Source organism: Mycolicibacter longobardus, assembly GCF_002102265.1.
GTDB lineage: Bacteria > Actinomycetota > Actinomycetes > Mycobacteriales > Mycobacteriaceae > Mycobacterium > Mycobacterium longobardum.
Window position 1 is genome coordinate 113012 of sequence record NZ_LQPG01000026.1, and the last position, 46237, is coordinate 159248.

At 68.3% G+C, this 46237-nt stretch carries 51 protein-coding genes and 3 pseudogenes (1 of these 54 only partly in view); 29 read left to right on the forward strand and 25 right to left on the reverse strand.

Translation table 11 applies throughout. The features are described 5' to 3' along the window. The 7 genes and pseudogenes from modA to AWC16_RS14280 form a co-directional block, all read left to right on the forward strand. Positions 1-293, forward strand: the 3' portion of a protein-coding gene (modA, locus tag AWC16_RS14255) for a molybdate ABC transporter substrate-binding protein (RefSeq protein WP_085265395.1). The gene continues 463 nt to the left of window position 1, outside the view; the window shows 293 of its 756 coding nt (coding positions 464-756); the start codon falls outside the window, past its left edge; its stop codon occupies positions 291-293. A 9-nt stretch (positions 294-302) separates the two neighbouring features. Beyond that, positions 303-1091, forward strand: a complete 789-nt coding sequence (locus AWC16_RS14260; RefSeq protein ID WP_109561419.1) for an ABC transporter permease — start codon at positions 303-305, stop codon at positions 1089-1091. Between the two features lie 62 nt (positions 1092-1153). Beyond that, positions 1154-1588 (forward strand): annotated as a pseudogene (locus AWC16_RS25785) (ATP-binding cassette domain-containing protein); the annotation flags it as partial. A gap of 54 nt (positions 1589-1642) precedes the next feature. After that, positions 1643-2209, forward strand: a complete 567-nt coding sequence (locus AWC16_RS25790; RefSeq protein ID WP_409370677.1) for a TOBE domain-containing protein — start codon at positions 1643-1645, stop codon at positions 2207-2209. Between the two features lie 37 nt (positions 2210-2246). Then, positions 2247-3155, forward strand: coding sequence for an APA family fibronectin-binding glycoprotein (locus tag AWC16_RS14270; protein WP_085265396.1), 909 nt, complete (start codon positions 2247-2249; stop codon positions 3153-3155). A 42-nt stretch (positions 3156-3197) separates the two neighbouring features. Beyond that, entirely contained in the window at positions 3198-3491 is a 294-nt protein-coding gene (locus AWC16_RS14275; protein WP_234812273.1) for a GlsB/YeaQ/YmgE family stress response membrane protein, read from the forward strand. 33 nt (positions 3492-3524) lie between these two features. After that, a complete protein-coding gene (locus AWC16_RS14280; RefSeq protein WP_085265398.1) occupies positions 3525-4553 on the forward strand; it encodes a zinc-binding alcohol dehydrogenase family protein in 1029 nt (342 codons plus the stop codon). Positions 4554-4587: 34 nt separating this feature from the next. Here AWC16_RS14280 and AWC16_RS14285 read toward each other — a convergent pair whose 3' ends face one another. The 3 genes from AWC16_RS14285 to AWC16_RS14295 all read right to left on the reverse strand — a co-directional run bounded on the left by AWC16_RS14285 (position 4588) and on the right by AWC16_RS14295 (position 8241). Beyond that, a complete protein-coding gene (locus tag AWC16_RS14285) occupies positions 4588-5352 on the reverse strand; it encodes a CPBP family intramembrane glutamic endopeptidase (RefSeq protein WP_085265399.1) in 765 nt (254 codons plus the stop codon). Positions 5353-5431: 79 nt separating this feature from the next. After that, positions 5432-5830 carry an MmpS family transport accessory protein gene (locus tag AWC16_RS14290; protein WP_234812274.1) on the reverse strand — a complete coding sequence of 133 codons (399 nt, stop codon included), beginning with the start codon at positions 5828-5830 and terminating at the stop codon, positions 5432-5434. A 5-nt stretch (positions 5831-5835) separates the two neighbouring features. Next, positions 5836-8241: a phosphoketolase family protein gene (locus AWC16_RS14295; RefSeq protein WP_085265401.1), complete on the reverse strand. Its 2406-nt coding sequence runs from the start codon at positions 8239-8241 to the stop codon at positions 5836-5838. A gap of 58 nt (positions 8242-8299) precedes the next feature. On the opposite strand from AWC16_RS14295, the gene AWC16_RS14300 reads away from it, so the two are divergent. Further along, positions 8300-10663, forward strand: coding sequence for a CaiB/BaiF CoA-transferase family protein (locus AWC16_RS14300; RefSeq protein ID WP_085265402.1), 2364 nt, complete (start codon positions 8300-8302; stop codon positions 10661-10663). A 10-nt stretch (positions 10664-10673) separates the two neighbouring features. Then, the gene (locus tag AWC16_RS14305) at positions 10674-12152 is read left to right on the forward strand and encodes an acetyl-CoA acetyltransferase (protein WP_085265403.1); all 1479 of its coding nucleotides are present in this window, start codon (positions 10674-10676) and stop codon (positions 12150-12152) included. Positions 12153-12163: 11 nt separating this feature from the next. Here the strand turns inward: AWC16_RS14305 and AWC16_RS14310 are convergent. The 9 genes and pseudogenes from AWC16_RS14310 to AWC16_RS14345 form a co-directional block, all read right to left on the reverse strand. Further along, positions 12164-12737, reverse strand: a pseudogene (locus AWC16_RS14310) (isomerase). A 102-nt stretch (positions 12738-12839) separates the two neighbouring features. Next, positions 12840-13265: a hypothetical protein gene (locus AWC16_RS14315; RefSeq protein ID WP_085265404.1), complete on the reverse strand. Its 426-nt coding sequence runs from the start codon at positions 13263-13265 to the stop codon at positions 12840-12842. Positions 13266-13293: 28 nt separating this feature from the next. Continuing rightward, complete coding sequence (locus tag AWC16_RS14320) at positions 13294-14022, reverse strand: hypothetical protein (protein WP_409370668.1); 729 nt, start codon at positions 14020-14022, stop codon at positions 13294-13296. Further along, positions 14019-14150, reverse strand: coding sequence for a hypothetical protein (locus tag AWC16_RS25580; RefSeq protein WP_264017122.1), 132 nt, complete (start codon positions 14148-14150; stop codon positions 14019-14021). The genes AWC16_RS14320 and AWC16_RS25580 overlap by 4 nt, the downstream gene beginning before the upstream one ends. A 30-nt stretch (positions 14151-14180) precedes the next feature. After that, the gene (locus AWC16_RS14325; RefSeq protein ID WP_085265405.1) at positions 14181-14978 is read right to left on the reverse strand and encodes a CbbQ/NirQ/NorQ/GpvN family protein; all 798 of its coding nucleotides are present in this window, start codon (positions 14976-14978) and stop codon (positions 14181-14183) included. After that, positions 14975-16507, reverse strand: a complete 1533-nt coding sequence (locus tag AWC16_RS14330; protein WP_085265406.1) for a nitric oxide reductase activation protein NorD — start codon at positions 16505-16507, stop codon at positions 14975-14977. Before AWC16_RS14330 ends, AWC16_RS14325 begins: the two co-directional genes overlap by 4 nt. 143 nt (positions 16508-16650) lie before the next feature. Continuing rightward, the gene (locus AWC16_RS14335) at positions 16651-17253 is read right to left on the reverse strand and encodes a TetR/AcrR family transcriptional regulator (protein WP_085265407.1); all 603 of its coding nucleotides are present in this window, start codon (positions 17251-17253) and stop codon (positions 16651-16653) included. 52 nt (positions 17254-17305) lie between these two features. Beyond that, a complete protein-coding gene (locus AWC16_RS14340) occupies positions 17306-18049 on the reverse strand; it encodes a hypothetical protein (protein WP_085265408.1) in 744 nt (247 codons plus the stop codon). 32 nt (positions 18050-18081) lie between these two features. Beyond that, positions 18082-18687 carry a TetR/AcrR family transcriptional regulator gene (locus tag AWC16_RS14345; protein WP_085265409.1) on the reverse strand — a complete coding sequence of 202 codons (606 nt, stop codon included), beginning with the start codon at positions 18685-18687 and terminating at the stop codon, positions 18082-18084. 189 nt (positions 18688-18876) lie between these two features. Here AWC16_RS14345 and AWC16_RS23505 point away from each other — a divergent pair. Together AWC16_RS23505 and AWC16_RS14350 are read left to right on the forward strand one after the other, a co-directional pair. Continuing rightward, positions 18877-18981: pseudogene (locus tag AWC16_RS23505) on the forward strand (SDR family NAD(P)-dependent oxidoreductase); the annotation flags it as partial. An 18-nt stretch (positions 18982-18999) separates the two neighbouring features. After that, a complete protein-coding gene (locus AWC16_RS14350; protein ID WP_085265410.1) occupies positions 19000-20073 on the forward strand; it encodes an NAD(P)H-dependent amine dehydrogenase family protein in 1074 nt (357 codons plus the stop codon). Positions 20074-20090: 17 nt separating this feature from the next. On the opposite strand, the gene AWC16_RS14355 is transcribed toward AWC16_RS14350, so the two are convergent. Continuing rightward, the gene (locus AWC16_RS14355) at positions 20091-20726 is read right to left on the reverse strand and encodes an HhH-GDP family DNA glycosylase (protein ID WP_085265411.1); all 636 of its coding nucleotides are present in this window, start codon (positions 20724-20726) and stop codon (positions 20091-20093) included. Positions 20727-20773: 47 nt separating this feature from the next. Further along, on the reverse strand, positions 20774-22000 hold the full coding sequence (locus tag AWC16_RS14360) for an alpha-hydroxy acid oxidase (protein ID WP_085265412.1): 1227 nt from the start codon (positions 21998-22000) through the stop codon (positions 20774-20776). A 46-nt stretch (positions 22001-22046) separates the two neighbouring features. Here AWC16_RS14360 and AWC16_RS14365 point away from each other — a divergent pair, with 46 nt between their 5' ends. After that, on the forward strand, positions 22047-22517 hold the full coding sequence (locus AWC16_RS14365) for a DUF1810 domain-containing protein (RefSeq protein ID WP_085265413.1): 471 nt from the start codon (positions 22047-22049) through the stop codon (positions 22515-22517). A gap of 12 nt (positions 22518-22529) precedes the next feature. Here the strand turns inward: AWC16_RS14365 and AWC16_RS14370 are convergent, their stop codons facing one another. From AWC16_RS14370 to AWC16_RS14380, 3 genes are read right to left on the reverse strand one after another with little or no spacing between them, the layout of a single operon-like run. After that, positions 22530-23015, reverse strand: a complete 486-nt coding sequence (locus AWC16_RS14370) for a nucleoside deaminase (RefSeq protein ID WP_085265414.1) — start codon at positions 23013-23015, stop codon at positions 22530-22532. Positions 23016-23074: 59 nt separating this feature from the next. Then, positions 23075-23614 carry an alkylhydroperoxidase, AhpD family gene (ahpD, locus tag AWC16_RS14375; RefSeq protein WP_085265415.1) on the reverse strand — a complete coding sequence of 180 codons (540 nt, stop codon included), beginning with the start codon at positions 23612-23614 and terminating at the stop codon, positions 23075-23077. An 11-nt stretch (positions 23615-23625) separates the two neighbouring features. Beyond that, positions 23626-24213 (reverse strand): peroxiredoxin, encoded by a 588-nt coding sequence (locus AWC16_RS14380; RefSeq protein WP_085265416.1) that lies wholly within the window; start codon positions 24211-24213, stop codon positions 23626-23628. A gap of 114 nt (positions 24214-24327) precedes the next feature. Here AWC16_RS14380 and AWC16_RS14385 point away from each other — a divergent pair, with 114 nt between their 5' ends. Both AWC16_RS14385 and AWC16_RS14390 read left to right on the forward strand, forming a co-directional pair. Further along, positions 24328-25263 carry a hydrogen peroxide-inducible genes activator gene (locus tag AWC16_RS14385; RefSeq protein WP_085265417.1) on the forward strand — a complete coding sequence of 312 codons (936 nt, stop codon included), beginning with the start codon at positions 24328-24330 and terminating at the stop codon, positions 25261-25263. An 80-nt stretch (positions 25264-25343) separates the two neighbouring features. Beyond that, on the forward strand, positions 25344-26102 hold the full coding sequence (locus AWC16_RS14390) for an enoyl-CoA hydratase/isomerase family protein (protein ID WP_085265418.1): 759 nt from the start codon (positions 25344-25346) through the stop codon (positions 26100-26102). Here the strand turns inward: AWC16_RS14390 and AWC16_RS14395 are convergent, their stop codons facing one another. Then, on the reverse strand, positions 26103-26339 hold the full coding sequence (locus tag AWC16_RS14395; protein WP_085265419.1) for a (2Fe-2S)-binding protein: 237 nt from the start codon (positions 26337-26339) through the stop codon (positions 26103-26105). 10 nt (positions 26340-26349) lie between these two features. Beyond that, positions 26350-26997 carry a fatty-acid--CoA ligase gene (locus tag AWC16_RS14400; protein WP_085265420.1) on the reverse strand — a complete coding sequence of 216 codons (648 nt, stop codon included), beginning with the start codon at positions 26995-26997 and terminating at the stop codon, positions 26350-26352. Positions 26998-27282: 285 nt separating this feature from the next. Here AWC16_RS14400 and bfr point away from each other — a divergent pair, with 285 nt between their 5' ends. Together bfr and AWC16_RS14410 are read left to right on the forward strand one after the other, a co-directional pair. Then, the gene (bfr, locus tag AWC16_RS14405) at positions 27283-27762 is read left to right on the forward strand and encodes a bacterioferritin (RefSeq protein WP_085265421.1); all 480 of its coding nucleotides are present in this window, start codon (positions 27283-27285) and stop codon (positions 27760-27762) included. 35 nt (positions 27763-27797) lie between these two features. After that, a complete protein-coding gene (locus AWC16_RS14410) occupies positions 27798-28307 on the forward strand; it encodes a carboxymuconolactone decarboxylase family protein (RefSeq protein WP_085265422.1) in 510 nt (169 codons plus the stop codon). Here the strand turns inward: AWC16_RS14410 and AWC16_RS14415 are convergent. Next, positions 28300-28749: a nuclear transport factor 2 family protein gene (locus AWC16_RS14415; protein WP_085265423.1), complete on the reverse strand. Its 450-nt coding sequence runs from the start codon at positions 28747-28749 to the stop codon at positions 28300-28302. The genes AWC16_RS14410 and AWC16_RS14415 overlap by 8 nt on opposite strands. Positions 28750-29053: 304 nt before the next feature. On the opposite strand from AWC16_RS14415, the gene AWC16_RS14420 reads away from it, so the two are divergent. Further along, the gene (locus tag AWC16_RS14420; RefSeq protein WP_234812278.1) at positions 29054-30817 is read left to right on the forward strand and encodes a CocE/NonD family hydrolase; all 1764 of its coding nucleotides are present in this window, start codon (positions 29054-29056) and stop codon (positions 30815-30817) included. 21 nt (positions 30818-30838) lie between these two features. On the opposite strand, the gene AWC16_RS14425 is transcribed toward AWC16_RS14420, so the two are convergent. Both AWC16_RS14425 and AWC16_RS14430 read right to left on the reverse strand, forming a co-directional pair. After that, positions 30839-31300, reverse strand: coding sequence for an SRPBCC family protein (locus tag AWC16_RS14425; RefSeq protein WP_085265424.1), 462 nt, complete (start codon positions 31298-31300; stop codon positions 30839-30841). 105 nt (positions 31301-31405) lie between these two features. After that, positions 31406-32377 (reverse strand): esterase family protein, encoded by a 972-nt coding sequence (locus AWC16_RS14430; protein WP_085265425.1) that lies wholly within the window; start codon positions 32375-32377, stop codon positions 31406-31408. Between the two features lie 348 nt (positions 32378-32725). Between AWC16_RS14430 and AWC16_RS24375 the strand changes: the two genes are divergently transcribed. Then, entirely contained in the window at positions 32726-33844 is a 1119-nt protein-coding gene (locus AWC16_RS24375) for a DUF7159 family protein (RefSeq protein WP_085265426.1), read from the forward strand. Between the two features lies 1 nt (position 33845). Here AWC16_RS24375 and AWC16_RS14440 read toward each other — a convergent pair whose 3' ends face one another. After that, a complete protein-coding gene (locus AWC16_RS14440) occupies positions 33846-34418 on the reverse strand; it encodes a YceI family protein (RefSeq protein ID WP_409370667.1) in 573 nt (190 codons plus the stop codon). A 117-nt stretch (positions 34419-34535) separates the two neighbouring features. Here AWC16_RS14440 and AWC16_RS14445 point away from each other — a divergent pair, with 117 nt between their 5' ends. From AWC16_RS14445 to AWC16_RS14475, 7 genes are all read left to right on the forward strand, one after another. Then, entirely contained in the window at positions 34536-34958 is a 423-nt protein-coding gene (locus AWC16_RS14445; protein WP_085265427.1) for a hypothetical protein, read from the forward strand. After that, positions 34912-36000, forward strand: a complete 1089-nt coding sequence (gene gnd / locus AWC16_RS14450) for a phosphogluconate dehydrogenase (NAD(+)-dependent, decarboxylating) (protein WP_420094302.1) — start codon at positions 34912-34914, stop codon at positions 35998-36000. The genes AWC16_RS14445 and gnd overlap by 47 nt, the downstream gene beginning before the upstream one ends. Before the next feature lie 87 nt (positions 36001-36087). Further along, positions 36088-37035, forward strand: a complete 948-nt coding sequence (locus AWC16_RS14455; protein WP_308213330.1) for a DUF4129 domain-containing protein — start codon at positions 36088-36090, stop codon at positions 37033-37035. Continuing rightward, the gene (locus AWC16_RS14460) at positions 37032-37520 is read left to right on the forward strand and encodes a hypothetical protein (RefSeq protein ID WP_085265430.1); all 489 of its coding nucleotides are present in this window, start codon (positions 37032-37034) and stop codon (positions 37518-37520) included. The genes AWC16_RS14455 and AWC16_RS14460 overlap by 4 nt, the downstream gene beginning before the upstream one ends. Further along, entirely contained in the window at positions 37517-38497 is a 981-nt protein-coding gene (locus AWC16_RS14465) for an AAA family ATPase (protein ID WP_085265431.1), read from the forward strand. Before AWC16_RS14460 ends, AWC16_RS14465 begins: the two co-directional genes overlap by 4 nt. A gap of 53 nt (positions 38498-38550) precedes the next feature. Beyond that, on the forward strand, positions 38551-39753 hold the full coding sequence (locus tag AWC16_RS14470; protein WP_109561423.1) for a DUF58 domain-containing protein: 1203 nt from the start codon (positions 38551-38553) through the stop codon (positions 39751-39753). Next, positions 39753-40199 (forward strand): hypothetical protein, encoded by a 447-nt coding sequence (locus tag AWC16_RS14475; RefSeq protein WP_085265433.1) that lies wholly within the window; start codon positions 39753-39755, stop codon positions 40197-40199. The genes AWC16_RS14470 and AWC16_RS14475 overlap by 1 nt, the downstream gene beginning before the upstream one ends. 5 nt (positions 40200-40204) lie before the next feature. Here AWC16_RS14475 and AWC16_RS14480 read toward each other — a convergent pair whose 3' ends face one another. Both AWC16_RS14480 and AWC16_RS14485 read right to left on the reverse strand, forming a co-directional pair. Continuing rightward, the gene (locus AWC16_RS14480) at positions 40205-41335 is read right to left on the reverse strand and encodes a nitronate monooxygenase (RefSeq protein WP_085265434.1); all 1131 of its coding nucleotides are present in this window, start codon (positions 41333-41335) and stop codon (positions 40205-40207) included. A 158-nt stretch (positions 41336-41493) separates the two neighbouring features. Next, the gene (locus AWC16_RS14485) at positions 41494-42297 is read right to left on the reverse strand and encodes an HAD family hydrolase (protein WP_085265435.1); all 804 of its coding nucleotides are present in this window, start codon (positions 42295-42297) and stop codon (positions 41494-41496) included. Between the two features lie 114 nt (positions 42298-42411). On the opposite strand from AWC16_RS14485, the gene AWC16_RS14490 reads away from it, so the two are divergent. The 4 genes from AWC16_RS14490 to AWC16_RS14505 all read left to right on the forward strand — a co-directional run bounded on the left by AWC16_RS14490 (position 42412) and on the right by AWC16_RS14505 (position 46091). Next, entirely contained in the window at positions 42412-42648 is a 237-nt protein-coding gene (locus AWC16_RS14490; protein ID WP_085265436.1) for a hypothetical protein, read from the forward strand. Positions 42649-42779: 131 nt separating this feature from the next. Next, positions 42780-43277: a hypothetical protein gene (locus AWC16_RS14495; RefSeq protein ID WP_085265437.1), complete on the forward strand. Its 498-nt coding sequence runs from the start codon at positions 42780-42782 to the stop codon at positions 43275-43277. A 36-nt stretch (positions 43278-43313) separates the two neighbouring features. After that, a complete protein-coding gene (locus AWC16_RS14500) occupies positions 43314-44588 on the forward strand; it encodes a competence/damage-inducible protein A (protein ID WP_085265438.1) in 1275 nt (424 codons plus the stop codon). Between the two features lie 48 nt (positions 44589-44636). Then, on the forward strand, positions 44637-46091 hold the full coding sequence (locus tag AWC16_RS14505; RefSeq protein WP_085265439.1) for a lipase maturation factor family protein: 1455 nt from the start codon (positions 44637-44639) through the stop codon (positions 46089-46091). Positions 46092-46237: the final 146 nt, after the last annotated feature.

A 46237-nucleotide genomic window follows, 5' to 3' on the forward strand; every position in this document is an offset into this window, starting at 1 on the left:
GCACCGGGGTCTCGGTGAACCCGGTCAGCGAGGAACCCGACGTCACCGATGTCCTCAACAAGGTCACCACCGGTCAGGCCGATGCCGGTGTCGTCTACCGCACCGATGCGATCCACGCCGGGGACAAGGTGGCCACCGTCGAATTCCCCGAGGCCGCGGGGGCGGTCAACACCTATCCGATCGGCCTGCTCAAGGACGCGCCGCAGGCCGGGCCCGCGCGGGCGTTCGTCGACGTGGTCACCGGCGAGGCGGGGCAGAAGATTCTGCACGCGGCCGGCTTCGGCAAGCCCTGATCCGCGGTGGTGCGCCGGCCCAATGACCTGCCGGGCTGGGTCTATGTGCCCGCCGCGATCGGCGCGTCGTTCGTGCTCCTGCCGTTGGTGGGGATCGCGGTCAAAGTCGACTGGCCGCATTTCTGGTCGCTGATCAGCAGTCCGTCCGCCACCGCGGCGCTGGCGTTGAGCCTGCGGACCGCCACGGCCAGCACCGTGCTCTGTGTGCTGCTGGGGGTGCCGATGGCGCTGGTCCTGGCGCGCAGTCAAGCGCGGATCGTGCGGCTGCTGCGGCCCCTGGTACTGCTGCCGCTCGTGCTGCCGCCGGTGGTGGGCGGGATCGCGCTGCTGTACGCGTTCGGGCGCCTCGGGCTGCTGGGCCGCTACCTGGACGCCGCCGGAATCCACATCGCGTTCACCACCACGGCGGTGGTGCTGGCCCAGACTTTCGTGTCGCTGCCGTTTCTGGTGATCGCACTGGAAGGCGCAGCCCGCACCGCCGGCGCCGACTTCGAGATGGTGGCGGCCACCTTGGGCGCCCGGCCGAGCGCGGTGTGGTGGCGGGTGACACTGCCGCTGCTGACCCCCGGGCTGATCTCCGGTGCGGTGCTGGCGTTCGCCCGGTCGCTGGGCGAGTTCGGTGCGACGCTGACCTTCGCCGGGTCCCGCGAGGGCGTCACCCGGACGCTTCCGCTGGCCATCTATCTGCAGCGGGTCTCCGACGCCGACGCCGCAGCGGCGATGTCGCTGCTGTTGGTGGCCGTGGCCGCAGTGGTGGTGCTGGGGCTGGGTGTCCGGCGACTGGGCGGTGTCGGGTGACCGCCGTATCGGACGGGCTGACGCTGGAAGCCGTGGTGGCCGAGCGCGGCCTGGATGTGCGGTTGAGCATCGCGCCGGGTGAGGTCCTTGCTGTCCTGGGGCCCAACGGCGCCGGCAAATCGACCTTGCTGCACGTGATCGCGGGTCTGCTGCGGCCCGACCAAGGCCAGGTGCGGATCGGTGATCGGATACTGACCGACACCGGGGCCGGGGTATACGTGGCCACCTGTGACCGCCGGGTTGGACTGCTGCTGCAGGATCCGCTGCTGTTCCCGCACCTGAGTGTGGCGGCCAATGTGGCGTTCGGGTCGCCCCAACGTCGCCGCCGCCTCAGGGATCTGCGCAGGGCGTCCGCCCGGGCGGCCGCGGCGCCATGGCTGCGGGCGGTCGACGCCGAGGCGCTGGCCGAGCGCCGGCCACGCGGGCTCTCGGGCGGGCAGGCGCAGCGCGTCGCGATCGCCCGTGCGCTGGCCGCCGAACCCGAGGTGCTGCTGCTCGACGAGCCGTTGTCCGGGCTCGACGTCGGGGCGGCGGCCGGGGTGCGCACCGTGATGCGCGAGGTGCTGAGTGCGGCCGCCCGCACCACCGTGCTGGTCACCCACGATCTGCTCGACGTGTTCGCGTTGGCCGACCGGGTCCTGGTGCTCGAGTCGGGCCGTATCGCCGAGATCGGCCGCACCGCTGACGTATTGGCCGCGCCACGCAGTCGGTTCGGGGCGCGCATCGCGGGGTTCAATCTGGTGACCGGGGTCCTCGAAGGCGATGGCATCCTGCGCACCCGGTGGGGTGACCGGTGGTACGGAACCGCCGAGGAGGGGCTGGACGCCGGCCGGCCGGCGGTTGCGGTCAGCACGCCGCAGGCGGTTGCGCTGTATCGGGAGCCCCCGCGTTCGGGCAGCCCGCGCAACCTTGTCGAGGTGACGGTGGCCGAACTCGACGTACGCGGTCGCACGGTCCGAGTGCGCGGCGTCGATCAGCCGGACGGGGCGCCGGGACTGGCCGCCGACATCACCGCCGACGCCGCGGCAGAGCTGCGGTTGACGCCGGGGGAGAAGATCTGGTTCGGGGTCAAAGCACATGAAGTGACCCTGCGCGCGACACACCTCGGCACCGCGTAACTTGCGTACCGGTGGCAACACGGTAGGTTTTTCTGCCATGAAACAGGTGGACCTGACCTCAAAGGGCCTTCGGGCGATGGCCGCGACGACGTGGGCCGCCGCGATCGCCGGTGTGCTGACGTTCGCCGCGGTATCGCCGGCGTACGCGGACCCGGTTCCGCCGGCCCCCGCGCCGTCACCCACCGCGGACGCGCCGCCGGCTGCGCCGGTGCCGACCGACCCCAACGCCCAGGCCCCGGCCGCGGACCCGGCCGCCGAGCCGGCCGCGCCCGAGGCGGGCCGCGTCGACGATGCCGCCGGGGGATTCAGCTTCGTGCTGCCGGCCGGCTGGGTGCAGTCCGACACCACCCATCTCGAATACGGGTCCTCGCTGCTGAGCAAGAAGACCGGTGAGCCGATGCTGCCCGGGCAGCCGGCTCCGGTGGCCAACGACACCAGGATCGTGCTCGGCAAGCTGGACCAGCGGCTGTACGCCAGCGCCGAGACCGACAACGCCAAGGCCGCCACGCGCCTCGGCTCGGACATGGGCGAGTTCTTCATGCCCTATCCCGGAACCCGCGCCAACCAGGTGAACGCGCCCCTGACCGGCGGCGGCCTGACCGGCAGTGCGTCGTACTACGAGGTCAAGTTCACCGACCCGGCCAAGCCGGTCGGCCAGATCTGGAGCGGCGTGATCGGTGTACCGCCGGCCGGCGGCGGCACCGGACCGCAGACCGAGCGTTGGTTCGTGGTGTGGCTGGGGACCGCCAACAACCCGGTGGACACCGGCGCGGCCATCGCGCTGGCGGAGTCCATCCGGCCGCTGGCGGCGCCCCCCGCAGAATCGGCGCCCGCCCCCGCACCGGGCATTCCGGGTCTGCCTCCGGCACCGGCTCCCGCGCCCGCACCGGCGCCGGCTCCGGCTCAGCCTCCCGTGCCCGCTCCGGTGCCGGCACCGGCGGCGTAAAACACCGTCTGACCCGGGCACCGGCCCGTTAGGATCATGCCCATGGCCGGAAGCTATCTCGCTGCTGCACTGTCCACGCCGACCTCGGTCAGCTGGCTGGCGTATGTCCTGATCGGTGGTGTCGCCGGCTGGCTGGCGAACCGCGTCATGAAGCGCGGCGGCTCGGGCATCCTGCTCAACATCCTGATCGGGGTGATCGGCGGATTCATCGGCGGGATGCTGCTCACCTGGTTGGGCGTGGACGTCGAACACGGCCGCAAATGGTTCACCTTCTTCGTCTCGCTGGGCGGGGCCATCGTCCTGTTGTGGGTCGTCGGCCTGGCTCGCCGCAGGTAGCCGCCCACGCCGTCGAGCGCGCACCATAGGTCTATGGGGTCGCAGTTGGCGGGTGCGTCGATGTCGGCATGGCGGGTGCGCAGGCCCGGACCGATGAGCAGCAGACCACTCGAGCGGGTCACCGCCGCGCTGCCGCGACCACAACCGTCGGAACTGCTGCTGGCCGTGCACGCATGCGGGGTGTGCCGTACCGACCTGCACGTGGCCGAGGGTGACCTACCGGTACACCGTGCCGAGGTGATCCCCGGTCACGAGGTGGTCGGTGAGGTCGTCGAGGTGGGTGCCGACGCCGGTGACGAATTCGCGGTGGGAGACCGGGTCGGAATCGCCTGGCTGCGCCACACCTGCGGATCCTGCCGATACTGCCGCCGAGGCGACGAGAACCTGTGCCCGCAGTCGCTCTACACCGGCTGGGATGAAGACGGTGGCTACGCCGAATTCGCCACCGTCCCAGCGGCGTTCGCGCATCACCTGCCTGCCGGTTACAGCGACAGCGAGCTGGCGCCGTTGCTGTGCGCGGGCATCATCGGCTACCGCTCGCTGCAGCGCGCCGAACTGCCGCCGGGCGGCCGGCTCGGGATCTACGGTTTCGGAGGCAGCGCACACATCACCGCCCAGGTCGCGCTTGCCCGAGGCGCCGAGGTGCACGTGATGACGCGTGATCGGCAAGCCCGGGAGCTGGCCCGGGAGTTGGGCGCGGCCTCGGTCCAGGAGGCCGCGGACCCGCCGCCGGTGCCACTGGACGCGGCCATCCTGTTCGCGCCCGTAGGTGAGCTGGTGCTGCCCGCCTGCCAGGCCCTGGACGCGGGCGGCACCCTGGCGATCGCCGGGATCCACCTCAGCGACATCCCGCCACTGAACTATCAGCGCCACCTTTTCCGCGAACGCCAGATCCGGTCGGTGACGTCGAACACCCGCGAGGACGCCCGCGAATTCCTGCACTTCGCCGCAGCGCACCACATCGACGTGACCACACCGGAGTATTCGCTGGGCGACGCCGACCGGGCGCTGGGGGACCTGGCCGCGGGCCGGATCGCGGGCGCGGCGGTGCTGTTGGTCTGAGCCGCCGGTTCCATGCGGCGGTTCCCGCTTCGGGTCAGGCGGACAGGTGCCACACCATGGCGGCGGCCAGTGCCCCCACCCCGTTGAGCGACCAGTGCAGTGCGATCGGCGCGATCAGGCTGCCGCTGCGCCGGCGCAGCCAGCTGAACACGAAGCCGGCGGCTCCGGTCGCAAGCACCGCGAGCGTCACACCGGCCAGCATGCCGACGAACCCGCCGCCGAGTACCCGGGTGAACCCGACGTTGTTGCTGGTCAGTCCCAGCGATGTGGCGATGTGCCACAGCCCGAACAGCAGGGAGCCGGCCGCGGCCACCCCACGGAATCCCCAGGCCCGGTGCAGCGCACCGTGCAGCGCCCCGCGGAACGCCAACTCTTCGGGAATCACGGTCTGCAACGGGATGATGAGCATCGAGGCCACCAGCGCGCCCGACAGCGTGGCGTAGTGGTTGTTCAAGAACAGCGGTCGGGTCCAGGGCAGCAGCGCACCGATCGCGATCGCGGAGACCACCACCAGAACGGCGGCCGCGGCATAGCCGACGCCGGATTTCCAATGCGCACGGCCAAGCCCGAGTTCGGCCCAGCTCAGCCCGTTGCAGCGGACCAGGACCACCAGACCGACGGCGGTGGCCGGGACGGTGGCCACAGCCGCCCAGGGCGTGGTGAAGTGCGCGACCAGGTTGGCCAGCGCCAGCACCACCACCACGACGGCGACGTCGACGAAGGCGCGGAACTGGTTCAGCGCCGAGAGCTGCGACAACGGATGCCACCCCCCGGGCAGCGCGAACTCATGACCAGACATTGCCGCGGATTCTACCCGCGATGGCGTCCCGGCGGCTCCCCGTCGTTTTCGGTCGACCCGCGGCTGCGGACTTAGGTACCTAGGTCACGCACAGTACCCGCGCCGGATCCCCGGTCGCGGTGTTGTGGCTGACCACCTTGCCGTTGACGCTGACCGTGCAGGTCAGAGCGCCGGGGCCGGCGCTTTGAGCGCTGAGTGAATACGGGGCCGGCCGGGCCGCGTTCGCCATTCGACCGGTCAGCTGAATCGACCAGGGCAGCGGGACGTTGGTGGCGTGCGACTGGCCGTTCTGAGTCTGGTAGGTGACGTAACCGGCGACGCCGGTTCCGGTCAGGTCGTAGCGGACCGGAACTATGGTGTGGTCCGGTGTCGCACCTGCCGACGGGGCACCGGCGATGGTGGCCGACGCGACCAAGGTGCCGAGCAGCAGCGACGTTGCCTTGCGGCGCATCCGGACCGGTGACGGGTGAACAGTCATGGCCGTCACCTTATCTCGCCGTGGTTCCCGGTTGCGTCTGTTCGCCAGGTCCAGTCAGTGATGCGGGGATCGTCCTCGCCGTGCTCGCGGGTGTAGAGCCGGGCGGCCAGCCGGGCGTCGACCATCTGCTGGCGCAGCACCGCGCTGCGATCACCCAGCCCCGGTGTCCGGTCGATGACGTCCATCACCAGATGGAAACGATCCAGGTCGTTGAGCATCACCATGTCGAACGGCGTCGTGGTGGTGCCGCGCTCGCGGTAGCCGCGCACGTGCATCTGGTCGTGGTTCGCCCGACGATAGGTGAGCCGGTGGATCAGCCAGGGGTAGCCGTGATAGGCGAAGATCACCGGCTTGTTGCGGGTGAACAGGGCGTCGAATTCATTGTCCGGCAAGCCGTGTGGATGTTCGGTGGCCGGTTGCAGGCGCATGATGTCCACCACGTTGACCACTCGCACGGCGAGATCGGGCAGCTGGTGGCGCAGGATGTCGGCGGCGGCCAGTGTTTCCAGCGTCGGGATGTCGCCGGCGCAGGCCAGCACCACATCCGGTTCTCGAGCGGTGGTGCCGGCCCAGTCCCAGATGCCCAGACCACGGGTGCAGTGCGCCACCGCGTCGGTCATGTTCAGGTAGGCCAGCGCCGGCTGCTTGCCGGCGACGATGACGTTGACGTAGTCGCGGCTGCGCAGGCAGTGATCGGTCACCGACAGCAGCGTGTTGCCGTCCGGTGGCAGGTAGACCCGCACCACCTCGGGCCGTTTGTTGGCCACCTGGTCGATGAACCCCGGATCCTGGTGTGACGCCCCGTTGTGGTCCTGACGCCAGACGTGGGAGGTCAGCAGATAGTTCAGCGAGGCGATCGGGCGGCGCCACGGCAGCTCGCGGCTGACGGCCAGCCATTTGGCGTGCTGGTTGAACATCGAGTCGACGATGTGCACGAACGCCTCGTAGCAGTTGAACAGCCCGTGCCGACCGGTCAGCAGATAGCCCTCCAGCCAGCCCTGGCACAGGTGCTCGGAGAGCACCTCGATGACCCGGCCGTCGGGGGCCAGGTGGTCATCATCGGGACCCGTCGCCGACAGCCAGGTCCGGTCGGTCGCCTCGAAAACCGTCGCGAGGCGATTCGAGGCCGTTTCGTCGGGACCCATCAGGCGGAACCGGTCGCGGTTGCGATCGATGACGTCCCGGAGGAACGCCCCCAGCACCCGGGTCGCCTCGTGGACCTCGGTGGCGGGCCGGGTGACCGGCACGGCATAGTCACGGAAGTCCGGCAGGTCCAGGTCGCGCAGCAGCAGTCCGCCGTTGGCATGCGGGTTGGCGCTCATTCGGCGACTCCCGCGTGGTGCCAGCTCTGCCAGTTCCGGTCGCAGCCGGCCGGATTCGTCGAACAGTTCCGCCGGGCGGTAGCTGCGCAGCCATTCCTCCAGCTGGCGACGGTGCTCGGGGTCGGTGCGGGTCTGCGCGAGCGGCACCTGATGTGACCGCCAGGTGCCTTCCACCTGCTCGCCGTCCACCACCGCCGGGCCGGTCCAGCCCTTCGGGGTGCGCAGCACGATCATCGGCCACACCGGCCGCATGGTCGAGCCGTCACTGCGGGCGGCGCGCTGGATCGCGGCGATGTCGTCGAACGCGTCGTCGAGGGCGGCGGCGAGCAACCGATGTACAACGGCCGGATCATCGCCGGCGACGGTGATCGGACGGTACCCGTAGCCGCGCAGCAGTGCTTCCAACTCCGAATGCGGAATACGATCCAGCACAGTGGGATTGGCGATCTTATAGCCGTTGAGATGCAGGATGGGCAGCACCGCTCCGTCAACGGCCGGGTTGAGGAACTTGTTCGAATGCCAGCTTGCGGCCAGCGGTCCGGTCTCGGCCTCGCCGTCACCGATGACACAGGCGACCACCAGTTCCGGGTTGTCGAACGCCGCCCCGAACGCGTGCACCAGCGCGTAGCCCAGCTCTCCGCCCTCGTGGATAGAGCCCGGGGTCTCGGTGGCCGCATGGCTGGGGATGCCGCCGGGAAACGAGAACTGCCGGAACAACTTCCGCAAGCCCTCGGTGTTCTCGCCGATGCCGGTGTACACCTGGCTGTAGGTGCCCTCCAAGTAGGCGTTGGCCACCAGCGCCGGGCCGCCGTGGCCGGGTCCGGTGACGAAGATGATGTCGGCATCCCGGTTGCGGATGATCCGGTTGAGGTGCAGATACAGCAGGTTCAGTCCCGGAGTGGTGCCCCAGTGCCCGAGCAACCGCGGCTTGACGTGCTCGGCGCGCAGCGGCTCGGTCAGCAGCGGGTTGTCCAGCAGATAGATCTGACCGACCGACAGATAGTTGGCGGCCCGCCAGTAGGCGTTCAGGCGGGCCAGTTCGTCGTCAGACAGGGCGGACGGTGGCGGAGGCGCGGTTTCTGCACTCACCCCTGCGATTGTCCGCGCCGATCGGGGACCGCGGCAACCGGTTCATTACCCTGACAGCGTGCTGCTGGAATCGGTTCGCGTACTTGATCTGGCCGACGGCGACGCCGCCGCGGTCACCCGGTTGCTCGCCGACCTGGGTGCAGACGTGCTCAAGGTGGAACCCCCCGGCGGCAGTCCGGAGCGCAACGACCCTCCGCTGTTGGACGGTGTGAGCATCCCGTTCGCGTTGCACAACGCCAACAAGCGAAGCGTCACCCTGGATCCGGCGAACGAGCGGGATCGCCACCGGTTCGACGAGCTGGTGGCCGGCGCCGACATCGTGGTCGACAGCGGCCCCACAGGGCGTGCTGGCGACTTCGGAACATCGTGCGGTGAACTGGCCGACCGGTTCGGTCACCTGGTGGCGATGTCGGTGACCGACTTCGGGGCGGACGGGCCGCGTTCGACATGGCAGGCCACCGACGCGGTGCTCTATGCACTCTCCGGTGCGTTGTCCCGGTCGGGCCCCACCACCGGCACCCCGGTCCTGCCGCCGGACGGCATCGCCTCGGCGACCGCGGCCGTACAGGCCTCCTGGGCGGTGCTGGTCGCCTACTACAACCGGCTGCGCTGCGGGGCAGGGGATTACATCGACTTCTCCCGCTTCGACGCGGTGGTCACCGTGCTCGACCCGATATTCGGTGCGCACGGCCAGGCCGCTGCGGCCCAACGCGTGTCGACCCGGTGGCGCGGGCGGCCGCGGAATCAGGATGCCTACCCGATAATGCCGTGCGGGGACGGCTATGTCCGGCTCTGTGTGATGTCCCCGCGCCAGTGGCGGGCGCTGTGGGGCTGGCTCGGGGAGCCGGCCGAGTACGCCGACCCCAAATTCGGGGTGCTGGGGGAGCGGTTCGCGGTCTGGCCACAGGTCAGCGTGCTGGTGCGCGAACTGTTCGCCGACCAGACCATGGCCGACCTGGTTGCGGCCGGGCAGGCCCGCGGCGTGCCGATCGCCGCGGTGGGTGACCCGGCGCAGGTGTTGGTCGAGGAGCATCTGAAGGTGGCGGGGGCGGTTACCCGGGCCGAACTGGCCCCGGGGCTCTCGGCGGTGATCCCGACCGGCTACTACGTGGTCGACGATCACCGGGCCGGCTTTCGCACACCGGCCCCGGCCCCCGGTGACGCGGGCGCCGGCTGGCGCGCCGAGCGGTTGCCCGAACAGGCCTTCGGCGCCGTCGGGGATCGACCGTTCGAGGGACTGCGGATCGTCGATCTGGGTGTCATCGTGGCCGGCGGGGAGGCCAGCCGGCTCTTCGGCGACCTGGGCGCCGAGATCATCAAGGTGGAGAGCACGGCCTACCCGGACGGACTGCGGCAGGCCCGCCCCGGATCGGTGATGAGCGAGTCGTTCGCCTGGACGCACCGCAACAACTCCGCGCTCGGCCTGGACCTGCGCAGCCCGGCCGGCAAGGACCTGTTCGGCCGGCTGGTCGGCACAGCGGACGCGGTGTTCGCCAACTTCAAACCGGGAACACTTGCCGCCCTGGGGTTTTCCTACGGCGCCCTGCGCGGACTCAATCCGCGGGTGGTGCTCGCCGAGAGCAGCGCGTTCGGGGAGACCGGGCCCTGGAGCGGCCGGATGGGATACGGCCCGCTGGTACGTGCCACCACCGGGGTCACCGCGCTGTGGACCGCACCGGAGGATACGACGGAGCCGGGGCGCCACCCGTTCTACGACGCGACCACCGTCTTTCCCGACCATGTGGTCGCGCGGGTCACCGCGATCGGGGCGCTGGCCGCGCTGATCGCCGCCCGGCGGACCGGCGCCGGCTCCCACGTGCACGTCTCGCAGGCCGAGACCGCGGTCAACCAACTCGACACCAGCTACGTCGCCCGGGCCGCGGGATCCGTCGTCCAATCGGACACCGCACTCGACCTGGTCTGCCCGTGTGCCGGCGACGATGAATGGTGTGTGATCTCGATCCGAGATGATGACGATATGCGTGGTGTCGCTGAGGGTTTCGGTGATCCGGGGTTGGCATCCGATCCGCGCTTCAGTACCGCCGGGGCGCGCGCCGAACACCGCGGGGACCTGACGGCCGCGTTGGAGCGGCACACCCGCGACCGCACCCCGGCCGACATCGGTGAGCTGTTGCAGGCGGCCCGGGTGCCTGCCGCGCCGATGAACCGCCCGCCCGACGTCGCCGACGATCCGCAGCTGGCCCACCGCACGGTGTTCGTCGACATGACGCATCCGCTGATCGAGCATCCGCTGCCGGCCGAAACCGGTCCCGCACCGTTCCGCAATATCCCCCCGGCGCCGCAGCGGCCCGCGCCGCTGCCCGGCCAAGACACCCGCGCGATCTGTCGCGGCGTGCTCGGACTCGACGACAGCGAAACCGAGCGGTTGATCGCCGACGGCGTGCTGTTCGCGCACGATTAGTCTTACGCCCATGCCCGTCGACCCCCGGACACCGGTGCTGATCGGCTACGGCCAGATCAACCACCGCGACGACCACGACCTGGTAGAACCCGTCGATCTGATGGCGGCCGCGGCCCGCCACGCCGCCCACGACCGGGTGTTGCGCGCCGTCGACTCGATTCGTGTGGTGAACCTGCTGTCCGCTCGTTACCGCGATCCGGGTGCTCTGCTCGGGCAGCGGATCGGCGCGGACGGTCCCGCCACTCGCTACACCCCGATGGGCGGCAATGTGCCGCAGTCCCTGGTGAATCAGGCCTGCCTGGACATCCGCGACGGTCGTGCCGGTGTGGTGCTGCTGGCCGGCGGCGAGATGTGGCGCACCCGTACCCGGCTGCGGCGCGCCGGGGGCAAACTGGCCTGGACCCAGCAGGACGACAGCGTGCCGATGGCCGAATGCGACGGCGAAGACGTGCCGATGGCCGGACCCGCCGAGGAACGAATCGGCCTGGACCGGCCCGCCTACGTCTATCCGTTGTTCGAGCAGGCTCTGCGCATCGCCGCGGGGGAGACTCCCGAAGACCATCGGCAGCGCATCGGTGCACTCTGGTCGCGGTTCAACGCCGTCGCAGTCGACAATCCCCACGCCTGGATCCGCCAACCCGCCGGTGCCGAAGAGATCTGGCAGCCGGGCCCGAAGAATCGGATGATCAGCTGGCCCTACACCAAGTTGATGAACTCCAACAACATGGTCGACCAGGCCGCCGCGCTGGTGCTGACTTCGGTTCAGACCGCCACCGACTTGCGGATCCCCTCCGACACCTGGGTGTTTCCGCAGGCCGGCGCCGACGCTCACGACACCTACTCGATCGCCAACCGGGCCGAACTGCACCGGTCACCGGCCATCCGGATCGCCGGCGCCCGCGCACTGGAGCTGGCCGGTGTCGGCGCGATCGGCGAAGTCGATTATGTCGACCTGTACTCGTGCTTCCCGTCGGCGGTTCAGGTTGCCGCGGCCGAGCTCGGTCTGCCCACCGACGATCCCGACCGGCCGCTGACCGTGACCGGCGGGCTGACCTTCGCCGGCGGCCCGTGGAACAACTACGTGATGCATTCGATCGCCACCCTGGCCGAACTGCTGGTCGCCCATCCCGGTCGGCGCGGGTTGATCACCGCCAATGGCGGCTATCTGACCAAACACAGCTTCGGGGTGTACAGCACCGAACCACCTCCGTCCGGCTTCCGTTGGGAGGACGTCCAATCCGCGGTGGATGCAGAACCTACCCGGCCGGCTGTGGTGCAGTGGCAGGGGACCGGCACCGTGGAGACCTGGACCACGCCGTTCGATCGCGACGGGCGGCCGCTGCAGGCGTTCCTGGCGGTCCGAACCCCCGACGGCTCGCGAGCCCTGGCGGTGATCCGGGACCCGGACGCCGCGGAGACCACCGTCCGTGAGGACATCGCCGGTGCGGCCATCGACGTGCACGACGACGGCACCGCGACGCTGCGGTAGGGGGCAGGACACTAGCGGGCTGATCGTCGCCGGCGCAGCAGCTTCGTGAACTCGACCGTCGAGCGTCGTACGGATTCGAACTCCAAGGACACCAACAAGGTGTCCACCATCGCGAACGGCAAGGTGGTGGCGACCGCCCCGCGCACCGTACTCGAGATGCCAGGAGCCTGGATGGATGGTCAGCCCGCGCGCATACCCGCGCTCCAGGCAGGTGTGTTCACCGGGGAGCAGCGGCGGGAGTGGCGCGGTGTCGTCGGATTCCAGGTCGTAGGAATCGATCTGCCCGGCGAGCAGGAACTTGTGGATGTCGACATGCTTGTATCGACCCGAAAAGCCTTGTGTGCCAGTGGGAGATCCGAAGATAACCACGTACTCGCGTGGGCTGAAGTAGAGGAAACGGACCTTACCCAGGATGCCGCCGGCCCTACTGCCCACCCAGCGGCCGGGACCGGGGTCGATCAGTTGAGGGTACTGGTCGGCGAGCAGTTCGATGGTGCGGCCGATCAACTCGCCGTTCTCCGGCGGAACGCCGACTACTCGCTGGGCGATCTGGTGCAGCGCCTCCGGGGCGAACTTGTACTTCATCGACCGAACTCCAGTGTCAAGGAGCCGAACGAAACCCACGGGCGACCCAGTTGCCGTGAAAGGTGGCCTGCAGTTCGGCGGATTCGGGCATAGTCCGGACTTCTAGGGGCTGTGCTGCTGTTCTGCGGCCAGCCGGGCTTCGCGCTCCTCATGGATGCGCACCAGTTCGCGGAACCCGAGCCGCTTGTACTTCGGGACCGGCTGTACGCCCCATTCGTCCTGCGCGGTGTCTTTGCCCTCCGCGCCCTCGGGAGGGCCGAACGCCGGGTAGGGCACCTTGCACTCCAGGTCGTCGTCGGAGTAGCGAACCTTGAGCAATTCGCTGCAGATCTGGGTGAAACTCAAGGTCGGATAGCCGTAGTAGACCGCCATGAAGGGCAGGGTGAAGGCGCCTTCGATGACCAGCGCCACCAGGCACACCAGTACGGCGCGCTTGATGTAGCGGTGCATCCGGGCGTAGTACGGCGTCGTACCCGGGGGCAGATCCTCGGCCTGTTCGTCGACAGTGGATTCGGGAGTAGTGGTCACGGGTGCTCCTAGGGCTCGAGAAAGATGTTCAGTCGGTGAAGATCTCGCGGTTCACCGTGTGCAGGTACGGAATTGCGAGGAAGGGCGTGATGTAGAAGATGTCGTAGAGCCACCAGCCGATGACCGGGAAGACCACGCCGGCGTACCGCACATCGGCGTACATCGTCATGTTGAGCACGTAGGCACACCAGATCACGATGCCCATCCAGCAGGTGATGATCATCCACTGGTGACCCCAGCGCTTCATCTGCAGGAAGCCGATCGCCGCTGCCACCCGCATCGAGAACACCGTCAGGATCAGGCCGATCACATAGGCCTTCTCGCCGGGAGCCGACGATCCGCCGACCCACATCTCGTTGTAGTGCCAGAAGTATCCGGCGTCGAACATGTTGCCCCAGCCGATCATCAGTACCCGGTTGATCAGCGTGTGGTTGCCGATCATGTCGAGTGCCCAGCCCAGGCTGTTGAGCATGCCGTCGATGAGCACCAGATATCCGATCAGCGTGACGATCATGGGGCGCACCGACATCCCCGCGAGCTGTGCCTGGCGTTGCAGCCAGACGCCGCGCATGAAGATCGGGAAGCCGATCAGCCCGGGCGCCCACATCCCCATCAGGGCCGCGCCGACGATCATCCACTTGTCGGCGCGCCGTTGGGCCAGGCGCGACTGTTCGTGGTGTTCCTCGAGGCTGAGCGCGCCGTCAGCGGCGGGAGCCGGCTTACGGGCCGAACGGTCCTTGGGCAGCGGCAAGTTCACAGTCCCCACCAGCCGCGCGCGAAGGACATGTACATCTGGATGAGGAACATCGACAGCAGGAATCCGTAGATGACGATCTGGACGATGATGAGGGCCTTTTTGCGACTGCGCTCCTGTTGATCCACCATGTCTTGGTTTTCCTTTCCGGGAGGGTAGGTCTAGCGGGTCGGGTTCGACGCGTCGGTCAAGCTGGCCGCGGCCACTTCGCGTAGTCCGTCGGTGATGGCGCCGTCGCTGGACAGCGGGGCCAGGACGCACGCCTCGGCCGCCTCCAATTCGGTTGCGCCGGCGGCGATCAGGTGGGCCGCGGTGACCAGCACCCGAGTCGATGGGGGCTCGAAGTGGAACGCCTCGTCGGCGGTGCGGATCGCGGTGGCGCAGCGCACCAACCGGCGGGCCGCCTCCAGTCCGACGCCGGCTTCGGCGACGATCACGTCGGCTTCGCGCTGCGGCGGCAGGTAGTGCATCGGCAGGGTGACGAATCGTTGCCGGAACGATGGTTTGAGTTCCTTGAGCGAACTGCGATAGGCCGGGTTGTAGGAGCACACCAGCATGAAGGTGTCCGGCGCCGCGACGACCTCGCCGGCGCGGTCCAGGTACAGCGCTCGGCGGTGGTCGGTCAGCGAATGCAGGATGGCCAGCGAATCATGGCGAGCCTCGACGACCTCGTCGAGATAGCAGATCGCACCGGCCTTGACCGCGCGGGTCAGTGGGCCATCGGTCCACACCACGTCTCCGCCGGTCACCATGAACCGGCCGACCAGATCTGAACTGGTCAGATCGTCATGGCAGCTGATGGTCACCACCGGCCGGCCCAGCAGCAACCCCATGTGTTCGACCAGGCGGGTCTTCCCGCAGCCGGTCGGACCGGTGAGCATCACCGGCAGGTGCTGGCGGTACGCCTGTTCGAAGAGCTGGACCTCGTTGCCAGTGGCGTAGTACGTGTCGCTCGTCATGCTGCTACCAGCTCTCTGTGGACGTGGGCGAGGATTCGGGGAAGCTCTTGGACGCGTCGGATCCGTTGGGACCGCCGGGGGCCGAACACTTCCGGCAGCGGATCGACCCTGGCGGGGCCGACGCCGACGTAGTAGATCGAGACCCCTGCCTCGTTCGCCTCTTCGACGGCGTGCGCGGCATCCGCCCACGCGTAGCGCCCCTCGTACCCTTCGTCGGAGATCATGCCGTCGCCGATCACGATGAGTAGTCGGCGTTCGGCAGGTTGCTCGAGCAGACGGCTGGTCAGATGACGCAGCGGAGCACCCAGCCGGGTGTATCCGCCGGTGGTCAGTCCCAGCTTCCCCGGCGGCACGAAGCGGCGGTCCTCAAAGTTTTTCAGACAGCTGACCTCGACGCGGTGCCGGGTGTTGCCGGTGAAGGTGAAGATGCCGTGTCGTTCCCTGGCCAGTGTCATCGCTTGGGAAAGCGCATCGGCGCAGGCCAACTCGAGCTTGAAGATCCGTCCGCCCTGAACACCCAGCGATGAGCTGCCGTCCAGCAGCAGTGCGGTGGTGACGTCGCGGCTGGTGGGCAGCAGCTCTCGGAAGATGCGTGGCTCGTCGGCCGCACCGGTGGACGCGTCGATGTAGTGGTTCACGTACTGGTCGACGTCGATATCGGAACCGTCCTCCAACCGATTTCGCATCGCGCGGTGGGTGTGTTCCTCGAACCATCTGCGCAACTCCACCGCCACCGCACCGGGCTGTCGGTCGCGGCTGCCGTACGGTCTTTCCAGCACCGCGACATGGTCGGGCAGGAAGCTCTGCGTCCAGGAGTTCCACTCGGGGTAGGGGATTCCGGGCCGGTGTTCGGGGGTGACGTCGAAGTCATTGTCCTGGGGCCGGCTCGGAGGCGGCAGGTTGGAGTTGCGCACCCCGCCGTCGCCGCCGACGGGGACCGAGTAGGGCCGGGGCATCCGCTTCTGGGTGCTGGTCCAGGGCATCCGGCCGAAGGTCCGGCGCAGCTTGTCGGTCAGCTGCTGGGGGGCGGTGTGGGCGCTGGGTAGACGGCCCAGTACCGGGTCGATCAGCAGGGGCCGCGAGGTGCGTGCGAGGGCGATCGCCCGCTCAAGCATCTGCGTGCTCTCCATGTCCTGGTCGGCGATCTCGATATCGGGCAGCAACCGGTGGATCTCGGTGAGCAGACCAGGCCAGTTCGCCGCGATCCATCCCGCGGCGACACCGGCCTCGACCGTGGTCAGGGCAAGCAGCTCCCGGGTCGAGAGCTCGTTCAGCCGGTACTCGGCGATCCGGTCCTTTGACGGCGAACACTGAAGGGCCACACCGCATGTCAGTGAACGCCGGGTCCAGGATCGGTGCAGATGGGGATACGGAACGTGGACTACATCCAACCGGCTGCTCAGGGAGAAGCCGCGATGCCCGCCGGTGACCAGACGCGCCCCGGAGCGGCGTTGATCGCTGAGCGCGACGGCAGTCAGGGCGCAGCTGCGCTCGATCTCCAGGGCGGCGACATCGGAAAGGGCTGGCATCGGCGTATTGACCGACCTAGAAGGTGCCCAGATTGGAGAACAGCCAGTACCAGAACCAGATCACCAGTCCGGTGCCGCCCCATGCCGCGACGTATCGAAGGATCTCCCAGACCCAGCCCATCATCTCGAATCTCCCTGCTCGTTCATCGGATCTCCAGACCGCGCACCGCCGTTGCCACCAACTCGGCCAGCATCCTCTCGCGGGTGTCGCAGTTGGTCATGGTGGTGAGCACGCCGTAGATGCCCAGGAGGAAGAACACCGCGCTGTAAAACGCGTCGACCTCCGGATGTACCGTGCCCTCACCACACGCCCGCTCGATCTCGCCGACCAGCAACACGATCACCGGGTGGTCGGTCCAGGCGTCTTCGGTGGGGCGGGTCGGCGAGAAATGCAGCGCGAGCAGCTCCTTGAACAACACCGGGCCGAAACGCTGTTCCAGGCCGCACACCAGGCGGACGATCTCGGTCAGCGCCGCCTCCAGCCCCGGGTTGTGCTCCAGGAACCGTTCGAACTCTGCTGCCACCCAGGTCTCTTCGCGAGATTCGAGCTCCAGCAGTACATGTTCCTTGCTGGGGAAGTGGAAGAAGAATGTGCCATGGGCGACGCCGGCAGCGGCGGCTATCGCGTTGACGTCGGCTCCGGCCATACCTGCGACGGTGAACTCGGTCACCGCCGCGGTAAGAATGCGTTCGTGCGTCTGCAGGCGACGGGCAGTGCGCGTCGACGGCTCGGCCTGAGGTGCCATGGTTAGTTCTTTCTAGTCAATATGCTGACTAAAGTCAATGAGTAAGGTCAATTCAGTCGGTGAAGATCTCCCGGTTGACCGAATGCAGGTACGGGATCGCCAGGAACGGGGTGATGTAGAAGATGTCGTAGATCCACCAGCCGATGACCGGGAACACCACGCCGGCGTAGCGCATATCGGCATACACCGTCATGTTGAGCACGTACACGCACCAGATGACCACGCCCATCCAGCAGGTGATGATCATCCACTGGTGGCCCCAGCGCTTCATCTGCAGGAAGCCGATCCCTGCGGCGATGCGCATGGTGAACACGCTCAGGATCAGGGCCAGTTCGAGGGGCTTCTCGCTCCAGGCGGTCGCGCCGCCGACCCACAGTTCGTTGTAATGCCAGAAGTAGCCGGCGTCGAACATGTTGCCCCAACCGTTCAACAATATTCGGGCCAGCAGGGAGTGGTTGGCCATCACGTCGAGGGCCCAGCCCACGGTGTTGATGGCCGCGTCGACGATCACGCAGTAGCCGATCAGGGTGACCAGCATGGGCCGCACGGTGAGGCCGTCGCGTTGCGCCTTGCGCAGCAGGTAGACGCCACGCAGGAACAGCGGCAGGCCGAAGACTCCCAGCACCGCCGTGCCGATCAGCAGGCTGCCCGAGATCAGCCATTTATCGGCCTGGCGTTGGGCGAGCCGTGACTGCTCCAGGTGCTCGTCCAGGCCACTGGCCGAGGGGCTCGACGGACGGGTCGGTGCGGATGCGGTGTTACCGCTGCGGCCCGGCTTCGGCGAGGGCAGTTTCATAGCCACTGACAATAGTCAATGAAATCTCGCAGTCAATTGCCGGCGCCCATGCTGTGCAACGCCCTGGCCACGTAGTCGGCGAGCATGGCGTCCTGTCCGGGCCAGCTGTGCGTGGTGGTCAACAACGCGTACAGGCCGAGCAGGAAGAACACCGCGCTGTTCACCGGATCGACGTCGGGGTCGACCTGTCCTCGGGTCTTGGCGCTGTCGATCGACTGCGCGACGGCCACGATCACCGGATGCGCGGCGCTCTCATCGATCGGCGGACGGGTGGGGGAGAAGTGCAGTGCAAGAAAGTCTTTGAAGAGCAGTGCGCCGAGCCTGCGCTCCAGTCCCGCGACCAGTCGGACCGATTCCCGCAAGGTCGCTGCCAAGTCGTGGTTGGTGGCCGTGGAGCGCGTCAGCTGCTTGGCGATACGCTCTTCCTCGCGGCCCTCCAGCTCCAGCAACACATGTTCCTTGGTGGGGAAGTGGAAGAAGAACGTACCGTGCGCGACACCGGCGGCGGCCACTATCGCACCGACATCCGCGCCGGCGACGCCCGACCGTTTGAACTCGGCGATGGCAGCGCCCATCAGCCGCTCGCGCGTCTGCAGACGTCGAGCCTCGCGCGCTGAAGGCCTTTGTGTCAACGACATACGCTCAGGATAGCGGGTATCGGGGCAACTTCTCGGGCGCCAATTGATTGACTTAAGTCAGAGAAGGACGTTAGATGAATGCCACCTCGCCGGAGAGGAGTTCCATGGCACTCGAGCAGTTCAACCTGGACGGCCAGGTGGCCATCGTGACCGGCGCGGGCAAGGGCGTGGGTCAGGGCATCGCCCGAGTGCGTCTATCTGTCCACCCCCGACTGCTACGCGACCAATGCGATCTTCCATGTCGACGGTGGCATCGACTCGAACAACTCCCCGCTGCCGATCCCCGACTACTGATCCACGAACGGATATCCAATGCGCAGAGTCGTGCAGTTCTCCACTGGCAATGTCGGCCGGCACTCGCTGCGAGCGGTCATCGGCCGACCCGACTTGGAGTTGGTCGGCGTCCACGCCGCGAGCGCGGAGAAGATCGGACGTGACGCGGCCGAACTGTGCGGTCTAGGCGAGTCGACCGGAATCCTCGCCACCGACGACATCGATGCTTTGATCGCACTGGAACCGGATTGCGTGGTCTACACCGCACTGGGTGAGACGCGGCCGATGGAGGCAATCGAGCAGATGTCGAAGCTGTTGGCCGCCGGAATCAACGTCGTCGGCACCTCGATGGTGTGGTTGGTCGCGCCTCGGCAGACCGAGGACTGGCTGCGTGCGCCGCTGGAGCAGGCCTGCCGGACCGGGAACTCCTCGCTCTACGTCAACGGTATCGATCCCGGCTTCTCCTCGGACACCGCGGTTCATTCCGCCCTGAGCCTGGTCACCCGAGCCGAGTCGGTCACCGTCCAGGAGATCTTCGACTACGGCAACTACGACGACTACGAGTACACCGGCACCGCAATGGGATTCGGCACCACCCGGGATGCCGATCCGCCGCTGGCCTTCCAGCCCGGCGTGATCACCTCGATGTTCGGTGGATTGGTGCGCAACCTCGCCGATCATCTCGGCGTGGAACTCGACGAGGTGCGGCAACGGTTCGAGCCCTGGTATACCGACGTGCGCATCGAGTGTGTGATGACCACCGTCGAGCCCGGCCAGTTGGCTGCGGTACGTTTCGCGGCCGAAGGCGTGCGCGGCGGGGTCGCGGTCATCACCGTGGAACACATCAACCGACTGACCTCGGCGGCGGCGCCGCACTGGGAGTACCCGCCCGAAGGTCTGACCGGTATCCACAAGGTGATCGTCGAAGGCGAACCCCGCATCGAGATGGGTACCCACCTGTCGCACCCGGTGCTGGATGTCACCGATGCGGGATGTGTGTCCACGGCCGCGCGGGTGGTCAATGCGATTGACTGGGTCTGTCGTGCACCAGCGGGATTGATTGCGATAGAAGATATTCCACCGGTGGAACTCATTCGCGGTCTGATGTGGTGATGACAGCCGCGCTCGGTTCACTCGGTCAGCCGATCACGTACGTCGGAGTCTGCCGAGTAGCGCACGAGGGCGGCGGCCAGCTCGGCATTGCGTCCCTGCGACAGCGCGCTGAGTTCGTCTGCGTTGCCCGGCAAGCCGAGATCGCGGGCCGCGGCCAGCGCGCGGTCATCGAAGGAGGACCGTGCCCAGGGCCAGACGTCTTGGACTTCGCGAAGGAAGATGCTCGCACCGATGTCACCGATGCCTTTGAACTGCTTGAGCGCCGCGGTGGCCGCCGCGACATCACGCCCGCTGCGTTCGGCCAGCAGGCGGAGGTCCCCGCGATAGTCCTCCTGCACCGCTTCGGCGAGCTCGACCAACATGGTGGCCGAGCTCTCGTCGTAACGGCGGTAATGGGCGCGGCCCAGGGCGTTGATCACGGTGCGGCGGTCTGCCTCGAGGATCTTGTGCGGAGTGCGCAGACCACTGTCGAACAGCTCCCGTGCCGCCCGCGCCGCGATGCCCGCGTCGATGGGTTTGCTGGCCAGCATGCACAGCATCAGCAGCTGGAACAGCGGCATCGGTTGGTTACGCAACCGGATGCCGGCTTCCTGCGCATAGGTGGTGCCGGCGCGCCGCAACAACCGGCGCACCAGCTCCCTATCGGTGTGCACAACGCGCCTATACCCGCGCGAGCAGCACCGCAAACCCGGGCGGGTGGTCAGCGCCCCGGGAGCTGAGTGACGTGCTGCGGTGTCAGCTCCGCCAGGTCGCTGACCCCGAGCAGTCGCATGGTGCGCCGGATCTGCTCGGCGAGGATGTCGATGACGCGGTGCACACCGGCCTGCCCGCCGGCCATCAGCCCGTACAGGTAGGCCCGGCCGATCAGGGTGCACCGAGCGCCCAGCGCGACCGCCGCGACGATGTCGGCGCCGGACATGATGCCGGTGTCCAGCAGAATCTCGGTGTCCCGCCCGACCTCGCGCGCCACCTCGGGCAGCAGCTGGAACGGCACCGGTGCCCGGTCGAGCTGCCGGCCGCCGTGGTTGGACAACACGATGCCGTCGACGCCGAGGTCGACGACGGCGCGGGCGTCGGCGACGGTCTGAATGCCTTTGACCACGAATCGGCCCGGCCACTGGGACTTGACCCAGGCCAGGTCGTCGAAGGTCACGCTCGGGTCGAACATGGTGTCCATGTACTGCGCGACGGTGCCCGGCAGGCGGTCCAGCGACGCGAACGACAGCGGCTCTGTGGTGAGCAGGTCGAACCACCAGGCCGGATGAACGACGGCGTCGGCGACTGTGCGCAGCGTCAGCGCCGGCGGGATGGTCATGCCGTTGCGGGTGTCCCGCCGTCGCGCTCCCGGGACCGGGCAGTCGACAGTGACCAGCAGGGTGTCGTAGCCGGCATCGGCGGCGCGGCGCAGCAGCGCCATCGACCGCTCCCGGTCGCGCCACATGTAGAGCTGAAACCATCGGCGGGCGCCCGGCGCGGCCGCGGCCACCTCTTCGATAGAGGCTGTGCCCAACGTGGACAGCGAGAACGGGATGCCCGCGGCTTCGGCAGCGCGGGCCCCGGCCAGCTCGCCCGCGGTGTGCATCAGCCGGGTGAAGCCGGTGGGGGCGATCGCGAACGGCAACGCGACCGGCGCCCCGAGCACCTCGCGGCTGGTGTCGACCTCGGTGACGTCGCGCAGGATGGCCGGATGAAATTCGATGTCGCGGAAGGCCTGTCGTGCCCGCCCCAGCGAGATCTCATCCTCGGCGGCGCCGTCGGTGTAGTCGAAGGCGGCTTTGGGGGTGCGCCGCTCAGCGATCCGGCGCAGGTCTTCGACGGTCAGCGCGGCATCGAGGCGCGCCGCGGCGCGGTTCAACCGTGGCCTGCGGAATCGGATCAGGGGAGCGAGGTCTTGCACCCTGGGAAACCGCCGTGGCATCGCCGACATTGCTGACTCCTTCACTGCCACGTCGCACTGTGCCACGGTTGATGTCATGGCCGGTAACCCGGAGGCGTTCGGACTGCAGCGTTTCGTCGACGCGCAGGCCGGTGTCTACGACACCGTGCTCGCCGAACTGCGCGCCGGCCGCAAGCGCAGCCACTGGATCTGGTTCGTGTTTCCGCAGCTGGCCGGGCTGGGCGTCAGCGCGACGGCACAGCATTACGGGATCGCTGATCTTGCGGAAGCGCGTGCCTACCTGGCCCACGAACTGCTCGGGCCACGGTTGCACGAGTGCGCGCAGTTGATCAATGCGGTGCGCGGTCGGGCTATCGAGGAGATCCTCGGCCGGCCCGATGACCTCAAGCTGCGTTCCTCGATGACCCTGTTCACGCGAGCCTGCGCGGAGGCCGGCCACACCGGTGATTGCCGCTGCGACGAGTTTCGGGCGGTGCTGGATCGCTACTACGGCGGGCAGGAGGATCCGCTGACCGTGGACCGGCTGGCGCGGCTCGCCGGGGACTGAGCGCTGTCGGCGTCACCCTCGGCGTTGGTAACGGGTGCAGAACAGCGCTTTCAAGTCCGATTCGAACTCCGGCGCCGGCCCGTCGACTGCCACATGCGGAGCGATCGCGGTGATCGGCAGCGGGGCCACCGGCGCTGCCGGCACCTGCAGCTCGGTCAGCCACTCGGTCAGTTGCGCCGTCGATGCCGCGAACACGATCCGGCCCAGCCCGACCCACGCGTGGGCCGCCGAACACATCGCGCAGTGCTCACCGGAGGTGTAGACGGTGGTCCGGCCACGCCGCGCCGGGGCAAGGTTGGCCACCGCCCACTGGGCGATGGCCAACTCAGGATGGCGGGTGGCGTCGCCGTCGCCGGCCCGGTTGCGATCTTCGAAGAGCACGGTGCCGTCGGCATCGACCAATATCGAGCCGAACGGGTCGTCGCCGTGTTCGCAGGCCTCGGCCGCCAATTCGACACAGCGGGCCAGATACTCACGGTCGGCATCGCTGAGCGCCACAGGGCCGAAGTCTACGGCGCGCGCCGGGCAGTGCCCGGCGCGCGCCGATCAGGACCTGATCACGACGACGCGGCTGGGTCGGCGCCGGCGGCGAAGACCGCCTGCGCCACCCCGGCCACGATCGAGGCGACCTTGAGCGCCTCCAGCACCGCCTCGCGGCCGATGCCGGCCTCGCGGACGACATGCTCGTGGGAGGCGACGCACGCCTGGCAACCGTTGATCGCCGAGACCGCGAAGCTCCACAACTCGAAGTTCGCCTTGTCGACCCCCGGGTTGCCGATGATGTTCATCCGCAACCCGGCCCGCAGGTCGTCGTAGGCGCCGTCCAGGAAGTGCCGGCCACGGTAGAACACGTTGTTCATACCCATGATCGATGCTGCACCCAGGGCGGCCTGGTAGGCCTCCGCCGACAGGTTGTCGGCGGCCTCGGCCCCGATCTCGGCCAAGACCGTGGCGTTGCGTGTCGCAGCGGCACTGGCCAGCAGGCTGCCCCAGAGCTGTTCTTCGTTCAGGACGGTGGAGCGCGCGATCGAACCCAGATTGAGCTTGAGGTCCTTGGCGTACTCCGGGAGTGCTTCCTTGAGATTCTCGATGCTCATGCGAACTCCGATCAGACGGATTCTTTGAGCAGCTCACCGACGTTCAGGGTGGCCTCGCCCTTCTTCCAGTTGCAGGCGCACAACTCGTCGGACTGCAGCGCGTCGAGCACCCGCAGCACCTCGTCGACGTTGCGGCCCACCGATCCCGCCGTCACCGAGACGAACTGAATCTCGTTGTTGGGGTCGATGATGAAGGTGGCTCGGTCGGCGACGCCGTCGGCGTTGAGCACACCGGTGGCCTCGGCCAGCTCGCGCTTGAGGTCCGACAGCATCGGGAAAGGCAGCGTCTTGAGGTCCTCGTGCTGCTCACGCCACCGGTAGTGCACGAACTCGTTGTCGGTCGAAGCGCCGAGAATCTGGGCGTCGCGATCGGCGAACTCGTCGTTCAACTTGCCGAACGCCGCGATCTCGGTGGGGCAGATGAAGGTGAAGTCCTTGGGCCAGAAGAACACCACGCGCCACTTGCCGGCGTAGTCGTCGCTGGTGATGGTGGTGAAGTAGTCGTCCGGCCCTTTCGCGTCGACCTTCGACAGGTCGCCCGGGATGAGGGCGGTCAGCTTGTAAGCCGGGAACTGGTCGCCGATGGTCAGCAGTGCCATGTCACTCCTTGTGTATGAGATTCGCATTCGGGGCGCCGTTGGACGCCCGCACGCTCCATACTGCCCCATCCGAATTAAAAACGAAAGGTGATATTTTGCACTATAATTATCGGCATGACCGATGCAACCTATCAGCCGACGCTGGCCGGTTTGCGGGCGTTCGCCGCGGTCGCCGAGAAGCACCACTTCAGCCTGGCGGCGGCAGGACTGGGCCTGAGTCAGTCGACACTGTCGCAGGCATTGTCGTCGTTGGAGGCCGGGTTGGGGATCCAGCTCATCGAGCGGTCCACACGCCGGGTGTTCCTGACTGCCGAGGGCAAGGCGTTGCTGCCTCATGCTCATGCCGTGCTGGACGCCGCGGCGCAGTTCTCGGCCGCCGCGGCCGGGGTCGCCGACCCGTTGCAGGGCACCATGCGGCTGGGCCTGATCCCGACCGTGGCGCCCTATGTGCTGCCGGCGGTGCTGGCCGGTCTGTCGGAACGCCTGCCGGAGCTGAACCTGCGGGTGATCGAGGACCAGACCGAACGGCTGCTCACCGGGCTGCGCGAGGGCGCGGTGGACGCAGCGTTGCTCGCGTTACCGGCCGACGCCGCCGGGATGACTGAAATACCGATCTATGACGAGGATTTCGTCCTGGCACTGCCGCCCGGGCATGCGTTGGCCGGCAAGCGGCGAGTGCCGCCCACCGCGCTCGCAGACCTGCCGCTGCTGCTGCTCGACGAGGGCCACTGCCTTCGGGACCAGGCCTTGGACATCTGCCGCAACGCGGGGGTGCGGGCTGAGTTGGCCAACACCCGGGCGGCATCGCTGGCCACCGCGGTCCAGTGCGTGACCGGCGGGCTGGGCGTGACGTTGATCCCGCAGACCGCGGTGGCGGTCGAGGCCGAACGCAGCGGACTGGCGCTCGCCTACTTCGCCGCGCCCCGGCCGGGCCGGCGGATCGGGCTGGTGTTTCGCACCTCCAGCGGGCGTGAGGAGTCCTACCGGCGGCTGGCGGGCATCATCGGCGACGTGATCGGCGGGGTACACCAGGTCGACCGGGTGCAGTAGCGTGGCGCGGCGGTTCAGCGAGGCTCGACGGAGGAGAGGTGAAGCTGGGACGCCGCATGAACGGCGTTTAGGCTGCACGGGTGATCCTCAAGATCGAAGACGAGAACCGGGTGCGGACGCTGACGCTGAATCGTCCCGACGCGCTCAACGCATTCAACGAAGCGCTCTACGACGCCACCGCCGAGGCGTTGCTGGCCGCCGCCGACGACCCGGAGGTCGCGGTTGTGCTGATCACCGGAGCTGGGCGGGCATTCAGCGCCGGAACCGACCTCGCCGAGATGCAGGCCATGGTGACCGACCCGGACTTCACCCCGGGAAAGCACGGTTTCCGCGGTCTCATCACGGCGCTGGGAAGGTTTCCCAAACCGCTGCTCTGCGCGGTCAACGGGGTCGGTCTGGGCATCGGAGCGACCATCCTCGGCTACGCCGACCTGGCATTCATGTCGTCGACGGCCCGGCTGAAATGCCCGTTCACCAGTCTGGGGGTTGCGCCGGAAGCCGCGTCGTCCTACCTGCTCCCGCAGCTGATCGGACGGCAGAACGCCGCCTGGTTGCTGATGTCCTCGGAATGGATCAATGCCGACGAGGCGCTGCGGATGGGCCTGGTATTCGGCGTCTGCGAGCCCGACGCGCTACTGAGCGAAGCTCGTCGGCACGCGGACGTCCTTGCCTCCCGGCCGATTTCGAGTCTGATGGCGGTGAAGAGCGCCATGGTCGAGCCCACCCGCGCCGAGACGCTGGCCGCGGTGGAGCGGGAGAACGCGTTCTTCGCCCAACTTCTGGGCGGACAGGCCAACGCCGAGGCGCTGGCCGAATTCACCGGGCGGCGGATGCGCTGATCAGTGTGAGCCGACCGGGGTCACGTCCAGCGTGAGGTGCCGCAGCGCGCCGTCGCCCGGACGGGCGGGCGTCGCAGCCAGGGTGGCCTCGATGATGCCGCGGACCGTACACCGGCACCGGCCGCAATCGCCGCCCGCACCGCACATCGCGGCGACCTCTTTCGACGTCGACGCGCCGGCGGCGACAGCGTCCGACACCATCTGATTGGTGGCTCCCACACACAGGCACACATACATGGCGGTATCCCTAAAGACCCTGGCCCGCGGGCGTCGTCAGATCGATTGCGGCGGCGAACTTCCCGACGAACGGTCGCGGGTAACCGCCGATCCCGATACCGGCCATCCACTCCGCGGCGGTGTCCGGGTGATCGATCCAGCGCTGTGCGCTTGCCGCACTGTCGGTTTCCAGGAGCGTCATCACCTCATGCCCGTCGTCGACTGCCTGATATATCCACACTTTGCGCACCCCGGCATCGGCGAACCGGTCCAGCCCGGCATGCACCTTGGCCAGCAGCTCCGCGGGATCGGCGACGGTGGCGACCACGCCGACGATCACCTCAGAACCGTGCTGTTCGGGGCCGGCCGGGGAGAGATTGATCTTCTCGGTGACCTCGCCGGCGAAGATCGCCGGCAGATCGTTGACCCCGGAGCGGTCGAACCATTCGAACAATGCGGGGGAGCGCAACAGCTCCTGCACCGAGACGCGGTGCCGCAGGCCGATCGTGACCAGGACCCGGTCCGGCTCGAACGCCGAGGTGTAGAGCACCGCATGGCGGGCCCCGAGTCCGAGAAGCGGAGAGTGATCGTTGCGGATCAGGGCCCACGTCCGATCGACGTCATCGACCCGGTAGTCCAGCGCCAGCACCAGCGAATGGGAATCCTCGCGATGAGACATGTCGCCGCCCAAAATGCCGACACGATTGCCGGGCGAAACGAGTCTCATGTTAGTAGAGTCTAACCTAAGTAAAGCGCACCTTGCATGGGTCCGGAATCCTACGGCGATCCGACATTCGCCCGACGACCCGATCAAGGTGCGGCGATTCGGCGCGCCGAGACACGGGTAAACACCCCACTGCGGCCGGTTACCTGCATTAGATTGAATTCGGGCGCGTTACGGCGATCACTCAAGCTCCGTCCGTCGCGGCTGGCATGCGAGGTTCTTCACATCAGAGGAGAGATCATGCAAGGCGACCCCGAGGTTCTCAAACTGCTCAACGACCAGCTGACCAGCGAACTCACCGCGATCAACCAGTATTTTCTGCACGCCAAGATGCAGGACAACTGGGGTTTCACCGAGCTGGCCGGCCACACCCGCGGCGAGTCGATGGAAGAGATGCGCCACGCCGAGTCGGTCACCGACCGGATCCTGGTGCTCGGCGGCCTGCCGAACTATCAGCGCATCGGGTCCCTGCGCATCGGGCAGACCCTGCGCGAACAGTTCGAAAGCGACCTGGCTCTGGAGATCGACGTGCTCAACCGGCTGCGGCCCGGCATCGTCATGTGCCGTGAGAAGCAGGACAGCACCACCGCCCAGATTCTCGAGACCATCCTCGCCGACGAGGAATCCCACATCGACCACCTGGAAACCCAGCTGGAGCTGATGGACAAACTGGGCGAGGCGCTGTACTCGGCGCAGTGTGTCTCCCGCCCGCCGTCCTGATCTGCCCTTGCGACCGCCGCTAGGATTCCTAAGTTATGAGCCGAATCGGGGATTTCGCCGCAGACGACGTGATGGGCTGGACGACCAAATCACCTGAACTCGCCGCCGGGATAGGCGGATTCAGCGCCGCGGTCTACGGCCGGGGCCGACTGCCGATGCGCACTCGGGAGCTGGCCCGGATGGTGATCGCCTTCGACAACGAGTGCACGGCGTGCGTCAACACCCGCGACGCCGACGGCCCGGCGGCCGGGGTCAGCGAAGACCTTTACGAGCACGCGTCGGAGTGGCGCACCTGGCCGGGCTACAGCCCCCAGGAACGGCTCGCGGCCGAGTTCGCCCATCGCTTCGCCACCGACCACACCGCGCTGCGGGACGACGAGGACTTCTGGGCGCGGTGCGCAGAGCACTTCAGCGACGAACTGCTCGCCGACCTCGCGCTGTCGTGCGCACTCTGGCTGGGCATGGGGCGGCTGCTGCGCACTCTGGACATCGGTCAGGCTTGCGCCCTGACCCTGCCCAGCCGGGTGGATTCCGCGCTCAGATAAGGCCGGTGGCGTCGAACACCCACGACATGTCGGCCTTCGCCAGGTCCTCCAGCCAGGTCGGTGGGGCGTGGGCGGTCAGACCTGCCATGTCCCAATAGTCTTTCCAGAGCGTGATCTTGCCGTCGACGACCTTGTGCACGGTGACGAACCGCAGCAGTGCGGTTTCGCCGGTGGCCCAGTTCCAGGTTTCGGAGTGTTCGTAGAGGACGTCGGTGCCTTCGGCGACGAGCAGCCCCGGATGGTTCTCGTATCCGGCCAGCGGCTCCAGACCGACCTTGAGGCGTTTGACGATGTCGCCCGGGCCGCGGGCGGCTGCGGCCGGGCCCACCGGCATGTCGACATAGATGCAGTCTTCTGCCAGAAAAGCTTTCACCGCATCCCAGTCGCGACGTGACAAGGCCGCCCACATCCCTGTGACGGTTTGTTTGACGTCAGTCGCCATGCCGATACCGCGTTCCGGTGTACGACATCACAAGCGGGAATATACGCCGGCTCCAGACAGGCGTCCGCGCGGGATGGGTGCACGTTTAGAGTCTGGTGCGGAGGTGGACATGGCTGATCGACGGTCGGTGCGCAAAGTCGGGCTGGTGCTGGCGTCAGCCGCTGCGGTGGGGGCTGCCGGCATCGCGGTGCGCAGGGTGGGCGCCACCCGGACCCGCAAGGAGAACGCCTCGCCGCTGAACCCGCCGTGGACCGCCCCGCCTGCGCGCTACGGCGTCGGGATACACCGCAACGTAGCGGTGGAGATGAGCGACGGCGTGGTACTGCGCGCCAATGTCCATTACCCCACCGACCCCGAGACCGGGAAGCCGGCCGCCGGGCCGTTTCCGGTGCTGCTGTCGATCACCCCTTACGGCAAATTGGCACCGCCACCGGCCGCGCAGCTCGGCGGAGGCCCCTCGCCGCATCTGATCCGGCGGGGCTACATCGAGGTGATGGTCGACGTCCGCGGCACCGGGGCGTCCGGAGGCTCGTTCGAGATGTTCGGCCCGGACCAGACCCGCGACGGCGTCGAGCTGGTCACCTGGGCGTCGACCCTGCCGAACGCCAACGGCCGAGTCGGCATGTTCGGCATCTCCTACCTGGCCATCAACCAGCTGTTCACGGCGGCCGCGGTCGGCCCCGATTCACCGCTGAAGGCGATCTTCCCGGTGATGGCCGCCAACGACTTCTACCGGGATGCCGCCGCCATGGGTGGCACGCCGCACCTGCGCACCGTGAGTGCCTACGGCTCGGTGTACAGGCTGCTCAACGTGATCAACCCGACGCTGGAGTTCGTCACTCCGGGCCGGCATCCGCGGCCGCGTGCCGGTGGGCGGGCCGCGGTGCGCCAGCGTGGCAGAGACCAGCGCGGCTACTTCGGGCCGCTGGTCGCCGAGGCGCGCACCGGCGGTGATGCCGCCTACGACGGGCCGTTCTGGGACACCATGCGTCCCGACCTGGTGCTGCCCGAGATCGCGGCCAACAATGTGGCCGTCTTTCTGACGGGCGGCTGGCACGACGCGTTCCAACGCGGTGCACCCTTGAACTATGTGGGGTTGCAGAACGCGTACACCGGCCGGCAGGTGGATGCTCCGATGCAGTCCGGGCAACCCCTGACCGACCGGGTCAAGCTGCTGATGGGGCCGTGGTACCACGTGTCGGACTATGACGGTCTGCACCTGTTGGATCTGAAGCTGCGCTGGTTCGACTACTGGCTGAAAGACGATGCGGCCGCGGAGATCTCCGGGCCTCCGTTCACCTTTCAGGCGATTGGCGATCGCCGCTGGTATCTCACCCGCGAGTATCCGGTCCCGGAAGCCACGCCGACCCGGCTGTATCTGGCCCATGCGGGCCGGTTGGACGCCGACGCCCCCGAAGAGCAGACCCTGGCCGCGCTGCCGTACCGCTCGCGCGGTCCGATATCCGGGCGCAGCCTGGAACAGTGGGCCCTGGGGCTGAACAGTTTCGTCACGTCGACGGCCGGCGGCCGCACCCGGCACGATCAGGACAATCGCCGGGTGCAACGGGGTGCGCTGACCTACACCACCGAGGCATTCGACTCGCCGGTCCTGATCGCAGGGCCGATCACGCTCACCGTGCAGGCAACGGCCGACACCACCGAGACCCTGTGGGTCGCCCACCTCGACGACGTCGCACCGGAAGGGGTGAACCGCCCGCTGACCATGGGCGCCCTGCTCGGTTCACACCGGGACCTGGACCCGGACCGCACCTGGTACCTGCCGGACGGCACCGTGCTGCGCCCGCATCACATCAGCACCCGCGCCGCGGTACGGCCGGTGGAGCCGGGGGAGTTGACCCGCTACGACATCGAGATCTTCCCCACCGCGGCGCTGATCGCGCCGGGGCACCGGCTGCGACTGACCTTGACCACCTACGATTTCCCGCACCTGGTACCTACTGCGCCGGCGCGCCAGGCGCTGACCGGCGGTCTGTACCACGTGCACCAGGGTGGACCCACCCCGTCGTTCCTGCTGTTGCCGCTGACAGACCCCGACAGCCTGGACTGAACTCAGAGCCGGCGGGCCGCTCTACTGCTCCTGCTCTGCGACATCCCGGATGCGTTCCAGGGTGCGGCGCATGTCACGGATGTTGTTGCGCTGCCGCAGAAAACCACCGAACACCCAGTAGTACACGCTGGTCAGGAAAGAGTCGGCCAGCCGGAAAGACTCGGTGACGTCAGTGCCGTTCGCGGTAGGGGTCAGCTCGTAGCGCCACCGGTTCACTTCACGATCACCGGCGAGCACCGCGAAGGCGAACACCCGGTTCGGCTCGCACTCGGTGACCCGGCACGTCGTCCAGTACACCGGGCCGATCCCGTTGCGCCGGACATGCCCACGGAACCGTGCGCCCACCTCCGGGCCGGTGGCGCCGTCGAGCCATTCGGCCTCGAAGGTCTCCGGGGAGAACCGCCCGGTGTTGCGGACGTCGGCCACCAGATTCCAGATCCGCTCGGCCGGGGCTGCCATGTGAACTGTCGCCGAACCCTGCATGCCCTGATCCAATCACGTCCGCGGGGGCGGGGTAACCCCACACAACAAAGCACTGGGCCCCATCCGGAAATCGGATGGGGCCCAGTGGTGCGTCGATTCAGGCGCTTAGCCCGCGCCCAAGTGGCTCTGCAGGTCAGGCTTCATGGCCTGCAGCTGCTGGCCCCAGTACTCCCAGCTGTGCGTGCCGTAGTCCGGGAAGTTGAACACCGCGTTGCTGCCGCCGGCCGCGGTGTAGAGCTCCTGGAACCTCTTGTTCTGGCCGATCATGAAGTTGCCCTCGAGGAAGGTGGCGGGAAGGTTGTCGCCGCCCAGCTCGTTCGGACGGCCGTTGCCGCAGTAGACCCACAGGCGGGTGTTGTTGGCCACCAGCTTGTCGACGTTGAGCGTCGGGTCGTTGCGCACCCATGCCGGGTCACTGTCGGGGCCCCACATGTCTTCCTTCTTGTAGCCGCCGGCGTCACCCATGGCCAGGCCGATCCAGCTCTTGCCGTCAGAGGGGTTGATGTAGCCGGACAGCGAACCCGCGTAGGTGAACTGGTTCGGGTGGTAGATGGCCAGCGTCATCGCCGACGCACCGGCCATCGACAGGCCGACCGCAGCGTTGCGGCTCTGGCTCACGCCGTACTCCGAGGCCAGGTAGGCCGGCAGCTCGCTGGTGAGGAAGGTCTCCCACTTGTAGGTGGAGCAACCCGCCTTGCCGCAGGCCGGCTTGTACCAGTCGCTGTAGAAGCTGGACTGGCCACCGACCGGCATGATCACCGAGATGCCCGAGTCCAGGTACCACTCGAACGCCGGGGTGTTGATGTCCCAGCCGTTGTAGTCGTCCTGGGCCCGCATGCCGTCCAGCAGGTACAGGCCCGGGGAACCGGAACCGCCCGGCTGGAACTGGACCTTGATGTCGCGGCCCATGCCCGCCGAGGGCACCTGCAGGTATTCGACCGGCAGACCCGGCCGGGAGAACGCAGATGCGGTCGCTTCGCCACCGGTCAGGCCGATCAGGCCCGGCAGCGCCGCGGCAGCCACAGCGCCGACCATAAGTCGGCGTGCCCAGCGCATCCCCTTGGTCACGTCAGTCATTCCTGCCCCTTGTCGTCTTGCTGCGGAACGTCACTTGCGTCGATTGCGGCGCAACGCACGCGCCGCCGGTGCCATATCGGTCCTTACATGCAACAACGGCCGCAATCCGCAACTCCAGCGGCCGTCTCGGGATCCGACCCGCATATAGCATACCCGATTTTCGTCCCGGACCCGGTTAGGACTTGCGGGACGACACGCGTAGGCTCGCCTGCGGTAAGCCGACAAGACCACACTGTCCTGAGCTGTCCCCGGGTCCGCTCCGTGCCCGCCGATTCCCTCCACGGGTGAGGCGAAGGCGCTCCGCCGACGCGGTGACATCGCAGATCAGGACGATTGGGGCGCGCGATTTTGGACACGGTACTGGGGCTGGCGTTGACGCCGACGACCATCGGCTGGGTGATGGCCGACGGCAGTGGCGTTCCGGGCGCCCCGGCGCTTTCCGGTGACGAGGTCGGTGTCAGCCGCGGCGATGCCGGCTTGGACGTGTCGCATCTCGCCGCTTCGGCGTCGGCCCTGGCCGCTCGGGCACGCACCATGCTGGCCGCCGGCGGCGAACGGCTGCACGGTGTGGCTGTGACCTGGAGCGACGAAGCGGCCGTCGGGGCCGCGCTGTTGTTGGAGTTGCTGGCCGACGCCGGCTTCGATCACGTGGTACCGGTGCGATTCAGCCAGGCGGCCGCATCGTTGACCGCCGGCATCGGATTACAGCGCGAACGCACCGCGGTATGCGTCGTCGAACCCGGCTTGGCCACTCTGGTCCTGCTCGACGACTCCGATTCCGCCGACCCGATCGTCACCGTCAGCCCGATCGGCGGTACCGACGACGTGATCAGCTGGCTGGTCGACACCTTGGGCGCGGGCGGCCAGGGACCTGAACTGCTGATGGTGGCCGGTTCGATGCGCGGCATGGACCGGCTCGCACGCCGGCTGGAATCGAAGCTTTCGGTACCGGTCTTCGTCCAGGGCGGCGCCCAGCAGGCGTTGGCTCGGGGGGCTGCGCTGGCCCTGGCGCCGCATTCCGAACTGACCGGCCCGGCGCTTGAGGCGACCGTAGCCGGCTGGGAAAGCGGCGACCTCGGCCCGAGGCGTGCCATGTCGCTGTCGTATGCCGGAGCGCTGACGATGCTGGCCGGGGGAGCGGTGACGCTGGTCGCGTCGGTGTCGGCCGCACTGAGCCTGCAGCTGGGAACCGGCAGGGACGCCCCTCATCCGCAGCCGCCCGCGCATGTGACCGTGGCGCGCGTCGCCGTTCCCGCCGCCCCGCCAGCGGCCGCCCCGGCGCAGCCGCCAGCTGCGGCTCCGGTCCCACCGGACCAGATGCCCGGGGCCTCGGAGGAGCCCGCCGAGTTCGGTTCGCTGTGGGACGCGCCGGAGGCGAACCCGGACCCGCCGGCACCGCCGCAGGGCCGAGTCCCGGCACTGTTGGACCGCGTCCGGGAACACCTCAACGGTCTGCCCGGGCGCTGAGTCAGGCCCCGCGGATCTCGTCGGCGGAAACAGTCCCCGACAGGGACACCGTCACCTCGTCTGCGACCTGCATCGCCCCCATCAACATCGAATAGCGCCGCACGCCGAAGTCGCTGTGTCGCACCACGGTGCTGCCGTCCACTTGCCACGAGTCACCGTTACCGGTCACCCGCACCTCGATGACGTGCTGCTTGGCCTTGCCGCGGATCTCCAGGTCGCCGGTCAACCGATACCCGTCATCCGTCGCTTCGATGTCGTTGCACCCGAACCGGATGATGCCGTGTTTCTTGCTGTCGAGGCATTTGAGGGCGTTGCCGCGGATCAGCGTCTTCTCCGGCGCGGTCAGCGGGGTGAGCCCGCCCTCGCCGTTGAGCACCTGCAGCGAATCCACCTCGACGGTCAGGTTCACCGCGGTCGGCCGGTCGCCGGACCAGGCCACGGTCGCCTGCCAGCGTTCCATCTCGATCGTGAGCCGGTGGCCCATCTTCGCGGCTCGCCCCGCCACGTCCGTGCCGATCAGCATCCGACCGTGCGATGGGTCCAGCCGCCACTGCTTTCCAGCCACCTGCGGCACTCTAGCGGCGATCGCAATCGCGGCGAAGCCGCGCCGCCATCAAGCCAGCGGGCCTGCTGGGCCGGCATTCGGCGGATTCGCGATGGCCCGCCGCGGCCACCCGTTAGGCTCTGACGAATGATCCGTGAACTAGCCGCAGCTGCTTTCATCGCCGCCGCCGCGGGGGCAGCAGCCGTCACCGGCGCACCGGCCGCCGGTGCCTACCCGGGTGACGTGCCGGGCATGGTCGATGGCCAGCGCCAGGGGGATGCGTGCTTCAGCTGGGAGCGCTTCATCTACGGCCACGGCCCCAACGGCCAGGCGCTGGCATGCCATTTCATCGCCAACCAGTGGCCGCCCAAGGACACCGGGTTCTGGCAGATCTCCTACCCGCTGTACGGGGTGCAGGAAATCGGCTCGCCGTGCCCGAATCCGCAGTCGGCCGCGCAGTCGCCCGACGGGTTGCCGCTGCTGTGCCTGGGTGCGCGGGGCTGGCAGCCCGGCATCTACACCGGTGGTATCGGCCCCTACTTCCCGCCCGGGATCGCCCAGGTCGGCTGACCGCGAGAACGAGCGCGGCACGATGCGCCTGGGGATGATCGGCCTGGGCCGAATGGGCGCCAATCTCGTTCGGCGGCTGGCCGACGGGGGTCACGAATGCGTCGTCTATGACCACAACCCCGACGCGGTCGCCGCGCTGGCGGCAGAGGCGAACACCACCGGAGTGTCGTCCTTGGCCGAGTTGGCGGCCAAGCTGCCCGCCCCGCGCGTGGTGTGGGTGATGGTTCCGGCCGGTGCCGTCACCACCGGAGTCATCGAAGAGCTCGCCGGTACGCTGACGGCCGGCGACATCGTGATCGACGGCGGCAACTCCTACTACCGTGACGACATCGCGCATTCGAAATTACTGGGGGACAAGGGGATCCACCTGCTGGACTGCGGGACCAGCGGCGGGGTGTGGGGCCGCGAGCGCGGCTACTGTCTGATGGTCGGCGGAGACCGCGCCGCCTTCGATCAGGTCGAGCCGATCTTCGCCACCGTGGCCCCGGGGGTGGACGCCGCCCCGCGCACACCGGGCCGCGACGGCGAGATCTCCCAGGCCGAGAACGGTTACCTGTACTGCGGCCCGTCGGGAGCCGGGCACTTCGTGAAGATGGTCCACAACGGCATCGAGTACGGAATGATGGCCTCGATCGCCGAGGGCCTGAACATCCTGCACCACGCCAACATCGGCAAACAGGATCAACAGGGTGACGCCGAGACCGCCCCGCTGACCCATCCCGAGTTCTACCGGTACGACTTCGACATCGAGCAGATCACCGAAGTCTGGCGGCGCGGCAGCGTGATCGGCTCCTGGCTGCTGGACCTGACCGCCAGTGCCCTGCAGAAATCGCCGGCGCTGGAGGAATTCGCCGGGCGGGTCTCCGACTCCGGGGAGGGTCGCTGGACCGTCATCGCGGCGATCGACGAGGGCGTGCCCGCACCGGTGCTGACCACCGCCCTGTACGCGCGTTTCGCCTCGCGCCATCTGTTCGAGTTCGGCGCGAAGGTGCTCTCGGCGATGCGCAAGCAGTTCGGCGGGCACGACGAGAAGTCCGGGTGAGCAGCGCAGGATCCCGGTCCTGATCCTGGCCGCTCACGGTCTCGGCATGCCACTATTGGGAATGCCGCGGCGACGGCGGGAATTCCGGTGACAGCCGGTAGCGACAGGACGACCGTGCGGATGATCGCCCTGATCGCGCTGCTGCTCGTCACCGGTGCCGCCACTCGCGGATACCTGCCCGGTACCACGCGGGGTCCTCGCCCGGAGGCCACCGCAGGCCCGGTGGAACCGATCGTTCTTGTGGCACTGCTCGCGATCTCCACCGCCGCGATCATCGTCGCCGTCGTTCACCGCGCCCGCCATCAGCGCGCGGCCGCCGGCAGCATCGGCCAGCTGTCGGTGACAGCGGGGGCCGCACCACAGCGGCCGCCGTGGCGGGTGGTGCTGATAATCCTGGCCGGGCTGGCACTGTGGCTGCTGACGATCCTGCTGCTGGCGAACCTGGAAGGGGCGCTCCGGTTCGCCATCCCGGTCGAGCTCTTCGGGTCACGAGAGACGGCGCCCGCGGCCCCGGGAACCCCGGGCACCGCGCCGCCATCGACCCCCGGCGGGCCGGCCGGTGCCGGATCCGGATATCTGTTGGCGCTGTCCACCATGCTGCTGGCGCTGATCGCCATCGTGGTGGTCGCCACCCGCACCCGGCGCCCGGACCCTCGGCCGCCCGAAACAGCGGTGGTTCCGGCGGTCGGCGCCGCGCCGGATGCGGGCGAAACATTGGCGCAGGCGGCAGAACTCGGTCTGAGCCGGGTCGCTGATCGCGGTCGCGGGCCCCGGGAGGCGATCATCTCCTGTTACGCGGTGATGGAACAACACCTGGGCACCGTCCCCGACGTCGCACCGCGGGACTTCGACACCCCCACCGAAGTGCTGGCGCGGGCCGTCGAACACCACGCCCTGCCCGCGGACAACGCGTCCCGGCTGGTGGAGCTGTTCACCGAAGCGCGCTTCAGCGCACACCTGATGACGGAGCGGCACCGCGAAGACGCGGTTGCCGCGCTGCGGCTGGTGCTCGACGAGTTGCGGAGTCAAAGATGAAAAGTCTTGTTCTGCAAGGTATCTTGCTGGTCACCGTCACAGAGACGGTGGCGCTGATGACCCACCAGCGCCACCTTCTGCTGTGGGTGACCGGCATCGCGGTCGCGCTGCCGTTGATCGGCATCCGGCGCCTGTTGACCACCGCCGGCTCGGACTCGGCCCCGGATCCGGTGGCCACCGATGAGCGCGGCGAGTCGTTGCGGCAGTGGCTGTCGGGCACCGAAGCCCGAATCCGATGGTCGGAATCGACGAGGGCCGACTGGGATCGGCGCTGGCGGCCGATCCTGGCCAGCCGATTCGAGCTCTCCACCGGCGCGCGGAGAACAACCGATCCCGCGGCGTTCCGCGCCACCGGAGCGATGCTGTTCGGCGACGAGCTGTGGCCATGGGTGGACCCCGGCAACGTCGCGCCCGGCGGCGACCGCGGTCGCGGCCCGGGACGCGCTGTGCTGGAAGAGATTCTGTGCCGGCTGGAGCAGCGATGAGCACCGGGCTGTCCGGGGCGGCAACCACCGCTGAACGCTGCACCGCGGTGCTCGACGAGATCGAGCGGGCCGTGGTGGGCAAGCGGGCCGCGCTCACCCTCATTCTGACCACCGTGCTCGCCGGCGGCCATGTGCTCATCGAAGATCTGCCGGGCCTGGGCAAGACCTTGATCGCCAGATCGTTCGCATCGGCGCTGGGACTGGACTTCATTCGGGTGCAGTTCACCCCGGATCTGCTGCCCGCCGACCTGCTGGGCACCACCGTCTACGACATGTCCGCGGGGCGATTCGAATTCCGGCGCGGGCCGATCTTCACCAACCTGGTGTTGGCCGACGAGATCAACCGAACCCCGCCCAAGACCCAGGCGGCCCTGCTGGAGGCGATGGCCGAAGGCCAGGTCAGCATCGACGGCCACACCCACCGCTTGCCGTCGCCGTTCATCGTGCTGGCCACCGACAACCCGATCGAGTACGAGGGCACCTACCCGCTGCCCGAGGCCCAGCTGGACCGATTCGCGATCCGGTTGCGCCTGGGCTACCTCTCCGAGCAGGGGGAGGCGGCCATGCTGCGCCGGCGCCTCGACCGGGGTGCCGCCCTGCCGACGGTGCGCAAGGTGATCGACGCCGACGACCTGATCGCGATGCGCGAAGCCGTGGAACAGGTCAGCGTGCATGACGACGTACTGCGCTACGTGGTGTCGCTGGCGGCCGGAACACGACACCACCCGCAGGTGGCGGTGGGCGCCAGCCCTCGATCGGAACTCGACCTGGTGCAACTCGCCCGGGCTCGGGCACTGCTGCTCGGCCGCGACTATATGATCCCCGAAGACGTCAAAGCGCTGGCCACGTCGGCGATCGCGCACCGGATCACGCTGCGGCCGGAGATGTGGGTACGGCGCGTCCAGGGTTCGGATGTGGTGGACGAGCTGCTGCGACGGCTACCGGTACCGCGAACACCGGATGCGGCATCGACGTGAGCCCCGACATCGAGGTTGTATTGCGCTGGCGGGCCTCACCATTGGCGAAGGCGATGGCCACCGCTGCCGCAGCGGCGCTGGTGGTCGCAGTGGGCGGATCGCGCTGGCAGTTGATCGCCTTCGCCGCGCCGCTGCTCGGAGCGCTGTGCTCACTCGGCCGGCAGCCACCGGTACCGGCGATCCGGGTACGCGCCACGCCGCCGGTGCAACGCTGCTTCGAAGCCGAACCGGTCGAATTGGCGCTCGTCGCAACCACATCGGCCCGCGACGCGACCCCAATCAGCCTGGTGATGCCGGCGGATCCGGCGCTGACTTTGCAGACCGTCGACAACGCAGCCGAGTCCGGGTGCCGAAAATCGTTGACCGTCACCGCCGAACGCTGGGGCCGCTACCCGATTCGGGCGACCGTGGGCACCGTGGGGCGCGGCGGGCTGCTGGCCGGGACCGCCACCGTCGAGGTCGCCGAGGTCACCGTGTTCCCGCTGGCGCCGCCGCAGTCCACACCGGTCCCGCGCAGTGAGTTGCTCGACCGGGTCGGCACCCACCTGACCCGGCACGCGGGCCGCGGTGTGGAGTACGCCGACATCCGCGCCTACGTTCCCGGCGACCCGCTGCGCTCGGTGAATTGGCCGGTCAGCGCTCGGCGCGGCAGCCTGCACGTGACCCAGCGGCTGACCGACCGTGCCGCCGACGTGGTGGTGCTGATCGACGCCTCCGACCAGCCCCGCGGCCCGGCGACCGTGGCAACCGAACGATCGGTGCTCGGCGCGGCGCAGGTGGTGCAGACCGCGTTGCGCAACGGCGACCGCGCCGGGATCGTCGTACTCGGTGGCCAACGCCCGCGCTGGGTCGGCGCGGAGATCGGGCAGCGCCAGTTCTATCGCATCGTCGATACGGTCCTGGGCGCCGGAGACGGGTTCGAGACCACCACCGGAACGCTCGCGCCCCGGGCGGCGGTACCGGTGGGCGCGTTGATCATCGCGTTCTCCACCCTGCTGGACACCGAGTTCACCCTGGCGCTGACCGACCTGCGTAAACGCGGGCACGTGGTGCTTGCGGTCGACGTGCTGGCCGGTTCACCGTTCGAGCACGAACCGGATCCGTTGGTGTCCCGGATCTGGACGCTGCAGCGCGCCGCCATGTATCGGGATATGGCCACGATCGGTGTCGACGTCGCCTCGTGGCCTGATCAGCAGCCCCTGGAGCAGGCGATGCGGGTGGCCACGCAGCGGCGTCGTCCTACGTCGGTGCGGTGATGGCGCGTTCGGCCGGCGTCGCCACGTCGCTACCGCTGGTGCCCTCCGGCATGTGTGGGCTGGCGATGGCGGCGGCCGCCGGTGCGAATGCCTCCGGCATGGCCGCGGGCGCGGCGCTGCTGGCCGTCGGCGCGGTGCTGGTCGGGCTGTGGTGGCGGCCGGCGGCGACGGTCGCGGTGCTGCTCGCCGTCGTCGCGATCGGCCTCACAGACCCGTCGACGGTGTCGGCGGCGGTGGCCGGTCTCGCCGCGGTGGGCTACCTGGTGTTGCGCCACGTCGGCACGGTGACGGTCCCGACCGTGACCTTCGCCCTCGGGTTCACCGTCGCGGGGGTGGTCGCGACGGTGTTCCCATGGAGCCTGCCCTGGCTACCGCTGCTGGCGCCGTTCGCGGCGTTCGGCCTCTACGCGCTTGCCGCGCAACCGTTTCTGGCTGCCGAGCCGTAGGCAGCTCAGACGCCGGAGGCTTCGTTGAGCGCTTCGAGGGTGCTGGTCGCGTCGAGGTACTCCTGCACCCAGCGCTGCATGACGGTCGCGGTCTTCTCCACCTTGGTGAACTGGCCGACGACCTGACCCACCGGGTTGAACGCCACGTCGACGCTCTCGTTGGGGTACTTGTTCGTGGCCCGCACCGCCATCCCGGAGACCATGTACTGCAGCGGCATGCCCAGCGGCTTGGGGTTCTCCGGCTGCTCCCACGCCTCGGTCCAGTCGTTGCGCAGCATCCGGGCCGGCTTGCCGGTGAAGGATCGGCTGCGGACGGTGTCGCGACTGCCGGCCTTGATGTACGCCGCGTGCTGGGCCTCGGTGTTCGAGGACTCCTCGACCATCAGCCACTGGGAACCGGTCCACGCGCCCTGGGCGCCCAGCGCCAGCGCCGCCGCGATCTGCTGACCGCTGCCGATGCCACCTGCGGCCAGCACCGGCACCGGTGCCACCGCCTTGACGACCTCGGGCCACAACACGATCGAGCCCACCTCGCCGCAGTGGCCGCCGGCCTCGCCGCCCTGGGCGATGATGATGTCCACACCGGCTGCGGCGTGCTTACGCGCCTGCGAGGCAGAGCCGCACAATGCGGCCACCTTGCGGCCCGCCTCGTGGATGTGCTTGATCATGTCGGCCGGGGGAGTCCCCAGCGCGTTGGCGATCATCGTCACCTTCGGGTGCTGCAGTGCCACCTCGACCTGCGGCGTGGCGGTCGCTTCGGTCCAGCCGAGCAGTTGCAGGCTGTCGTCGTCGGCGTTCTCGACGGGAACACCGTGGTCGGCAAGGAGCTTCTTGCCGAAGTCGAGGTGCTGCTGGGGCACCAGCTTGCGGAGTGATTCGGCCAGCTCCTCGGCGGACTGCCCGGAATCCATCCCCTCGTACTTGTTGGGGATGACGATGTCGACGCCGTAGGGGTGGTCCCCGATGTTCTCGTCGATCCACTTCAGCTCGATCTCCAGCTGTTCCGGCGTGAAACCGACAGCACCGAGCACTCCGAACCCGCCGGCCTTACTCACCGCGACGACCACGTCGCGACAGTGGGTAAAGGCGAAAATCGGGAACTCGATGCCGAGTTCGTCGCAGAGGGGAGTGTGCATGACCTACTCCTTCACGGGGCGGCTGATTGAAGTGGAACGTGTTCTAATTAAGTACCAGACGCAGCATCACGAGGCCAGTCGGCCTTCGGTGGGCTGGTGAAACGTAACACTACCGGCAATCGTGTATTCGGTCAGCGGGGGTGCGCTCGGCGGGGTACTCAGCGCGTGGTGACGGCCCGCAACACCGCCACGCCGAACCCGGCCGCGCGGCGCAGGGATCGTCCGGTGCTCCGGCTGGGGCCGGTGACATGCAGCACCGGCCAACCGCGCTCGGCGGCCAGCGTCGCCAGCCCGGGCCGTGGATTGACCGGCCGCGGCCGGCCCACCAGCGACATCAGGGCGGCATCCTCGTCGCCGTCGGCGTAGAAGAAGCTCTGGGCGAGGTCGATCCCGTTGCCGGTGCAGAACGCCTGCACGGTGGCGGCCTTCTGCGGCCCCCACACCACGGGTTTGATGATGTCCCCGGTCAGGACGCCCCGCTCGTCGACTTCGAACCGGTTGCACAGCACCTGCCCGATCCCCAGGAAGTGGGCGACGGGCTCGGCGTGAATGGTCAGCGCCGAGGAGCTCAGCACGACGGTGTGGCCGCGCTGCTGGTGCGCCTGGACGATCTCGTGCATGTGCGGGTAGATCCGGGACGTGATGTGGTCGGCGAACAGCCGTTCGCCGACGTCGTTGAGCACCGTGATGGACTCGCCGCGCAGGTACCCGGCCGCACGCACCAGCAGCCGCTCGAACTGCATGCGGCCTAGGCGGTATCGCACAGCGGCCTCGACCACCCCGAGCACCTCACCGGCCCGGGCCTGGCGCCTGCGGATCCGGTCACCGGCGTGGGCGGTGGCGGTGAACCCGGACACCAGCGTGCCGTCCAAGTCGAAGAACGCCCCGATCCGAGCGCCCGGCTCGGTCCGGGTCACGTCGGCGATCGGGTCGGCGATCAGATCGCGGGGTAGGGCGGCCATCGGCGTCGATGTTACGTCGACGGGCCGTGCGCGCGTGGTCACGCGCCGCGCCGTCGGATGACGAATTCGGCAGCTGATAGCGTGTTCGGCCTATGCGAAAAGAGGGCCGCCTGCATGACCAATGAGACCACCGCGACCGACGCGCGGGAAGCTCTGTCCGAGCGGGCCGAGCAGTCCGGCTGGCGGCGCACCCAGCGGGAGCGTGTCGACATCTACAGCCGCGGCGTCTACCACGTTCACGCGATATGGCGCGACAGCGGCACCCTCAACGGCGGATCCCACTACGAGGATTCGATTCTGCTGACCTACACCACTGACCTCGCGAAGGTTCAGAGCTGGCTGGCCCGCTGACGCCGGCTCGATAACCGGGGCGGCTCCGGTTCGCAACGGTTGAATAACCGCCCCTCGTGTCACACGGGCAACATTTTTCACACGGCTAACTTCAGTCCCGACCTTGTTGTTACTGGGATGGGGAAGAAGCCATGTCACGAATCCGTAATTGCCTCACCGTCGCGGCCGGCGCCGCCGCGGGACTGTTCCTGGCGGCGCTGGCGTCCAGCGCCACCGCCAACGCCGACACCGTGCCGATCAACCCCGGCCTGCCCGGCGTGGTCGAGCAGGTCGTCGCACAGTCGACGAGCATCCCGCAGCAACTGCTGCAGACCACCACGTCCGCGCTGAGCGGCACCACACTGGCCCCGGCCGCGACGCCCGGGCAGTCGCCGATCGCCACCGCCACCCTCAACGTCCCGCAGGCACCGGGTGCGCAGACCGCGGCCACCTCCGCCACCGGCCTGCCCGGACTGTCGAGCCTTCCGGACAGTCTGAGCTCGGTGCTGCCGTTCCCGATGCCGAACTTCGGCGGTAGTGCACCGGTGGCGGCGACGCCGACGGCGTTCGCTCCCACCGGTTACCTGCCGTCGGCTCCGGTGGCGCCGGTGACTCCGATGGAAGTCGTGCTGATTCCCGGCTTGCCCTGACTCCGGCCTTGAGACGGACTGCGTAACCTCGGACCGGTGAGCGCACGCGCAGGAATCGTCGTCACCGGTACCGAGGTACTCACCGGCCGGATTACCGATCGCAACGGACCGTGGCTGGCCGATCGACTCCTTGAACTGGGAGTCGAGCTGGCGCACATCACGATCTGCGGCGACCGGCCCCGGGATATCGAGGGCCAACTGCGGTTCCTGGCCGCCGAGGGTGTGGATCTGATCATCACCAGCGGCGGTCTGGGGCCGACGGCCGACGATCTGACGGTCGACACCGTCGCCCGGTTCTGCGGCCGCGACGTCGTCCTCGACGCCGAGCTGGAAGCCCGGATCGCGGCGATCATCAAACCGATGATGGCGCGATTCACGGGTCCGGGTGCCCCGGATTTCGCGACGGTCCGGGCGGCCAATCGCAAGCAGGCGATGGTCCCCGCCGGTGCGACCATCCTGGATCCGGTGGGCACGGCCCCCGGTGTGGTGGTGCCGGGCACTCCGACGGTGATGGTGCTGCCGGGGCCGCCTCGTGAACTGCAACCGATGTGGCACAAGGCGATAGCGACCGCTGCGGTGCAGGACGCGATCGCCGGCCGCACCCATTACGAGCAGCAGACGGTGCGGATGTTCGGTCTGCCCGAATCCGGCCTGGCCGACACCCTGCGGCACGCTCAAGAGGTCGTCGACGGTTTCCATCGGCTGGAGATCACCACCTGCCTACGGCGCGGCGAGCTCGAGATCGTCACTCGCTACGAACCCGAAGCCGCCGGCGCCTATGCCGAGGTGCTGGCGCTGCTGCGTGAACGGCACGCCCGGGCGATCTTCTCCGAAGATGGTTCGCGGGTCGATGATCTGGTAGCGAGACTGTTGGCGGGCCGACAGATCGCGACCGCCGAATCCTGCACCGCCGGCATGCTGGCGGCCCGGCTGACCGACCCGCCGGGCGCCTCGGCCTACCTGGCGGGCGGCGTGGTGTCCTACTCCAACGACGCGAAGGTGGATCTGCTCGGCGTCGACGCGGCCCTGATCGCCGAGCACGGCGCGGTCTCCGAGCCGGTGGCTGAGGCGATGGCCGCCGGTGCGCTGCACCGCTTTGCCGCGGACACCGCGGTCGCCATCACCGGCATCGCCGGGCCCGACGGTGGAACGCCCGACAAACCGGTGGGCACGGTGTGCTTCTGCGTGGCGCTGGGTGACGGCCGGATGCTCACCCGGACCACCCGGCTGCCGGGGGACCGGGCCGACGTCCGGGAACGCTCGACGACGGTGGCCATGCATCTGCTGCTGCGGGCACTGTCAACCGACTGATTCCTCCCGCTTGCGGTGGTATGAACATCACACCGAGGAGTTGCGGGTGTGAACACAGACTGGGCGTGGTTCGGCGGATCCGGGTACTGGCTGGGCCGGTTGGTGCTCGAACGTGGGATCGCCGCTGTCTACGTCATCGCCTTCGTCGCCGCCGCACGCCAGTTCCGCGCGCTGATCGGCGAACACGGCATGCTGCCGGTACCGCGGTTTGTGCGGCGGCACCCGTTTCGGTTGACGCCCAGCATTTTTCATCTGCACTATTCGGATCGGTTCTTCGCCGGCGTGTGCTGGCTGGGGGCGGGTTTGGCGGCGGCCCTGGTGGCGGGAGCCGGAGAGCTGGTGCCGCTGTGGGCGGTGATGGTGATCTGGCTGCTGCTGTGGGCGCTGTACCTGTCGATCGTCAACGTCGGACAGACGTGGTACTCGTTCGGGTGGGAGTCGATCCTGCTGGAGTCCGGATTTCTGGCCGTCTTTTTGGGCAACGACCGCGTCGCGCCGCCGGTGCTGGTCATGTGGCTGGCCCGCTGGCTGCTGTTCCGGATCGAGTTCGGGGCCGGGCTGATCAAACTGCGCGGTGACTCCTGTTGGCGGGACCTGACCTGCCTGTACTACCACCACGAGACCCAGCCGATGCCGGGTCCGCTGAGCTGGTTCTTCCACCACCTGCCCAAACCCCTGCACCGGATCGAGGTCGCCGGCAACCACTTCGCCCAGCTGCTGGTGCCGTTCGGATTGTTCGCCCCGCAGCCGATCGCCGGGATCGCCGCCGCGATCATCATCGTCACCCAGCTGTGGCTGGTGGCCTCCGGCAACTTCGCCTGGCTGAACTGGCTCACGATCATCTTGGCCGCCGGCGCGCTCGACGAATCCTGGTTCAGCGCGGTGGGATTGCAGCCGCCGGTGATGCCCGGCCCGCCGGTTTGGTTCACCGCGCTGGTGCTGGCTTTCACCGCGACGGTGCTGGTGTTGAGCTACTGGCCGGTGCGCAACATGGCGTCGCGCCATCAGCGAATGAACGCCAGCTTCAATCCGCTTCACCTGGTCAACACCTACGGTGCGTTCGGCACCGTCGGCCGCTCCCGCCGAGAAATGGTGATCGAGGGGACCGCGGAGACCGAGATCATCGACCAGACGGTCTGGCGGGAATACCAGTTCAAGGGCAAACCCGGTGCGGTGGAACGGCTTCCGCGGCAGTGGGCGCCCTATCATCTGCGCCTGGACTGGCTGATGTGGTTCGCCGCGCTGTCGCCGCGGTACGCACTGCCATGGCGGGACGCGCTGCTGGAGCGCCTGCTGCGCAACGACCGGGACACGTTACGGCTGTTGCGCCACAACCCCTTTCCCGACAGCCCACCGCATTTCGTGCGGCTGTTGATCTATGACTACCGGTTCACCACTCCGGCCGAGCGGCGGCGGGATCGGGCGTGGTGGCACCGCACCCTGGTGGGTGTCTACCTGCCGCCGGTCTCGGCAGGCACGTTGCCCAAGCCCGCGCCGCGCTGATCACCCAGCTTCGCGCCAGTCGTCGTCGGGGTTGGTTGGCGGTGGGTGTTCGTCGCTGGGTGGGGTGTGTCGGGTGTGGTAGTCGATGACGGCTTCGATGAAGTGGAAGGGGTTGGTTCGGGGTTGGCCGTGGTCGAGTTGGGGTG

Excerpts from the sequence above, each read along its gene's own strand:
- AWC16_RS14350 (WP_085265410.1), top strand. The coding sequence starts at position 19,000 with ATGCGCAGAGTCGTGCAGTTCTCCACTGGCAATGTCGGCCGGCACTCG.
- AWC16_RS14425 (WP_085265424.1), bottom strand. The coding sequence starts at position 31,300 with ATGCAGGGTTCGGCGACAGTTCACATGGCAGCCCCGGCCGAGCGGATC.
- AWC16_RS14360 (WP_085265412.1), bottom strand. The coding sequence starts at position 22,000 with ATGTCGGCGATGCCACGGCGGTTTCCCAGGGTGCAAGACCTCGCTCCC.
- AWC16_RS14410 (WP_085265422.1), top strand. The coding sequence starts at position 27,798 with ATGAGCCGAATCGGGGATTTCGCCGCAGACGACGTGATGGGCTGGACG.
- AWC16_RS14460 (WP_085265430.1), top strand. The coding sequence starts at position 37,032 with ATGAAAAGTCTTGTTCTGCAAGGTATCTTGCTGGTCACCGTCACAGAG.
- AWC16_RS14380 (WP_085265416.1), bottom strand. The coding sequence starts at position 24,213 with ATGGCACTGCTGACCATCGGCGACCAGTTCCCGGCTTACAAGCTGACC.
- AWC16_RS14275 (WP_234812273.1), top strand. The coding sequence starts at position 3,198 with ATGGCCGGAAGCTATCTCGCTGCTGCACTGTCCACGCCGACCTCGGTC.
- AWC16_RS14475 (WP_085265433.1), top strand. The coding sequence starts at position 39,753 with ATGGCGCGTTCGGCCGGCGTCGCCACGTCGCTACCGCTGGTGCCCTCC.
- AWC16_RS14280 (WP_085265398.1), top strand. The coding sequence starts at position 3,525 with ATGGGGTCGCAGTTGGCGGGTGCGTCGATGTCGGCATGGCGGGTGCGC.
- AWC16_RS14365 (WP_085265413.1), top strand. The coding sequence starts at position 22,047 with ATGGCCGGTAACCCGGAGGCGTTCGGACTGCAGCGTTTCGTCGACGCG.
- AWC16_RS14325 (WP_085265405.1), bottom strand. The coding sequence starts at position 14,978 with ATGACGAGCGACACGTACTACGCCACTGGCAACGAGGTCCAGCTCTTC.
- AWC16_RS25580 (WP_264017122.1), bottom strand. The coding sequence starts at position 14,150 with ATGGTGGATCAACAGGAGCGCAGTCGCAAAAAGGCCCTCATCATCGTC.
- AWC16_RS14415 (WP_085265423.1), bottom strand. The coding sequence starts at position 28,749 with ATGGCGACTGACGTCAAACAAACCGTCACAGGGATGTGGGCGGCCTTG.
- AWC16_RS14330 (WP_085265406.1), bottom strand. The coding sequence starts at position 16,507 with ATGCCAGCCCTTTCCGATGTCGCCGCCCTGGAGATCGAGCGCAGCTGC.
- AWC16_RS14470 (WP_109561423.1), top strand. The coding sequence starts at position 38,551 with ATGGCCACCGCTGCCGCAGCGGCGCTGGTGGTCGCAGTGGGCGGATCG.
- AWC16_RS14335 (WP_085265407.1), bottom strand. The coding sequence starts at position 17,253 with ATGGCACCTCAGGCCGAGCCGTCGACGCGCACTGCCCGTCGCCTGCAG.
- AWC16_RS14345 (WP_085265409.1), bottom strand. The coding sequence starts at position 18,687 with ATGTCGTTGACACAAAGGCCTTCAGCGCGCGAGGCTCGACGTCTGCAG.
- AWC16_RS14395 (WP_085265419.1), bottom strand. The coding sequence starts at position 26,339 with ATGTATGTGTGCCTGTGTGTGGGAGCCACCAATCAGATGGTGTCGGAC.
- AWC16_RS14445 (WP_085265427.1), top strand. The coding sequence starts at position 34,536 with ATGATCCGTGAACTAGCCGCAGCTGCTTTCATCGCCGCCGCCGCGGGG.
- AWC16_RS14400 (WP_085265420.1), bottom strand. The coding sequence starts at position 26,997 with ATGTCTCATCGCGAGGATTCCCATTCGCTGGTGCTGGCGCTGGACTAC.
- bfr (WP_085265421.1), top strand. The coding sequence starts at position 27,283 with ATGCAAGGCGACCCCGAGGTTCTCAAACTGCTCAACGACCAGCTGACC.
- AWC16_RS14485 (WP_085265435.1), bottom strand. The coding sequence starts at position 42,297 with ATGGCCGCCCTACCCCGCGATCTGATCGCCGACCCGATCGCCGACGTG.
- ahpD (WP_085265415.1), bottom strand. The coding sequence starts at position 23,614 with ATGAGCATCGAGAATCTCAAGGAAGCACTCCCGGAGTACGCCAAGGAC.
- AWC16_RS14340 (WP_085265408.1), bottom strand. The coding sequence starts at position 18,049 with ATGAAACTGCCCTCGCCGAAGCCGGGCCGCAGCGGTAACACCGCATCC.
- AWC16_RS14385 (WP_085265417.1), top strand. The coding sequence starts at position 24,328 with ATGACCGATGCAACCTATCAGCCGACGCTGGCCGGTTTGCGGGCGTTC.
- AWC16_RS14495 (WP_085265437.1), top strand. The coding sequence starts at position 42,780 with ATGTCACGAATCCGTAATTGCCTCACCGTCGCGGCCGGCGCCGCCGCG.
- AWC16_RS14270 (WP_085265396.1), top strand. The coding sequence starts at position 2,247 with ATGAAACAGGTGGACCTGACCTCAAAGGGCCTTCGGGCGATGGCCGCG.
- AWC16_RS14490 (WP_085265436.1), top strand. The coding sequence starts at position 42,412 with ATGACCAATGAGACCACCGCGACCGACGCGCGGGAAGCTCTGTCCGAG.
- AWC16_RS14305 (WP_085265403.1), top strand. The coding sequence starts at position 10,674 with ATGCCCGTCGACCCCCGGACACCGGTGCTGATCGGCTACGGCCAGATC.
- AWC16_RS14430 (WP_085265425.1), bottom strand. The coding sequence starts at position 32,377 with ATGACTGACGTGACCAAGGGGATGCGCTGGGCACGCCGACTTATGGTC.
- AWC16_RS14480 (WP_085265434.1), bottom strand. The coding sequence starts at position 41,335 with ATGCACACTCCCCTCTGCGACGAACTCGGCATCGAGTTCCCGATTTTC.
- AWC16_RS14420 (WP_234812278.1), top strand. The coding sequence starts at position 29,054 with ATGAGCGACGGCGTGGTACTGCGCGCCAATGTCCATTACCCCACCGAC.
- AWC16_RS14465 (WP_085265431.1), top strand. The coding sequence starts at position 37,517 with ATGAGCACCGGGCTGTCCGGGGCGGCAACCACCGCTGAACGCTGCACC.
- AWC16_RS14285 (WP_085265399.1), bottom strand. The coding sequence starts at position 5,352 with ATGTCTGGTCATGAGTTCGCGCTGCCCGGGGGGTGGCATCCGTTGTCG.
- AWC16_RS25790 (WP_409370677.1), top strand. The coding sequence starts at position 1,643 with ATGCGCGAGGTGCTGAGTGCGGCCGCCCGCACCACCGTGCTGGTCACC.
- AWC16_RS14290 (WP_234812274.1), bottom strand. The coding sequence starts at position 5,830 with ATGACTGTTCACCCGTCACCGGTCCGGATGCGCCGCAAGGCAACGTCG.